This is a genomic window from Burkholderia latens (assembly GCF_902499045.1).
Taxonomy (GTDB): domain Bacteria; phylum Pseudomonadota; class Gammaproteobacteria; order Burkholderiales; family Burkholderiaceae; genus Burkholderia; species Burkholderia latens.
On sequence record NZ_CABVPL010000011.1, the window covers coordinates 1 to 55,058 of the forward strand.

54 protein-coding genes, 2 tRNA genes and 1 pseudogene are annotated in these 55,058 nt (G+C 66.6%); 34 read left to right on the forward strand and 23 right to left on the reverse strand.

Annotated features, from left to right (window positions below):
* Positions 1-245: 245 nt before the first annotated feature.
* From BSE24067_RS10510 to BSE24067_RS10525, 4 genes are all read right to left on the reverse strand, one after another.
* The gene (locus BSE24067_RS10510; RefSeq protein WP_151065438.1) at positions 246-2,612 is read right to left on the reverse strand and encodes a RelA/SpoT family protein; all 2,367 of its coding nucleotides are present in this window, start codon (positions 2,610-2,612) and stop codon (positions 246-248) included.
* A gap of 63 nt (positions 2,613-2,675) precedes the next feature.
* Entirely contained in the window at positions 2,676-2,879 is a 204-nt protein-coding gene (rpoZ, locus tag BSE24067_RS10515; protein WP_006025620.1) for a DNA-directed RNA polymerase subunit omega, read from the reverse strand.
* A gap of 58 nt (positions 2,880-2,937) precedes the next feature.
* Positions 2,938-3,621, reverse strand: a complete 684-nt coding sequence (gmk, locus tag BSE24067_RS10520; RefSeq protein WP_151065439.1) for a guanylate kinase — start codon at positions 3,619-3,621, stop codon at positions 2,938-2,940.
* 6 nt (positions 3,622-3,627) lie between these two features.
* A complete protein-coding gene (locus BSE24067_RS10525) occupies positions 3,628-4,551 on the reverse strand; it encodes a YicC/YloC family endoribonuclease (protein ID WP_151065440.1) in 924 nt (307 codons plus the stop codon).
* 174 nt (positions 4,552-4,725) lie between these two features.
* On the opposite strand from BSE24067_RS10525, the gene rph reads away from it, so the two are divergent.
* From rph to BSE24067_RS10570, 9 genes are all read left to right on the forward strand, one after another.
* Entirely contained in the window at positions 4,726-5,466 is a 741-nt protein-coding gene (gene rph / locus BSE24067_RS10530; protein WP_151065441.1) for a ribonuclease PH, read from the forward strand.
* Positions 5,459-6,088 (forward strand): RdgB/HAM1 family non-canonical purine NTP pyrophosphatase, encoded by a 630-nt coding sequence (gene rdgB / locus BSE24067_RS10535; RefSeq protein ID WP_151065442.1) that lies wholly within the window; start codon positions 5,459-5,461, stop codon positions 6,086-6,088. Before rph ends, rdgB begins: the two co-directional genes overlap by 8 nt.
* Positions 6,089-6,122: 34 nt before the next feature.
* A complete protein-coding gene (gene hemW, locus BSE24067_RS10540) occupies positions 6,123-7,337 on the forward strand; it encodes a radical SAM family heme chaperone HemW (RefSeq protein ID WP_151065443.1) in 1,215 nt (404 codons plus the stop codon).
* Between the two features lie 42 nt (positions 7,338-7,379).
* Positions 7,380-7,467 (forward strand) — tRNA-Ser (locus BSE24067_RS10545).
* Between the two features lie 153 nt (positions 7,468-7,620).
* Positions 7,621-8,022: a hypothetical protein gene (locus tag BSE24067_RS10550; RefSeq protein WP_151065444.1), complete on the forward strand. Its 402-nt coding sequence runs from the start codon at positions 7,621-7,623 to the stop codon at positions 8,020-8,022.
* 148 nt (positions 8,023-8,170) lie between these two features.
* A complete protein-coding gene (locus BSE24067_RS10555; RefSeq protein ID WP_151065445.1) occupies positions 8,171-8,464 on the forward strand; it encodes a hypothetical protein in 294 nt (97 codons plus the stop codon).
* Positions 8,465-8,682: 218 nt separating this feature from the next.
* The gene (locus tag BSE24067_RS10560; protein ID WP_151065446.1) at positions 8,683-9,174 is read left to right on the forward strand and encodes an energy transducer TonB family protein; all 492 of its coding nucleotides are present in this window, start codon (positions 8,683-8,685) and stop codon (positions 9,172-9,174) included.
* 294 nt (positions 9,175-9,468) lie between these two features.
* Positions 9,469-10,779: an MFS transporter gene (locus BSE24067_RS10565; RefSeq protein WP_151065447.1), complete on the forward strand. Its 1,311-nt coding sequence runs from the start codon at positions 9,469-9,471 to the stop codon at positions 10,777-10,779.
* 101 nt (positions 10,780-10,880) lie between these two features.
* Positions 10,881-11,060, forward strand: coding sequence for a hypothetical protein (locus BSE24067_RS10570; RefSeq protein ID WP_151065448.1), 180 nt, complete (start codon positions 10,881-10,883; stop codon positions 11,058-11,060).
* Positions 11,061-11,105: 45 nt separating this feature from the next.
* Here BSE24067_RS10570 and waaC read toward each other — a convergent pair whose 3' ends face one another.
* Positions 11,106-12,104: a lipopolysaccharide heptosyltransferase I gene (gene waaC, locus BSE24067_RS10575; protein WP_151065449.1), complete on the reverse strand. Its 999-nt coding sequence runs from the start codon at positions 12,102-12,104 to the stop codon at positions 11,106-11,108.
* Between the two features lie 182 nt (positions 12,105-12,286).
* Here waaC and BSE24067_RS10580 point away from each other — a divergent pair, with 182 nt between their 5' ends.
* Positions 12,287-13,897, forward strand: a complete 1,611-nt coding sequence (locus BSE24067_RS10580; RefSeq protein WP_151065450.1) for a chloride channel protein — start codon at positions 12,287-12,289, stop codon at positions 13,895-13,897.
* A 116-nt stretch (positions 13,898-14,013) separates the two neighbouring features.
* Here BSE24067_RS10580 and BSE24067_RS10585 read toward each other — a convergent pair whose 3' ends face one another.
* The 6 genes from BSE24067_RS10585 to BSE24067_RS10610 all read right to left on the reverse strand — a co-directional run bounded on the left by BSE24067_RS10585 (position 14,014) and on the right by BSE24067_RS10610 (position 17,618).
* Positions 14,014-14,415 carry a YXWGXW repeat-containing protein gene (locus BSE24067_RS10585; protein ID WP_151065451.1) on the reverse strand — a complete coding sequence of 134 codons (402 nt, stop codon included), beginning with the start codon at positions 14,413-14,415 and terminating at the stop codon, positions 14,014-14,016.
* Between the two features lie 160 nt (positions 14,416-14,575).
* Positions 14,576-14,830, reverse strand: coding sequence for a cell division topological specificity factor MinE (gene minE, locus BSE24067_RS10590; RefSeq protein ID WP_006486661.1), 255 nt, complete (start codon positions 14,828-14,830; stop codon positions 14,576-14,578).
* A gap of 12 nt (positions 14,831-14,842) precedes the next feature.
* Positions 14,843-15,658 carry a septum site-determining protein MinD gene (gene minD / locus BSE24067_RS10595; RefSeq protein ID WP_040143641.1) on the reverse strand — a complete coding sequence of 272 codons (816 nt, stop codon included), beginning with the start codon at positions 15,656-15,658 and terminating at the stop codon, positions 14,843-14,845.
* A gap of 59 nt (positions 15,659-15,717) precedes the next feature.
* A complete protein-coding gene (gene minC, locus BSE24067_RS10600) occupies positions 15,718-16,488 on the reverse strand; it encodes a septum site-determining protein MinC (protein ID WP_151065452.1) in 771 nt (256 codons plus the stop codon).
* A 168-nt stretch (positions 16,489-16,656) separates the two neighbouring features.
* Positions 16,657-17,172, reverse strand: a complete 516-nt coding sequence (locus BSE24067_RS10605; protein WP_170297495.1) for a GNAT family N-acetyltransferase — start codon at positions 17,170-17,172, stop codon at positions 16,657-16,659.
* Between the two features lie 59 nt (positions 17,173-17,231).
* Positions 17,232-17,618, reverse strand: coding sequence for a hypothetical protein (locus tag BSE24067_RS10610; protein WP_151065454.1), 387 nt, complete (start codon positions 17,616-17,618; stop codon positions 17,232-17,234).
* A gap of 248 nt (positions 17,619-17,866) precedes the next feature.
* On the opposite strand from BSE24067_RS10610, the gene BSE24067_RS10615 reads away from it, so the two are divergent.
* Entirely contained in the window at positions 17,867-19,027 is a 1,161-nt protein-coding gene (locus BSE24067_RS10615) for an alkane 1-monooxygenase (protein ID WP_151065460.1), read from the forward strand.
* Between the two features lie 153 nt (positions 19,028-19,180).
* Here BSE24067_RS10615 and BSE24067_RS10620 read toward each other — a convergent pair.
* Positions 19,181-19,271: transfer RNA gene (locus tag BSE24067_RS10620), tRNA-Ser, on the reverse strand.
* A gap of 130 nt (positions 19,272-19,401) precedes the next feature.
* Positions 19,402-20,703, reverse strand: a complete 1,302-nt coding sequence (serS, locus tag BSE24067_RS10625) for a serine--tRNA ligase (RefSeq protein WP_151065455.1) — start codon at positions 20,701-20,703, stop codon at positions 19,402-19,404.
* A gap of 241 nt (positions 20,704-20,944) precedes the next feature.
* On the opposite strand from serS, the gene BSE24067_RS10630 reads away from it, so the two are divergent.
* On the forward strand, positions 20,945-21,211 hold the full coding sequence (locus BSE24067_RS10630) for a DUF2164 domain-containing protein (protein ID WP_151065456.1): 267 nt from the start codon (positions 20,945-20,947) through the stop codon (positions 21,209-21,211).
* Between the two features lie 42 nt (positions 21,212-21,253).
* Here the strand turns inward: BSE24067_RS10630 and BSE24067_RS10635 are convergent, their stop codons facing one another.
* The 3 genes from BSE24067_RS10635 to BSE24067_RS10645 form a co-directional block, all read right to left on the reverse strand.
* Positions 21,254-22,564, reverse strand: a complete 1,311-nt coding sequence (locus BSE24067_RS10635) for a replication-associated recombination protein A (RefSeq protein WP_151065457.1) — start codon at positions 22,562-22,564, stop codon at positions 21,254-21,256.
* Positions 22,565-22,820: 256 nt separating this feature from the next.
* Positions 22,821-23,510: an outer membrane lipoprotein chaperone LolA gene (gene lolA / locus BSE24067_RS10640; protein WP_151065458.1), complete on the reverse strand. Its 690-nt coding sequence runs from the start codon at positions 23,508-23,510 to the stop codon at positions 22,821-22,823.
* 46 nt (positions 23,511-23,556) lie between these two features.
* Positions 23,557-25,866: a DNA translocase FtsK gene (locus BSE24067_RS10645; RefSeq protein ID WP_059467030.1), complete on the reverse strand. Its 2,310-nt coding sequence runs from the start codon at positions 25,864-25,866 to the stop codon at positions 23,557-23,559.
* A gap of 420 nt (positions 25,867-26,286) precedes the next feature.
* On the opposite strand from BSE24067_RS10645, the gene trxB reads away from it, so the two are divergent.
* The 4 genes from trxB (at position 26,287) to BSE24067_RS10665 (ending at position 29,320) form a co-directional block, all read left to right on the forward strand.
* Positions 26,287-27,249, forward strand: a complete 963-nt coding sequence (gene trxB / locus BSE24067_RS10650; protein ID WP_151065459.1) for a thioredoxin-disulfide reductase — start codon at positions 26,287-26,289, stop codon at positions 27,247-27,249.
* Between the two features lie 136 nt (positions 27,250-27,385).
* Positions 27,386-28,165, forward strand: coding sequence for a Smr/MutS family protein (locus BSE24067_RS10655; RefSeq protein ID WP_174904747.1), 780 nt, complete (start codon positions 27,386-27,388; stop codon positions 28,163-28,165).
* Positions 28,152-28,775: a trimeric intracellular cation channel family protein gene (locus BSE24067_RS10660; protein WP_151063347.1), complete on the forward strand. Its 624-nt coding sequence runs from the start codon at positions 28,152-28,154 to the stop codon at positions 28,773-28,775. The genes BSE24067_RS10655 and BSE24067_RS10660 overlap by 14 nt, the downstream gene beginning before the upstream one ends.
* Before the next feature lie 167 nt (positions 28,776-28,942).
* Positions 28,943-29,320 (forward strand): PAAR domain-containing protein, encoded by a 378-nt coding sequence (locus BSE24067_RS10665; RefSeq protein WP_151063346.1) that lies wholly within the window; start codon positions 28,943-28,945, stop codon positions 29,318-29,320.
* Positions 29,321-29,449: 129 nt separating this feature from the next.
* On the opposite strand, the gene BSE24067_RS10670 is transcribed toward BSE24067_RS10665, so the two are convergent.
* The 4 genes from BSE24067_RS10670 to BSE24067_RS10685 all read right to left on the reverse strand — a co-directional run bounded on the left by BSE24067_RS10670 (position 29,450) and on the right by BSE24067_RS10685 (position 33,852).
* Entirely contained in the window at positions 29,450-30,568 is a 1,119-nt protein-coding gene (locus BSE24067_RS10670) for an ABC transporter ATP-binding protein (RefSeq protein WP_151063345.1), read from the reverse strand.
* 112 nt (positions 30,569-30,680) lie between these two features.
* A complete protein-coding gene (locus BSE24067_RS10675; protein ID WP_040143627.1) occupies positions 30,681-31,538 on the reverse strand; it encodes a carbohydrate ABC transporter permease in 858 nt (285 codons plus the stop codon).
* Positions 31,528-32,466: a carbohydrate ABC transporter permease gene (locus tag BSE24067_RS10680; protein WP_151063344.1), complete on the reverse strand. Its 939-nt coding sequence runs from the start codon at positions 32,464-32,466 to the stop codon at positions 31,528-31,530. The genes BSE24067_RS10675 and BSE24067_RS10680 overlap by 11 nt, the downstream gene beginning before the upstream one ends.
* Positions 32,467-32,604: 138 nt before the next feature.
* Positions 32,605-33,852, reverse strand: a complete 1,248-nt coding sequence (locus BSE24067_RS10685; protein ID WP_151063343.1) for an ABC transporter substrate-binding protein — start codon at positions 33,850-33,852, stop codon at positions 32,605-32,607.
* A gap of 430 nt (positions 33,853-34,282) precedes the next feature.
* Here BSE24067_RS10685 and zwf point away from each other — a divergent pair, with 430 nt between their 5' ends.
* The 7 genes and pseudogenes from zwf to BSE24067_RS10715 all read left to right on the forward strand — a co-directional run bounded on the left by zwf (position 34,283) and on the right by BSE24067_RS10715 (position 40,602).
* The gene (gene zwf / locus BSE24067_RS10690; protein WP_151063342.1) at positions 34,283-35,752 is read left to right on the forward strand and encodes a glucose-6-phosphate dehydrogenase; all 1,470 of its coding nucleotides are present in this window, start codon (positions 34,283-34,285) and stop codon (positions 35,750-35,752) included.
* A gap of 87 nt (positions 35,753-35,839) precedes the next feature.
* Positions 35,840-36,520: a 6-phosphogluconolactonase gene (gene pgl, locus BSE24067_RS10695; protein WP_151063341.1), complete on the forward strand. Its 681-nt coding sequence runs from the start codon at positions 35,840-35,842 to the stop codon at positions 36,518-36,520.
* Positions 36,498-38,426 carry a bifunctional transcriptional regulator/glucokinase gene (locus BSE24067_RS10700; RefSeq protein WP_151063340.1) on the forward strand — a complete coding sequence of 643 codons (1,929 nt, stop codon included), beginning with the start codon at positions 36,498-36,500 and terminating at the stop codon, positions 38,424-38,426. The genes pgl and BSE24067_RS10700 overlap by 23 nt, the downstream gene beginning before the upstream one ends.
* Before the next feature lie 871 nt (positions 38,427-39,297).
* Positions 39,298-39,639 carry a hypothetical protein gene (locus tag BSE24067_RS10705; RefSeq protein WP_151063339.1) on the forward strand — a complete coding sequence of 114 codons (342 nt, stop codon included), beginning with the start codon at positions 39,298-39,300 and terminating at the stop codon, positions 39,637-39,639.
* 4 nt (positions 39,640-39,643) lie between these two features.
* A pseudogene (locus BSE24067_RS33115) lies at positions 39,644-39,745 on the forward strand (STM2901 family protein); the annotation flags it as partial.
* Positions 39,745-40,101, forward strand: a complete 357-nt coding sequence (locus BSE24067_RS10710; protein WP_151063338.1) for a DUF1493 family protein — start codon at positions 39,745-39,747, stop codon at positions 40,099-40,101. The pseudogene BSE24067_RS33115 and the gene BSE24067_RS10710, both read left to right, overlap by 1 nt.
* A 102-nt stretch (positions 40,102-40,203) precedes the next feature.
* Positions 40,204-40,602: a type VI secretion system amidase immunity protein Tai4 gene (locus tag BSE24067_RS10715; protein WP_151063337.1), complete on the forward strand. Its 399-nt coding sequence runs from the start codon at positions 40,204-40,206 to the stop codon at positions 40,600-40,602.
* A 92-nt stretch (positions 40,603-40,694) separates the two neighbouring features.
* Here BSE24067_RS10715 and BSE24067_RS10720 read toward each other — a convergent pair whose 3' ends face one another.
* Positions 40,695-41,912, reverse strand: a complete 1,218-nt coding sequence (locus BSE24067_RS10720) for a Bcr/CflA family multidrug efflux MFS transporter (protein WP_151063336.1) — start codon at positions 41,910-41,912, stop codon at positions 40,695-40,697.
* 254 nt (positions 41,913-42,166) lie between these two features.
* Here BSE24067_RS10720 and BSE24067_RS10725 point away from each other — a divergent pair, with 254 nt between their 5' ends.
* The 9 genes from BSE24067_RS10725 to BSE24067_RS10765 all read left to right on the forward strand — a co-directional run bounded on the left by BSE24067_RS10725 (position 42,167) and on the right by BSE24067_RS10765 (position 50,182).
* Positions 42,167-42,619: a hypothetical protein gene (locus BSE24067_RS10725; protein WP_151063335.1), complete on the forward strand. Its 453-nt coding sequence runs from the start codon at positions 42,167-42,169 to the stop codon at positions 42,617-42,619.
* A 187-nt stretch (positions 42,620-42,806) separates the two neighbouring features.
* Positions 42,807-44,090, forward strand: a complete 1,284-nt coding sequence (gene hemL / locus BSE24067_RS10730; RefSeq protein ID WP_151063334.1) for a glutamate-1-semialdehyde 2,1-aminomutase — start codon at positions 42,807-42,809, stop codon at positions 44,088-44,090.
* Between the two features lie 15 nt (positions 44,091-44,105).
* Entirely contained in the window at positions 44,106-45,227 is a 1,122-nt protein-coding gene (ribD, locus tag BSE24067_RS10735) for a bifunctional diaminohydroxyphosphoribosylaminopyrimidine deaminase/5-amino-6-(5-phosphoribosylamino)uracil reductase RibD (protein ID WP_151063333.1), read from the forward strand.
* A gap of 14 nt (positions 45,228-45,241) precedes the next feature.
* Positions 45,242-45,871, forward strand: a complete 630-nt coding sequence (locus BSE24067_RS10740) for a riboflavin synthase (RefSeq protein ID WP_151063332.1) — start codon at positions 45,242-45,244, stop codon at positions 45,869-45,871.
* 200 nt (positions 45,872-46,071) lie between these two features.
* Complete coding sequence (locus BSE24067_RS10745) at positions 46,072-46,590, forward strand: DUF1993 domain-containing protein (protein ID WP_151063331.1); 519 nt, start codon at positions 46,072-46,074, stop codon at positions 46,588-46,590.
* Positions 46,591-46,769: 179 nt separating this feature from the next.
* On the forward strand, positions 46,770-47,912 hold the full coding sequence (gene ribBA / locus BSE24067_RS10750; RefSeq protein WP_151063330.1) for a bifunctional 3,4-dihydroxy-2-butanone-4-phosphate synthase/GTP cyclohydrolase II: 1,143 nt from the start codon (positions 46,770-46,772) through the stop codon (positions 47,910-47,912).
* A 53-nt stretch (positions 47,913-47,965) separates the two neighbouring features.
* Positions 47,966-48,481, forward strand: coding sequence for a 6,7-dimethyl-8-ribityllumazine synthase (gene ribH / locus BSE24067_RS10755; protein ID WP_040143614.1), 516 nt, complete (start codon positions 47,966-47,968; stop codon positions 48,479-48,481).
* Positions 48,478-48,915 (forward strand): transcription antitermination factor NusB, encoded by a 438-nt coding sequence (nusB, locus tag BSE24067_RS10760; RefSeq protein ID WP_060338596.1) that lies wholly within the window; start codon positions 48,478-48,480, stop codon positions 48,913-48,915. Before ribH ends, nusB begins: the two co-directional genes overlap by 4 nt.
* Before the next feature lie 70 nt (positions 48,916-48,985).
* Positions 48,986-50,182 (forward strand): pyridoxal phosphate-dependent aminotransferase, encoded by a 1,197-nt coding sequence (locus BSE24067_RS10765; RefSeq protein ID WP_151063329.1) that lies wholly within the window; start codon positions 48,986-48,988, stop codon positions 50,180-50,182.
* Between the two features lie 115 nt (positions 50,183-50,297).
* Here BSE24067_RS10765 and BSE24067_RS10770 read toward each other — a convergent pair whose 3' ends face one another.
* Entirely contained in the window at positions 50,298-51,425 is a 1,128-nt protein-coding gene (locus tag BSE24067_RS10770) for a lytic transglycosylase domain-containing protein (protein ID WP_151063328.1), read from the reverse strand.
* A gap of 594 nt (positions 51,426-52,019) precedes the next feature.
* Here BSE24067_RS10770 and BSE24067_RS10775 point away from each other — a divergent pair.
* Together BSE24067_RS10775 and BSE24067_RS10780 are read left to right on the forward strand one after the other, a co-directional pair.
* Entirely contained in the window at positions 52,020-53,576 is a 1,557-nt protein-coding gene (locus BSE24067_RS10775) for a UbiD family decarboxylase (RefSeq protein ID WP_151063327.1), read from the forward strand.
* A gap of 59 nt (positions 53,577-53,635) precedes the next feature.
* Positions 53,636-54,307, forward strand: coding sequence for a LysE family translocator (locus tag BSE24067_RS10780; protein ID WP_151063326.1), 672 nt, complete (start codon positions 53,636-53,638; stop codon positions 54,305-54,307).
* A 108-nt stretch (positions 54,308-54,415) separates the two neighbouring features.
* On the opposite strand, the gene BSE24067_RS10785 is transcribed toward BSE24067_RS10780, so the two are convergent.
* Positions 54,416-54,709 carry a hypothetical protein gene (locus BSE24067_RS10785; protein ID WP_040143608.1) on the reverse strand — a complete coding sequence of 98 codons (294 nt, stop codon included), beginning with the start codon at positions 54,707-54,709 and terminating at the stop codon, positions 54,416-54,418.
* Positions 54,710-55,058: the final 349 nt, after the last annotated feature.

Genomic DNA, 55,058 nt, shown 5'->3' on the forward strand with positions numbered 1-55,058 from the left:
GCTGTAGCTCAGTTGGATAGAGTACTTGGCTACGAACCAAGGGGTCGTGGGTTCGAATCCTGCCAGCCGCGCCACCTCAAAGGGCCTTCCTCCGGGAAGGCCCTTTTTCTTTTCCGCCCCCCTCTTTTCTTTTGCCCGCACGTGGGTCACGGTCGTCACGGCGTGTGTGCACCGCGTCCGCCTCGCAAACGAAAAACGGCGGCCGGTGGCCGCCGTCGTATCCCGCCGCAACGCCATGCGCGGCGTCAGTAATCCTGCCGCTCGCGCTCGATGCGCATGCCGCCGTCGTGACGCGCATGCACGCTGTCGTCGGTCGAACGCTCGCGCATGATCCGCATCACGTCCGGGTTGGTCCGCACGCGCCGCATCACGTTCGCAAGATGCACGCGATCGCTGACCTGGATCACGAAGCGCAGCACCGTCGATTCGTGCGTCAGATCCTCGTCCATCGCGATGTGGACGATGTTCGCGTCCGCCGACGTGATGTCCGCCGCGACGCGCGCGAAGATGCCCTTCGTGTTCTTCACGAGCGCCTTCACCGCGACGTCGAACAGACGGCCCGGCTGCGGCGCCCATTCGACGTCGATCCAGCGGCCCGGGTCGCGGCGATGGATGCGCTGCGCGACACGGCAATCGGTCGTATGAATCGCCATCCCGAGGCCGATGCCGATGTAGCCCATGATCGCGTCGCCGGGAATCGGCCGGCAGCACGCGGACAGCTGCACCGACATCCCTTCGGTGCCGGTAATGACGACCGGCGGCGCGTTGTGCACGGGATGGCGCTCGGACTTCGGCAGATCGTCGTCCGCGTCGCGGCCGCTCATCAGCACCTCGATGCGCTTGGCCATCACCGCGGCGACGCGGCGGCCAAGGCCGATGTCCGCGAAGATTTCCTGGCGGCTCTTGTTGCCCGTCCACTGCACGAGCTTTTCCCATACTTCCGGGCCAACGTCGGCCAGCGCGAGCCCGTACGCCTTCAGGCTCTGGTCGACGAGCCGCTCGCCGAGCTGCACCGACTCGTTCAGGCGCATCGTCTTCAGGTAGTGACGAATCGCCGAGCGCGCCTTGCCGGTGCGCACGAAACCGAGCCACGCGGGGTTCGGCTTCGAATACGGCGCGGTGATCACCTCGACGATGTCGCCGCTCTTCAGCTCGGTGCGCAGCGGCAGCAGTTCGTTGTTGATCTTCACGGCCACGCACTGATTGCCGAGATCGCTATGGATCGAATACGCGAAATCGAGCGCCGTCGCGCCGCGCGGCAGCGCCATGATCTTCGACTTCGGCGTGAACACGTAGACCGCATCAGGGAACAGGTCGATCTTCACGTGCTCGAGGAATTCGCTCGAATCGCCGGCTTCGCTCTGGATGTCGAGCAGCGACTTCAGCCACTGGTGCGCGCGCTTCTGCACGTCGTTCAGGTCGGCGCCGCCGTTCTTGTACAGCCAGTGCGCGGCCACGCCGGCCTCGGCGATCTCGTGCATCTTGCGCGTGCGCACCTGGAATTCGATCGGCGCGCCGAACGGGCCGACGAGCGTCGTGTGCAGCGACTGATAGCCGTTGATCTTCGGGATCGCGATGTAGTCCTTGAACTTGCCGGGCACGGGCTTGTACAGCGCGTGCAGCGCGCCGATGCACGTGTAGCAGTCGAGCGGGCTGTCGACGACGACGCGAAAGCCGTACACGTCGAGCACCTGCGAGAACGACAGCTGCTTGTCGCGCATCTTCCGGTAGATGCTGTAGATCGTCTTTTCGCGGCCGGTGATCTCGGCGTCGATCTTCGCGTCGGACATCGCGCGCTGCGCGGCCTCGAGGATCTTGCCGATCACTTCGCGGCGGTTGCCGCGCGCGGCCTTCACGGCCTTCTCGAGCGTCGCGTAACGATGCGGGTTGAAATTCGCGAAGCTCATGTCCTGCAGCTCGCGATACGTGTTGTTCAACCCGAGGCGGTGCGCGATCGGCGCGTAGATGTCGAGCGTTTCGCGGGCGACGCGGCGGCGCTTTTCCATCGGCACCGCGCCGAGCGTGCGCATGTTGTGCAGACGGTCGGCGAGCTTCACGAGGATCACGCGCACGTCGCGCGCCATCGCGAGCAGCATCTTGCGGAAGTTTTCCGCCTGCGCTTCCTCGCGGCTGCGGAATTCCATCTTGTCGAGCTTCGACAGCCCGTCGACCAGTTCGGCGACCTTCGGGCCGAACCGTTCGGCCAGCTCGCTCTTGGTCACGCCCTGGTCTTCCATCACGTCGTGCAGCAGCGCCGCCATCACGGCTTGCGCGTCGAGCTTCCAGCCGGCGCAGATCTCCGCGACGGCGACGGGATGCGTGATATAGGGTTCGCCGCTCTGGCGATATTGACCGAGGTGGGCTTCGTCGCTGAAGTGGAACGCCGCCTTGACCTCTTTGATTTCATCCGGAGGGAGATACTCGGCAAGCGCGGCCGTCAGTTTCGCGATCGAAACGACGCCGTGCTTGCGCGGCTGCTCCGGCGTGGCGGTCGGCCCGAACAGATGCCGGAAGGACTGTTCGAGGACCGCGTCGATATACTGGCGCGCAGGCGACTGGGCCGTAGCTTCGGTGGTCGAATCCGCGGAGGCGGACGATGGGGTGGTGCTCATATTCGCCTCCAGGTCGAGTCGTTGCGCGCGGGGACTACATGGCTGGAATGGGCCGGATGCGCGTTACACCGGCACCTTCTTCAGCATCTCGACGCCGACCTGACCGGCAGCGATCTCGCGCAGCGCGACGACGGTCGGCTTGTCGCGGCTCTCGATCTTCGGCGTATGGCCTTGCGCGAGCTGCCGCGCGCGGTAGGTGGCGGCGAGCGCCAGTTCGAAGCGGTTGGGGATTTGCTTCAGGCAGTCTTCGACGGTAATGCGAGCCATGTTGGAAATTCCTTCTGAATATAGTCCTTATTCTACCTTATGTCCCTCTGCCCTCGCGTCATTCCGCGTGGGGCAGATGGATGCCGAGCTCGATGAACAGCTCCGCGTGTCGCGCGTACTGCGAAGCAAAGCGCAGGCGCGTCGCCGCGACGATGCATTCGAGCTCGGCCAGCGCACGATCGAAATTCTCGTTGATCACGACGTATTCGGCTTCGGACGCATGCGCCATCTCGCTGCCGGCGGCGAGCAGGCGCCGCGTGATCACGTTCGGCTCGTCCTGGCCGCGCTTCTTCAGACGCTCCTCGAGCGCGTCGAGCGACGGCGGCAGGATGAAGATGCCGACCGCGTTGCGGAACTGCTTCTTCACCTGCTGCGCGCCCTGCCAGTCGATCTCGAGCAGCACGTCGTGGCCGCTCGCCATCTGCTCTTCGATCCAGACGCGCGACGTGCCGTAGTAGTTGCCGTGCACTTCCGCGCTCTCGAGGAATTCGTGCGCGGCGTGACGCGCGCGGAAGTCGTCGACGGTCGTGAAGTGATAGTGCTGGCCATCCTGCTCGCCCGGGCGCGGCTTGCGCGTCGTGTACGAGATCGACAGGCGGATGTCGCTGTCCTTCGACAGCAGCGCGTTCACGAGCGTCGACTTGCCGGCGCCCGACGGCGCGATGACCATGAACAGGTTGCCGGGATAGACGCCGCCGTGCAGCGCATGCGACGCGTGGCCGTCGCGGTGGGGGTCGGTCATGTTGCTTTACTCCAGGTTTTGCACTTGCTCGCGCATCTGCTCGATCAGCAGCTTCAGCGCCATCGACGCGTCGGCGAGTTCCTTCGCCGCCGCCTTCGATCCGAGCGTGTTCGCTTCGCGATTCAGTTCCTGCATCATGAAGTCGAGACGCTTGCCGACGCGGCCGCCCTTCTCGATCACGTGACGCGTTTCGTTCAGGTGCGCGGTGAGCCGCGACAGCTCTTCCGCGATGTCGATCCGGATCCCGTACATCGTCACTTCCTGACGAATGCGCTCCGCGGCTTCCTCGCGCGTGACGACGGTCGAGCCGCCTTCCGGGGCCGCGAGGCCGAGCGCTTCCTGCAGCCGCTCGACGATCTTCTGCTGGTGCTTCGCGATCAGCTCCGGCACGAGCGGCGTGATGCGCGCGACGATCGCCTCCATTTCGGTGACGTTCGCGAGCAGCATCGTCGCGAGTTGCGCACCTTCGCGCGAACGCACGACGACGAGCTCGCCGATCGCTTCCTTGCCGCACGCGAGCACCGCATCGCGGATCGCTTCGGCCGACACGCCACTCTCGGCGAGCACGCCGGGCCAGCGCAGGATCTCGCCCGCGCGCAGGCGGCCGACGCCCGGGAACGCGTCGAGCACCGAGCGCTCGAGTTCGGCGAGCTGGCCAAGCGCCGTGTGGTTCAGCGCGCCCGCGCCGATGCTCTGCTCGCCGCGCTGCAGGTTGATGCGCACGTCGACCTTGCCGCGCGACAGCTTGTTCATCAGCATCTCGCGCAACGCCGGCTCGCACGCGCGCACGTCGTCCGGCATGCGGAAATTCAGGTCGAGGAAGCGCGAGTTCACGGTGCGCAGTTCGACCGACACGCTGGTGCCGCCGTTGCCGGCTGCCGTCGCGAGTTCGCGCGTCGCGCTCGCATAGCCCGTCATGCTGTAGATCATGGTTCGTCTCGCCGTCTGGGTGCCCTTGCCGGGCGGAATATGTCGAGGCGCCCGGCGCATTGCAAGGCGCGGGGCGGGAAGCGCGCATTATCCCATTTTTGCGCCCCACCCCGCCGGGCGCGCATGCCGTTCGGCGCTAAAATCGGGGTTTCCTCTTCCGTCCACGATTCCCCCATGACGTCTTCCCTGTCCCGCCCGAGCGGCCGCCGCGCCGACGAACTGCGCAAGGTCGCGCTCACGCGCCATTACACGAAACACGCCGAAGGCTCGGTGCTCGTCGAATTCGGCGACACCAAGGTGATCTGCACCGCCAGCGTCGCCGAACGCGTGCCCGAGTTCCTGCGCGAGCGCGGCCAGGGCTGGCTGACGGCCGAATACGGAATGCTGCCGCGCGCCACCCACACGCGCAGCGACCGCGAAGCCGCGCGCGGCAAGCAGACGGGCCGCACGCAAGAAATTCAGCGCCTGATCGGCCGCGCGTTGCGCGCGGTATTCGACCTCGAAGCGCTCGGCCCGCGCACGATCCACATCGACTGCGACGTGATCCAGGCCGACGGCGGCACGCGCACGGCGAGCATCACCGGCGCGTTCGTCGCCGCGCACGACGCCGTGTCGAAGCTGATCGCGGCCGGCAAGCTCGCGCGCTCGCCGATCACCGACCATGTCGCCGCGATCTCGGTCGGCGTGTACGCAGGCGCACCGGTGCTCGACCTCGACTACGCGGAAGACTCGCAGTGCGACACCGACATGAACGTCGTGATGACGGGTGCCGGCGGCTTCGTCGAAGTCCAGGGCACCGCCGAAGGCGTGCCGTTCACGCGCGCCGAGATGAACGCGCTGCTCGATCTCGCGCAAAGCGGGATCGGCCAGCTCGTGCAGCTGCAGAAGGACGTGCTGGGCGCCGGCCATGTCTGACGATCGCACCGCCGCCCCGCTGTCGCGCATCGTGCTCGCGTCGAACAACGCCGGCAAGCTGCGCGAATTCACCGCGCTGTTTTCCACGGTCGGCATCGAGATCGTGCCGCAGGGCGACCTGGCCGTGCCCGAGGCGGAAGAGCCGTTCGGCACGTTCATCGAGAATGCGCTGACGAAAGCGCGGCACGCATCGCGGCTCACCGGGCTGCCGGCGATCGCCGACGATTCGGGCCTGTGCGTGCGCGCGCTGCGCGGCGCGCCGGGCGTCTATTCGGCGCGCTACGCGCAGCGCGCGGGCCGCGACAAGGGCGATGCGGCGAACAATGCGTACCTCGTCGAACAGCTGCGCGGCGTCGACGACCGGCGCGCATACTATTGCTGCGTGCTCGCGCTCGTGCGCCACGCGGACGATCCCGAACCGCTGTTCGCCGAGGGCCGCTGGGCCGGCGAGATCGTCGATACGCCCCGCGGCGCGCATGGATTCGGCTACGACCCGTATTTTTACCTGCCGTCGCTCGGCGCGACGGCAGCCGAGCTCGAGCCGGCCGTCAAGAACACGCACAGCCACCGCGCGCTCGCGCTGAAGGCGCTGCTCGCGCGGCTCGCAGAGGAACCCGCATGATCGTTTTCGTCACGCATTTGCAGCCGGAGGCCGCATGAGCCAGGCCGCGGAAACCGGCGCACGCGTCGTCGCGACGTTCACGTCGCCCGGGCAGGTGCGGCTCACGTCCCTGCCGCCGCTTGCGCTGTACGTGCATTTTCCGTGGTGCGTGCGCAAGTGCCCGTACTGCGATTTCAATTCGCACGAATGGAAAGGCGAACGGTTCCCCGAGACCGAGTATCTCGATGCGCTGCGTGCCGATCTCGAACGGGCGCTGCCACTCGTGTGGGGCCGGCAGGTGCATACGGTGTTCATCGGCGGCGGCACGCCGAGCCTGCTGTCGGCCGCCGGTCTCGATCGCCTGCTGTCCGACGTGCGCGCATTGCTGCCGCTCGACGCCGACGCGGAGATCACGCTCGAGGCGAATCCCGGCACGTTCGAGGCCGCGAAGTTCGCGCAGTTTCGCGCGAGCGGCGTGAACCGCCTGTCGGTCGGCATCCAGAGCTTCAACGAAGCGCATTTGAAAGCGCTCGGCCGTATTCACGACACCGCGCAGGCGCGCGCGGCAGTCGAGATCGCCGCGAAGACGTTCGACAACTTCAACCTCGACCTGATGTTCGCGCTGCCGAATCAGACGCTCGACGAATGCAGGACCGACATCGAGACCGCGCTGTCGTACGCGCCGCCGCATCTGTCGCTGTATCACCTGACGCTCGAGCCGAACACGCTGTTCGCGAAGTTTCCGCCGGCGGTGCCGGACGACGACGCGTCGGCCGATATGCAGGAATGGATCCACGAACGCACGACCGAGGCCGGCTACGGGCGGTACGAGGTGTCCGCGTACGCGAAGCCGAATCGTCAGTGCAAGCACAACCTGAACTACTGGCGCTTCGGCGATTATCTCGGGATCGGTGCGGGCGCACACACGAAGCTGTCGTTCCCGAACCGGATCCTGCGGCAGGCGCGCTACAAGCATCCGGCGACCTTCATCGAGCAGGCACTCGCCGGCACGCCGGTGCAGGAGGAACGCGAAGTGGGCGCGCGCGACCTGCCGTTCGAGTTCATGCTGAACACGCTGCGGCTCGTCGACGGCTTCCCCGTGCACAGCTTCGTCGAACGCACCGGCCTGCCGATCAGCACGATCGAGCCGGCGCTGCAGGAAGCGGAGCGGCGCGGGCTGATCACGCGCGATTTCGCGCAGATCGCGCCGACGCCGCTCGGCCAGCGTTTCCTCAACGACTTGCAGGAATTGTTCCTGCGCGACGATTGACGCGGAACGACGCGGCATTTCGGTTACAATGCCGCCTCGTGTGGAAGCGTGGCCGAGCGGTTTAAGGCACTGGTCTTGAAAACCAGCGACGGGAAACTGTCCGTGAGTTCGAATCTCACCGCTTCCGCCACGCAGTTCGCCAAACCCCGTCCATTCATCGAATGACGGGGTTTTTGTTTGTGCGCGGCATGTTCCGCCCGCATCGCGCGCCCGACGGGCCGACGCATCCCGGCCGATACCGTTACAATCCGGCGCTCCGAATCGCGAAACGGGAAACCACGTCATGAAGCCTTTCATCGCCTCGTCGCTCGCCGCGCTGCTGGCCGCTGCCGGCACGCACGCAGCGGCCGCCGATTCCGCGTCCGCGGCCGACGCGTCGACGCCGTCGTGCGCGATCGCGTACGTGAAAGGCGTCGGCGGCTCGCCGCGCGGGCTGCGCGAATATCTCGCGAGCCCGACGCCGTACAACTACCTGAAGGAAAACGAACTCCAGTGCAAGGTGTCGGACGACGGCCGCGCATCGAACTGCACCGGCGTGACCTACATCCGCAACGAGCAGGTCAGCGTGTACGACGATTCGGACCCGGCGACGCTGACGGTCGTCGCGCCGGTCGAATTCGAGCACGGCGAGAAATATCCGGTGATCCTGGTCGTGCAGCGCAAGGACGCACGCTGCACGCGGTAACGCGCGGCACGATGCGGCCGGCGTTGCGGCGCGCGAGCCTCACGGGCCGGCCCGCCATCGCCTAGAATTCGATCAGCACGGCGACACGACCGCCGCCGCAGCTCGATGCCGCCCGCGCCATCCGCGCGTGCGGCGCACGGAGACCGCCATGACCGAACTGTCGACAGCGACCGATCACGTCGATTACGAAGGCTTCGAGATCCATGTCGTACCGGGCCTCGTTCCCGGCAGCGACGCCCGTTATACGTACACCGGCTACGTATGCCATCCGGGCGTGAATCCCGCGCTTCCCGGTCACGCGGTGCCGTTCCACGCGGACGGCGACGAGAGCTACGCGAGCGCCGACGATGCGGTTCGTGAAGCCGTCCACATCGGCAAAAGCATCATCGACGGGACACATCCGGACCTGTCCGTTCTGTCGCTCGTGACGCACGGCTACTGAGCGGCCGCGGCTGCGCCGCCATCGCCGTCTCGGCGAGCGGGCATGCGCATTGCGCGCGCATCGTCGCAAGTCACGCCCCATCACGACACCGCCGGCCGCGCGGCCGGGCGGTCATTCGCGCTCGCGCCGTCGCGCGCCGCGCATTATGCGTTTCTCCCAATAACGCGTCGGGCCGGGCCACCTATCATTTTTTTATAGTCACTCCCGGCTTGCCTGCCATGCTCCCTCTACCCCGCCCGGGCGCCGACCGGCCGCGCGTTGCCGCGCTGGTCGCCGCCTTGTTGCTTGCCGCCTGCACGATCACGCCGCCGCCTTCGGTGCACTCGGTGGTGACGATCCCGTCGATCACGCGCGGCGCGAATCTCAACCAGTACCGCGTGGAAGTCGCGCGATGCGTCGCCGAGCACAATCCGGCCGGCGTATCGCGCGGCACACCGCAGGCGATGCTGCGCTCGCTGGTCGTCGTCGCGTTCACGGTCGACCGCGGCGGCCGCCTCGTCAACGCATCCGTCTATCGCAGCAACGGCGACAGCGAAGCCGAAGCGCTCGCGCTCGCGTCGCTGCGCCGCTCGGCGCCGCTGCCGGCGCCGCCGTCGAAGCTGCTGGACGGGGACGGCCGGATCGAGATGATGGAAGGCTGGCTGTTCAATGACGACGGCCGCTTCCAGTTGCAGAGCACCGCGTCCGCGCAGGCCCAGTCGATCGACTGATCCGCGCGCCGCGCCGCGATTGCCGCTATGTCGCGGCGCTGGCTATAATTTTCCGCAATCGCGCGGCCACCCTCCCGCGCGCGCTCGCGCGCCGCACCCGGCATGCGAGCCGACCACGCCGGCACCGGGCGGCGGCGACCTATCCGTCTCCATCGTCGACCGGCGGGTGACGTGCGCGCCACGGCGCGCGTCCACGCCGCCACCGCATCATCCGCCCGGCTGCGCGCGGCAGGCGTTCGTGCCTGCCCGACCGTACGCCCGGCCGATCGCCCCAACGACAAAACGGAGACATCCATGTCCGCATCTCCCCCGGCCGTTGCGCATGCAACCGGTTCGGCCGCCGCCGTCAGCCATCGGCGCATCGTGTTCGCGAGCTTCATCGGCACCGCGATCGAGTTCTACGACTTCTACGTGTACGCGACCGCCGCCGCGCTCGTCATCGGCCCCGTGTTCTTCCCGCACGGCTCCGCGACCGCGCAGGCGCTGTCCGCGTTCGTCACGTTCGGCATCGCGTTCATCGCGCGGCCGATCGGTTCGTTCCTGTTCGGCCACTTCGGCGACCGCATCGGCCGCAAATCGACGCTCGTCGCGTCGCTGCTCGTGATGGGCATCTCGACCACCGCGATCGGCTTCGTACCCGGCTATGACGCGATCGGCGCGCTCGCACCGGTGCTGCTGTGCGTGCTGCGCTTCGGCCAGGGAATCGGTCTCGGCGGCGAATGGGGCGGCGCGGCGCTGCTCGCGACCGAGCATGCGCCGCAAGGCAAGCGCGGCTGGTTCGGGATGTTCCCGCAGCTCGGCCCATCGGTCGGCTTCCTGATGTCGAACGGCCTGTTCTTCGCGCTCGCGCTGTCGCTGTCCGACGAACAGTTCCGCAGTTGGGGCTGGCGCATCCCGTTCCTCGTCAGCGCGGTACTCGTCGCGCTCGGCCTGTACGTGCGGCTGAAGATCACCGAAACGCCGGCGTTCCAGGCCGCGCTCGAGCGCAACGAGCGCGTGCGCGTGCCGGTCGCGACGCTCGTGTCGCGACACTGGCACCCGACGCTGCTCGGCGCGCTCGCGATGGTGGTCTGCTACACGCTGTTCTATATCTCGACCGTGTTCTCGCTGTCGTACGGCGTGTCGGCGCTGCACATTCCGCGTCAGAGCTTCCTCGGGCTGCTGTGCTTCGCCGTGGTGTTCATGGGACTCGCGACACCGCTGTCGGCGTGGGCGTCGGATCGCTTCGGCCGCAAGCCGGTGCTCATCGCCGGCGCGATCGCCGCGCTGCTGTCCGGCTTCGCGATGGAACCGCTGCTCGGCAGCGGCTCGATGCCGCTCGTCGCACTGTTCCTGACGATCGAGCTGTTCCTGATGGGCGTGACGTTCGCGCCGATGGGTGCGCTGCTGCCCGAACTGTTCCCGACCAACGTCCGCTATACGGGCGCGGGCGTCGCGTACAACCTCGGCGGGATTCTCGGCGCATCGATCGCGCCGTACATCGCGCAATTGCTGGCCGCACGTGGCGGCCTGTCGTGGGTCGGCGGCTACGTGTCGGTCGCGGCGGCGATCAGCCTGATCGGCGTGCTGCTGATGCGCGAAACCCGCGACGCATCGCTCGTCTGAACCTCGGGGGCGCTCCGGGTTGTGCGGCGGACGGCGCGGCCTATACTCGATCCCGGGGCGCCGCCACACGCGCCCGGGATCCCCCCGAAGGAGCCGCCGCGATGAACGTTCACCTCAACAACGCCGACCTCGTCCTGATCCTGGCACTCGCGCTGGGCGGCGCGCTGCTGCTCGCGGCGCGCTTCCGCCCGAAAACCTGGCGCGGTTTGCTGTTCGAGGCATTGCTGGCCAATCTGGCGGCCATCGCGGCCGTGATCACGGTCGAGGCGCTGCTCGCCTGAACCGGCGACGTCACGTTGCGAGCCGGTTCGCGCCGATAACGGACGCTAGGCCGTCAATCGCGCGCGCAACGACCGATGGGCCGGGCAGACGGCATCGACTGCATCGAGGGCCTGCGCCACCGACGGCGGCGCACCGGGCTCGCCGATCGACAACGCGTTCGGTGCGCCGCCGATCCCGCAATGGTGACGCGACGTCGCGACGAAAATCATCACGGTCGGACGCTTCAGTGCATGCGCCATGTGCACGAATCCCGTATCGACCCCTACCACGAGCGCGGCCCGGCCGATCGCCGCGCCCAGTTCCCGCACCGACATCGCCGGCAGCACGACCGCGCCGGGCGCGCGCGCGGCAATGTCCCGCGCATCGTCATGTTCGGCCGCCGATCCCCACGGCAGCAGCACGCGCACGCCGCGCGCCATCATCTCCGCGGCCAGCGCGGCCCAGCGGTCGGCCGGCCATTGCTTGTCCGGATTCGACGTCGCGTGAAACAGCAGCATGAACGGCGCGCCGTCGGTCACGGCGGCCGGCAGGTTCGCATCCTGCGGCGCGACGACGCCATAGTCGGCGACGCCTTCCGGGACATAGCCGAGCGCCTCGCCGGCGCTCACGCGCATGCCGTGCCACGCGTCGCAGTCCGGCCGCGGGCCGAACCGATGCGAATACGCGAAGCGCGCGCCCGTCTCGCCGAGATCCGCCGTCCGATAGCCGTACCGGCGCGCGGCGCGCGCAAGCGCCGAGATGATCGCGCTCTTGTAGACGCCGTGCAGGTCGATCACCGCGTCGTAGCGGTGCGCGCGCAGCGCGCCGATCGACGCCGAGATCGCCTTCAGGTCGCCGCCGTTGCGGAGCTTCTTGAACCGGCGCAGCGGCGCGCAGAGCACGTTGCTCACGCCGGGGTGCCAGCGCACGACCTCGGCGCACGACTCGTCGACGGCCCAATCGACCGCCACGCCCGGGAAAGCGCGATGGAGATCCGCGACGACAGGCAGCGTCTGGACGACGTCGCCGAGCGACGTCACTTTCACGATGAGGATACGTTTCACGTTTGTTGTGGGGAATGGGGATGGCCGGCCATTTGGTGATGCTAACGATGCTCGCCGCGCCCATACATTACGCCGACATTACATTTGCAACAAATTGCGTCGTTTTGTCTAAATTGATGGAGCCCCGCACCGTATCCGGTTCTTTTTATAATGCGTTCTTTGCCTTCCGGTCCGGCTCACCGATGCAACGCCCCCCTCTTCTCGCCCCGCTTTCCGGACTCTTTCCCGCCCTCACGCGCCGCTCGCTGCGAATCTGGCGCCAGTACGGCGTATTCTGGCTGGGCGCGATCGCAGTGGGCCTCGCGGCCGTGCTGTATGCGCGGCTGATCGATTGGGGCTACGACACCTTTCGCACGATGCGCGCGCATGCCGCGTGGCTGCCGTTGCTGCTGACGCCGGCGATCGCCGCGGCGTCGGCCTGGCTCACGCGCCGCTTCTTCCGCGGCGCCGAGGGCAGCGGGATCCCGCAGGTGATCGCGACGCTGCATGCGAGCCCCGCTTCGTTCGGCGCCCGGCTGCTGACGCTGCGCATCCTGTTCGGCAAGGTGCTGATTTCGCTGATGGGGATCCTCGGCGGCTTCACGATCGGCCGCGAAGGCCCGACCGTGCAGGTCGGCGCGGCACTGATGTTCAATCTGCGGCGTTTCTATCCGCGCTCGAACGCGCTGATCGAGCGGCAACTCGTGCTCGCGGGCGCGGCCGCCGGCCTGTCGGCCGCGTTCAATACGCCGCTCGCCGGGATCGTGTTCGCGATCGAGGAACTGACCCGCAGCTTCTCCGCGCGCGCGAGCGGCGTGCTGATCACCGCGATCATTCTCGCGGGCGTCGTCGCGCTCGGGCTGAACGGCAATTACACGTACTTCGGCACGATCGACGCCGGCCAGCATTTCCCGAAGCTGCTCGCCGTCGCCGTGCTGGTCACGGCGATCGTCACCGGAATCGCCGGCGGTCTCTTCAGCTGGCTGCTGCTCAACACGGGGCGCTGGCTGCCCGCGCGCATGCTCGGCCTGTATCGCGAGCGCCCGATCGCGTTCGCGGCGCTGTGCGGCTTCGTGATCGCGGTCGTCGGGATCGTGTCGGGCGGCACGACGTTCGGCAGCGGCTATGCGGAGGCGCGCGGCCTGCTCGACGGCCACGAACAGCTGTCGTTCCTCTATCCGTTCCTGAAGATGGTGTCGATGGTCGCGTCTTACCTGACGGGTATCCCGGGCGGGATCTTCGCGCCATCGCTGTCGATCGGCGCCGGGTTCGGCAACCTGCTGCACGTCGTGTTCGGCGACATGAGCCTGCCGATGCTGATCGCGCTCGCGATGGTCGGCTACCTCGCGGCGGTCACGCAGTCGCCGATCACGTCGTTCGTGATCGTGATGGAGATGATCAACGGCCATGCGCTGGTGATTTCGCTGATGGCGACCGCGCTGGTGTCGAGCCGCGTCGCACGCTTCTTCGCGCCGCCGCTGTATGAAACGCTCGCTCAGCGTTATCTCGCGCCGCCGCCAACTGCAGCGCCAACCGCCGCCCCGCATGCGGCCGATGCGGCGCAATCCGCTGGCGCTCCGGGTGCGGATGCGGCTGCGGGAGCGGGAACGGCCACCGGCATCACCGAGCCGCAGGATGCGGCAACCGCACCGGCCGATCCGCTCGACACGCTGCGCGAAGAAGGCGCTGACACGTCCGACGTTCCGGCGCCCGCCGACGGCGCCGCACCGGCCGCGGCGACGCGCGATCGCGACGGCCCGTCCGCTGCCGGCGCGAACGGCCCCGCGCAGACGGGTCCGCGCGACCCTCAGTAGATGACGACGGGCGCCGGCCGATAGTAGACGGGCCGCGCCGGCACGACGATGCAGCTGGCGAGCGTGATCGCGACGAGCACGATCGCGATGGCGGTTCTCTTCATCGTTCGCCTCCGTTACGCCCAGTGGCCACGCGTCCAGAACCAGTTCGGGCCGCGCTGATCCCAATGGCCCGGCACCCAGTGCATGCCGACCCGTTCGGCTTCCCAATGGCCGCCGACCCACACGTAGCGGCCATGATCCCAGTGCCAGTGGCCGCGCTCCCACACGTAGCCGACGCGTGCGTCCGGCACGACCTCGTAGCGCACGGGCGGCGGCGCATTCGGCGCGACGACGACGATTTCCCCGGCACGCGCAGTCACCGGCTCGGCGACGATCATCCGGCCCGACTGCACGAGCACCGGTGCGCCGACGAGTATTTCGTCCGCCCGCGCGACGAGCGGCGTGACGATGGCTGACAGGCCCGCGGCCAGCAGCGCGAGCGAAACGATACGGCGTTGAACGGTAGAGACAGCCATCACAACCTCCTGATTGACGAATGACGCGAACGTATTCACTTCAATGCGGGAGGACGGCAAACGGCCGACAGACGCCGTGTTACGGCGAGCCCGAAAGTGCAACAGGGCGTAAGACGCGCTCGGCGGCATGCGCCGCCGTGCGGGGGGAGACCGGTAACGGTCAGGCTTGCGGAATCTCGATCTTCACTTCGAGGACTTCGAGATCGTCCTGGCGCTCGAGGCTCACGCGGATGTCGTCGTTCGAAATATGGACGTACTTCGAAATGACTGCGACGAGTTCCTTCTGCAGCGCCGGCAGGTAATCGGCCGGCGGACGGCCGCCGACCCGCTCGTGCGCGATGATGAGCTGCAGACGCTCCTTCGCGACCGATGCGGACTTCTTCTTCTCGCCGAGGAGAAACGAAAGGATGGACATGGGCGGCCTCCGTTACTTGCTGCCGAAGAGGCGCTGCAGCAGGCCCGGCTTCTGGTAATCGGTGAAGCGCAGCGGCTTGTCTTCGCCGAGGAAGCGGGCGACGACGTCCTTGTACGCTTCGGCGACGTCGGTACCGTCGATATGCACGGCCGGCAGACCCTGGTTCGACGCATGCAGGACGGCTTCCGATTCGGGCACCACGCCGATCAGCTTGATGCGCAGGATTTCGCTGATGTCCTCGAGCGACAGCATCTCGCCTTCGCTCACGCGTTTCGGGCTGTAACGCGTGATCAGCAGGTGTTCCTTGATCGGCTCCTTGCCCTCGGTCGCGCGCTTCGTCTTCGACGACAGGATGCCCAGAATGCGGTCCGAGTCGCGCACCGACGACACTTCCGGGTTCGTGACGATCAGCGCTTCGTCCGCGAAGTACATCGCGTGCAGCGCGCCGGCCTCGATACCGGCCGGCGAATCGCAGACGATGTATTCGAAGTCCATCGCGGCCAGGTCGTTCAGCACCTTCTCGACGCCGTCACGCGTGAGCGCATCCTTGTCGCGCGTCTGCGACGCCGGCAGGATGAACAGGTTCTCGCACTTCTTGTCCTTGATCAGCGCCTGGTTCAGGTTCGCTTCGCCCTGGATCACGTTCACGAGGTCGTACACGACGCGACGCTCGCAGCCCATGATGAGATCGAGGTTACGCAGGCCGACGTCGAAGTCGATCACGGCCGTCTTGTGGCCGCGCAGCGCGAGGCCGGACGCGAAGCTCGCGCTGGTCGTCGTCTTGCCCACGCCGCCCTTGCCCGAAGTCACCACGATGATTTTTGCCATTTACCCAATACCCTGTGTTCGTCAATGAGAGCCGATCGATCCGGAGCGTGCCGCGTGAATCACGTCAGGCGCAGCGGTTCGATCATCAGTTTTTCCTCTTCGAGCCGGATCTGCACCGATTTGCCCAGTATGTCGGCGGGCAACGGGTTCTCGGTCGTTCGATAGATACCCGCGATCGAAATCAGTTCCGGTTCGAGACACGTGCAGAAAATGCGCGCGTCGTGATTGCCGTGCACGCCCGCGAGCGCGCGGCCGCGCAACGGCGCGTAGATGTGGATGTTGCCTTCCGCGATGATCTCCGCGCCGTGACTGACCGGCGCGAGCACCACGAGGTCCCCTTTCGCGTAAATCTGCTGCCCCGAGCGCAACGGCCGGTCGACGACCATCGTCTGGCCGCCCGCCGCGACCGACGTCGGTGCAGGCTCCGGCGCCGGTTCTGCTGCCGCGGCGGCTGGTGCTGCCGCGGCAGGCGCCGGCTCCGCCGCTTCGTCGGCCGGCTTCGCGGCCGCGACGCGGCGATCGCGCGCCTCGAGCAGCGGCAGGCCGGCTTCGCCCGCCCAGCCCTGCGTCGGCAGCGCGACCACGCCGACCGGCCGCATCCGTACGTCGTTCAGCATCTGTCGAATGTCGGCGAGCGCGACCCGTTCGCCATCCGCGAGACGGCGGACGTCGATCGCGACGACGTCATCGGCGAAAAACTCGGGAGTCGCTTCGAAGCGCTTGACCAGTTCGGCACGCAACGCATCGAGATCGGTCGTCTTCACGGTGAACAGCAACGTATCGACCGATCCGCTGCGCAGCTCGAAGAATGGCGATTTTTTAAGCGACATGGACACTCTGCAAAAAATTTTTGCGTATTTTACAGGCGTCCACGCGTGCGGCCATTATTTTTGGGAAACCGGCTGGCGACGGTCGCGGCAGGCGCGCAACCGGCCCGCGGGCAGTCGCACCAGAGCGAGCGGGAGCCGATCGCGCCGTGCAGCCCGCGCATTCATGCGTCAGGGCGTCGTGAAGTGCGACACGAACAACGACTTCATCGCGCCGGGCATGCGCGCGATCGGCGCGTGCTCGCCCGTGTTGCCGAACCCCGCGCGTTCGTAGAAGCGGATCGCGTTCCGGTTCGCATCGGCGATCCATGCGTAGACGTCCTGCGCGCCGCGTTCGGCGAGCCACGCTGTGGCCGTTTCGAGCAGCAGTACGCCGCCGCGCAGATGGCGGACCGCGTGCGCGACCCACAGCTCGCTGACGAACGCGCGCCGCTCGGGCGTATTGTCGAAATACGCGCCGATCATGCCGGCCGGGTGGCCTTCGGTGTACAGCAGGAAAGTCGTCGACTCGTCGGATGCGGCACGCAGCGCGGCGATGGCCGCCGCCGCGTCGGAATCGACGGTCAGCAATTCGGCCTCCGGCGCTTCGCCGGGCGCGTACGGCTCACGCAGCGACGCGGCGCGGAGTTCGCGATACACGTTGCCCTGGTCGGCAGCGATACGACGAACGGTCAAGGTCGAACTCATGCAGGCACAGCCCCCTTCGGACAGCAAGTTATTAGCTTCAACCGAAAGCGGGGCATGAGTCAAATCGTTATTTTCAAATGGCCGCGCGGATCGAAAGGCGGCAGGCAACGCACGCGTGCCGCACACACGTGTGTGTGCAGGTGCAGCATCACGCGGCGCAGCGCGCCGGCGCAGCGCCGTTCGACCGCCGGTCGCGGACGCGTCACCCCGCGCGCGTTGTCGTGTGCGGCATTCGTGCGCCACGCGTCCGTCGTTTCGTCGTCGCGATCGTAATGGTCCGTAAGCCGGAGCTGCAAAAGCGCGACGGCGATACGCGCGGCCATGCGTCGCGTGCCGCACCGCAACATTCGTTGCGGGCGTCGATGTTGTTCGCCGGGCGTTTTGCGTCGCGCTTTCATCAGACGAGAAACCCGATCGGATTGCGGCCGCGCGCCCGTTTCAATCACCCCTTCCCCGCCCCTTCGTCGCCCGGCCCGCGGATGGCGCGCCGTTTGGAGCTTCACGCCTAGCGGCGGTGTTTGGAAAGCGTGCGCGACGATCGTATAACTGGCACAACCGGACCATCGATCCGGTGCCGCGCGCCGTGCGGCGGACGAACGACGATTCGACCGGCGATAGAACGGGACATAACGGGACACGCGGCTGCCGCGCCCTCGCGCGCGAGCGGGCCGCCAACAGGAGGGAGACGATGACGATGGCAATGACCGACGGACCGGCGTCGCGCTGGTCGGATGGCAAACGTTATCTGTGGCTGCTCGGCGCGCTGACGATCACGCTGCCGATCTTCGCGGCCCAGCTCGCGCTGTCGACGGGCCTGCACGTGTTCTGGTGGTTCGGGCCGCTGTTCGCGTTCGGCGTGATACCGATCCTCGACACGTTCATCGGCGACGATCGCGACAATCCGCCCGAAACCGTCGTCCCGCATCTCGAACGCGAGCGCTACTACCGCTATATCGTTTATCTCGCGACGCTGGTCGAATACGTCGCGTTCTTCATGTGCGTGCGGATCGTCGGCACGCATACGCTGGCGTGGTACGACTATGTCGGCTTCGCGCTGTCGCTCGGCGCCGCTACGGGCATCTCGATCAACACCGCGCACGAACTCGGGCACAAAACCAGCCGCTTCGAGCGCTGGCTCGCAAAGATCACGCTCGCGCCGGTTGCGTACGGGCACTTCTTCGTCGAACACAACCGAGGGCACCACGTGCGCGTCGCGACGCCCGACGATCCGGCGAGCGCGCGCTTCGGCGAATCGTTCTGGGCATTCCTGCCGCGCACGGTGACGGGCAGCATCCGTTCAGCGTGGCGGCTCGAGAAGACGCGGCTCGAGCGGTTCGGGCATTCGCAGTGGACCTGGCGCAACGAGGTGCTGCACGCGTGGGCGATGACCGCCGTCGTGTGGGGCATCGCGATCGCGATGGCCGGCAAGGTCGTGATCCCGTTCCTCGTACTTCAGGCCGTGTACGGCGCGTCGCTGCTCGAGGTCGTGAACTACGTCGAGCACTACGGGCTCGGCCGCCGCAAGCTCCCCAGCGGCCGCTACGAACGTTGCACGCCGCAGCATTCGTGGAACAGCAATCACGTCGTCACCAACCTGTTCCTGTATCAGCTGCAGCGGCACGCCGATCATCACGCGAACCCGACGCGCTCGTACCAGGCGCTGCGCCACTTCGACGATTCTCCGCAATTGCCGGCCGGCTACGCGACGATGATCCTGTTCGCGTATGTGCCGCCGCTGTGGTATCGCGTGATGAACCCGCGCGTCGTCGCGCACTACCGCGGCAACATGGCGCAATCGAATATCAAGCCGTCGATTCGCGCTCGTGTGCTCGCGCAGTATTCGGCGGCGGCGTGATACGCGGCGGCACGGCCGCCGGCAAGCGGATGCGGACGTGCCGTACGCGTGCGCGCTCCCGCATCGCGGCTGCGACGGGCGCAGTAGCGGCCACCATCGGACGACCAAAACGAAAAACCCCGTGATCCTTTCGAATCACGGGGCTTCGTATTTTGGCGGAGAGGGTGGGATTCGAACCCACGGTACGGGGAAACCGTACGCCTGATTTCGAGTCAGGTACATTCGACCACTCTGCCACCTCTCCTTCCTTACCGCTTCATTTCCCGGTTGGTCGTATCCGGGAAAGAAAAGATTATAGAACGATCTCTTCGAAACTAACAAGCCCTTTTTGCAAATTTTTTTGCGGGACTTCGAACGCCGATCGTTCGGCAATCTCACGACGCCTGTGCGGGCGCTTCGATTCGCTCGATGCCGCCCATGTACGGACGCAGCACCTCCGGCACCGTGACCGAACCGTCGGCATTCTGGTAGTTCTCGAGCACCGCGACGAGCGTGCGGCCGACCGCGAGGCCGGAGCCGTTCAGCGTATGCACGAGCTCGGGCTTGCCCTGCGCGTTGCGGAAGCGCGCCTGCATCCGGCGCGCCTGGAACGCCTCGGTGTTCGAGCAGCTCGAGATCTCGCGATAGGTGTTCTGCGCGGGCAGCCACACTTCGAGGTCGAACGTCTTCGCGGCCGAGAAGCCCATGTCGCCGGTGCACAGCGTGATCACGCGGTACGGCAGGCCAAGCTTCTGCAGGATCGCTTCCGCGTGGCCGACCATTTCGTCGAGCGCCGCGTACGACGCGTCCGGCGCGACGATCTGCACCATTTCGACCTTGTCGAACTGATGCTGGCGGATCATCCCGCGCGTATCGCGGCCGTACGAGCCGGCTTCCGAGCGGAAGCACGGCGAATGCGCGGTCAGCTTGATCGGCAGCGCGGAGCCGTCGACGATCGATTCGCGCACGGTGTTCGTCAGCGAAATCTCGGACGTCGAGATCAGGTATTGCGTGATCGTGTTCTCCGCACCGCCCTTCTCGACGCGGAACATGTCGTCCGCGAACTTCGGCAGCTGACCCGTGCCGTACAGGATTTCCGGGTTCACGATGTACGGCGTATACGTCTCGCTGTAGCCGTGCTGCAGCGTATGCGTGTCGATCATGAACTGCGCGAGCGCGCGGTGCAGCCGAGCGATGGAGCCGCGCAGCATCGTGAAGCGCGCGCCGGCCAGCTTCGCGCCCGTTTCGAAATCGAGGCCGAGCGGCGTGCCGACGTCGACGTGATCCTTCACCTCGAAGTCGAACTGGCGCGGCGTGCCCCAGCGGCGCACTTCGACGTTGTCGGCTTCGTCCTTGCCGACCGGCACGCTTTCGTGCGCAATGTTCGGCATGCCGAGCATCAGGTCGGACAGACGCGCCTGGATCTCGCCGAGCTTGGCTTCCGACGCCTTCATCTCGTCGCCGATCCCGCCGACTTCGGCCATCACGGCCGACGTGTCCTCGCCCTTCCCCTTCATCGCGCCGATCTGCTTCGACAGGCTGTTGCGGCGCGCCTGGAGCTCTTCGGTGCGGGTCTGGATCGCGCGGCGTTCCGCTTCGAGTGCGGAGAACGCGGCGACGTCGAGGGTGTAGCCGCGATCGGCGAGGCGCTTCGCGACGCCGTCGAGGTCTTTGCGCAGCAACTGGATGTCGAGCATGGGAGGACTTGGAAAATCGTTGTGTAAGACGGGAATTCTAACGCACCGCGCGGCCGCCACGGCACTGGCCGGACGGACGATGCCGCAAACGCGCGACGCGCATGGCAGTATTGCGTTGCCGGCCCGCGCTCGCGCCGGCGGCGAAGCACGCCGTGCAGCGCGCGACGGCCGCTGCTCCGGCCCGGTACGACGCGGCGTGCCGACGGTCCGCCGTCACATCACGATCATTCGAGAGAACCCGATGGCCATTGAACTGGACAAGGATGTCCGCGACCGCGCGATCGCGTCACTGCAACGCTATTTCACGGAAAACATGGACGAGCCGATCGGCAACGTCCAGGCGGGCGCGCTGCTGCACTTCTTCGTCGAGGAAATCGCGCCGGCGATCTACAACCTCGCGATCGCCGATGCGCAGGAGCGCCTGCACGCGCGGGTTGCCGAGCTCGACATCGAATGCCACGCGGAGCCGTTCGAGTATTGGAAGAAGCAGCCGGGCCGCAAGCGCTGACGCCCCGGCGAGCGGCGCCGGCCGGTGTACGACGCTCGGCGGTCAGTCGTTCTTGCCGGCCTCGCGGTCGAGTTCGCGCAGCCACGCGAGCTTGTCGGCGATCTTCGATTCGAGCCCGCGCGGCACCGGCTTGTACCAATGCGGCTCGCGCATCCCTTCCGGGAGATAGCGCTCGCCGGCCGCATACGCGTTCGGCTCGTCGTGCGCGTAGCGATACGCGTGGCCGTAGCCGAGCTCCTTCATCAGCTTGGTCGGCGCGTTGCGCAGATGCACGGGCACTTCGCGCGACTTGTCCTGCTTCACGAATGCCATCGCCTGGTTGAACGCGTTGTAGCCGGCGTTGCTCTTCGCCGCGCACGCGAGATAGATCACCGCCTGCCCGAGCGCGAGCTCGCCTTCGGGCGAACCGAGCCGCTCGTAGGTTTCGGCCGCGTCGTTCGCGATCTGCAGCGCGCGCGGGTCGGCGAGGCCGATGTCTTCCCACGCCATCCTCACGATGCGCCGCGCGAGATATTTCGGATCCGCGCCGCCGTCGATCATCCGGCAGAACCAGTACAGCGCGCCGTCCGGGCTCGAACCGCGCACCGACTTGTGCAGCGCCGAGATCTGATCGTAGAAATTGTCGCCGCCCTTGTCGAAGCGTCGCGCGTTCAGCGTCATCGCGCTGCTGACGAAATCGGCGTCGATGGTCGTCACCCGGGCCGACGATGCGGCCGTCTGCGCCTGCTCGAGCAGATTCAGGAAGCGCCGCGCGTCGCCGTCCGCGTAACCGATCAGCGTATCGATCGCCTTGTCGTCGAACGCGAGGCCGTCGAGCGCGATTTCCTGTGCGCGCTTGAGCAGCTGCCGCATCTCGTCGTCGTTCAGCGACTTCAGCACGTACACCTGCGCCCGCGACAGCAGCGCCGAGTTGACTTCGAAGCTCGGGTTCTCGGTCGTCGCGCCGATGAACGTCACGAGCCCCGACTCGACGAACGGCAGCAGCGCGTCCTGCTGCCCCTTGTTGAAGCGGTGGATTTCGTCGACGAACAGGATCGTGTGGCGGCCGGTGCGGTTCAGCGTGTCCTTCGCCTGCTCCATCGCGTCGCGGATGTCCTTCACGCCGCCGAGCACCGCGGACAGCGCGATGAATTCGCAGTCGAACGCGAGCGCGGTCAGGCGTGCGAGCGTCGTCTTGCCGACGCCGGGCGGCCCCCACAGGATCATCGAATGCGGTTTGCCGGATTCGAACGCGAGCCGCAACGGCTTGCCTTCGCCCAGCAGATGCGTCTGGCCGATCACCTCGGCGAGCGTCTTCGGCCGCAGCGCCTCGGCGAGCGGCCGGCGCGGCTCGACTTGAAACAGGTCGGACATGAACCCTCGCTCCAGATCAAACGATGGCGGCCGAACCGGCCGCCGGACCTGACATTATGACAGCCGCGCGACCATGCCGCCGCGCGTGGCGGGCGGCGAAGGCGCCGGGCGCCCGCGCCCGGGACCGCGCCGCGTGCCGACGCGCAGAGCCGCGCCTGGTACTGCTCCCGGTGCGCGCGGCTGGTACTCGCGTTCCAAAACAACACGGGCCTGCCGTTGCCGGCAGGCCCGTGTCGGGACAACAGTACGACGACCGTCAGCCGTTGATCACGTCCGCGCCCTTCGGCACGACGAACTTGAACGCATCGCCTTTCAGCGGCGGGTTCGTCTGGATGTTCGTGAACGTCAGCAGCGTGACGTTGCCGAACACGTCGTGCAGCTCCATCGCCGCGAGCGTGCCGTTGCGGAAGCCGATGCCGATCCGCTGGAATTGCGTGTCCTGCGCCTTCGGCAGCATCTCGAGCCATTCGATGCCGCCCTTCTCGCCGGCATCGCGCAGCGTGTAGCTCTTGTCGAGGTCGTTGCTGCCGAACAGGATCGCGGCCGGGCTCGCGCCCAGCGCGCCGTTCAGCTTGCGCTCGGTGACCTGGTTCAGGTCGCGGTCGTACACGTACAGCTTGTCGCCGTCGGCCTGCAGCACCTGCTGGTACGGCTTCTGATAAGTCCAGATGAACTTGCCCGGACGCGAGAACACGAACGTGCCGCTCGAATTGTCGTTCGGCTTCGGTGCGGCCTGCGCGGCGCTCGCGCCCTTGGCCGGCGCCTTGACGATCTGCTGCGTGAAATCGCCCTTCGCCGAACGCACCTGCGACACGAAGGCCTTCAGCTGCTCGGTGCCGCCCGCGAACGCGTGCGTCGCCGCGAGCATCAGCGATGCGCCGGCGAACGCCGCGCCGAGCCAGCGCCGCGCCGAACGAAGGGAAGGGACGAACGAAAGTTGCTGCATGATGCGGTTTTCTCCGTGGGTGGCCGGCGCGGCGGGCGCCGCGGACTCATTCCGCGTCGCGCGCCGGCACAAGAATTTCGCGGTTGCCGCTCGACGACATCGCCGACACGAGCCCCGACTGTTCCATCTGTTCGAGCAGCCGCGCCGCGCGGTTGTAGCCGATCCGCAAATGACGCTGCACGAGCGAGATCGACGCGCGGCGGTTCTTGATGACGATCTCGACCGCCTGGTCGTACAGCGGATCAGACTCGCCGCCGCCTTCGCCAGTTCCCGCCCCGGCCGAGCCTTCGTCGCCGTCGGCGGTGCCGCCTTCGAGCAGCCCTTCGACGTAGTTCGGCTCGCCCTGCTCCTTGAGCTTCTCGACGACGCGATGCACTTCGTCGTCGGCGACGAATGCGCCGTGCACGCGCACGGGCAGCCCGGTGCCCGGCGGCAGATACAGCATGTCGCCCATCCCGAGCAGCGATTCGGCGCCCATCTGGTCGAGAATCGTGCGCGAGTCGATCTTCGACGACACCTGGAACGCGATCCGCGTCGGCACGTTCGCCTTGATCAGGCCGGTGATCACGTCGACGGACGGACGCTGCGTCGCGAGGATCAGGTGGATGCCGGCCGCGCGCGCCTTCTGCGCGATCCGCGCGATCAATTCCTCGACCTTCTTGCCGACGACCATCATCAGATCGGCGAGCTCGTCGATCACGACGACGATGTTCGGCAGGCGGCCGAGCGGTTCAGGGTCGTCCGGCGTCAGGCTGAACGGATTCGGAATCTTCTCCTCGCGCTTGGCCGCGTCGTCGATCTTGTTGTTGTAGCCGGCGAGGTTGCGCACGCCGAGCTTGCTCATCAGCTTGTAGCGGCGCTCCATCTCCGCGACCGTCCAGTTCAGCGCATGGCCGGCCTGGCGCATGTCGGTGACGACCGGACACAGCAGGTGCGGAATGCCTTCGTAGACGCTCATTTCCAGCATCTTCGGATCGATCAGGATCAGGCGCACCTGCTCGGCGGTCGCCTTGTACAGCAGCGACAGGATCATCGCGTTGATCCCGACCGACTTGCCCGAACCGGTCGTGCCGGCGACCAGCAGGTGCGGCATCTTCGCGAGATCCGCGCACACCGGCTTGCCGCCGATGTCCTTGCCGAGGCTCAGCGTCAGCGCCGACGACGCGGCCGCATAGACTTCCGAGCCGATGATCTCGGACAGGTGCACCGTCTGGCGGCGCTGGTTCGGCAGCTCGAGCGCCATGTAGTTCTTGCCGGGAATCGTCTCGACCACGCGGATCGACACGAGCGACAGCGAACGCGCGAGGTCCTTCGCGAGGTTGACGATCTGGCTGCCCTTCACGCCGGTGGCCGGCTCGATCTCGTAGCGCGTGACGACCGGGCCCGGATACGCGGCGACGACGCTCGCCTCGACGCCGAAGTCCTTCAGCTTCTTCTCGATCAGGCGCGACGTGAATTCGAGCGTATCGGCGGAAATCGCTTCCTGCGTCTTCGGCGCCGGATCGAGCAGCGACACCGGCGGCAGCGTCGAATCGCCGGGCAGATCGGTGAACAGCGGCACCTGGCGCTCGCGCTCGACGCGCTCGGACTTCGCCGGCGTGACGACCGGCGGCACGATCGTCACGGGCTCGTGATCCTCGATGCGCACGCGCTCCTCCTCGACCTTGCCTTCGCGGCGCACGGCCGCGGCCTCGCCCAGCTTGCGGTCGCGCTCGGCCTCGCGGCGCAGTTTCGCGACGTTGACGGCCGACAGGATCGCGCCGCCGACGCGCTCGGCAACCGACAGCCACGAAAAACGGAAATACAGCGACAAGCCGATCGCAAGCAGGATCAGCAGCAGCAGCGTGCCGCCGGTGAAGCCGAACGCGTGCGACATCGCGCCCGCGACGGCCTCGCCGATCACGCCGCCCGGCGCGCGCGGCAATTGCACCTTCAGCGACCACATGCGCAGCGCCTCGATGCCGTCGCACGCGAGCACGACCAGCACGAACGCGAAGATCTCGGTGAGCCAGCCGATCGGCCGCTCCGGTTCGTCGACGACCGCCTCGTGACGCGTGATGCGCCGGTAGTTGACCGCGATGCGCCGCCCGAGCGGCACGATCAGCCAATACGCCGACAGGCCGAAGAGCAGCAGGATGATGTCGGCCGTCCACGCGCCGACGCGCCCGGCCCAGTTCGAGATGTGGTCCACCTGCGCGGCGTGCGTCCAGCTCGGATCGCGCCGGCTGTAGCTCAGCAGCGCCATCACCAGAAAAGCGCAGAGCGCGACCTGGAGAATCCAGCGGATCTCCGTGAGGAGCTTCGACATCCGGTGCGGCAACGCCTGTGCCTGGGCGGAATAAGGAGCTTTTGCCATGAATCCGTATAGAGAAGACGGGCCGCGTGCCCGCCTGTCGTTCGATCGCGCTTATTGTAAACGCTGCATCGGGCCGCCAAGTGTAAATGACGGTTACATAAGAGGGCCGCGGTCACTCGTCAACCGGATACCGCGCATGCAGGCCAGACACGAGCGCCGGCCCCGTCACTCGCGCCCGACTGCGACAATGCGCCGCCCGATGCGGCGGTGCGGTGGTCGTCGCTGCCGCCCCACCGTGCTCGCGGCGCCGGCCGGCCGCCCGCGAAACGCTATCGTCGCGATTGAAACTCTCGTTCGGCAGCGCAGCAACGGGGCCTTTATAATGCGCGTCTGATACCCATCTATGACGGCATCCCGGTCAAACCAACCGTCCGGCGCGCCTTACCCCGCCCGCCGCGGCCGCCTTTTACGGATTCGCACATGTCCACGCCCAAACACGCCAAAGTCCTGATTCTCGGTTCCGGCCCCGCCGGCTACACGGCTGCCGTCTATGCGGCACGCGCCAACCTGTCCCCGGTGCTGATCACCGGCATCGCGCAGGGCGGCCAGCTGATGACGACGACCGACGTCGAAAACTGGCCGGCAGACGCGAAGGGCGTGCAAGGCCCGGAACTGATGGCGCGTTTCCAGGAGCACGCGGAACGCTTCAACACGGAAATCGTCTTCGACCACATCCACACCGCGAAGCTGCACGAAAAGCCGATCCGGCTGATCGGCGATTCGGGCGAATACACGTGCGATTCGCTGATCATCGCGACCGGCGCGTCCGCGCAGTATCTCGGCCTGCCGTCCGAAGAAGCGTTCATGGGCAAGGGCGTGTCGGCCTGCGCGACGTGCGACGGCTTCTTCTATCGCAACCAGGAAGTCGCGGTGATCGGCGGCGGCAACACGGCCGTCGAGGAAGCGCTCTACCTGACGGGCATCGCGAAGAAGGTCACGGTGATCCACCGCCGCGACAAGTTCCGCGCCGAGCCGATCCTGATCGACCGGCTGCTCGAGAAGGAAAAGGAAGGCGTCGTCGACATCAAGTGGGATCACGTGCTCGACGAAGTGACGGGCGAGGAATCGGGCGTCACGGGCCTGCGCATCAAGAACGTGAAGACCGGCGCGACGCAGGATCTCGCCGTGCAGGGCGTGTTCGTCGCGATCGGCCACAAGCCGAACACCGACCTGTTCCAGGGCCAGCTCGAGATGAAGGACGGCTACATCCTGACGAAGAGCGGCCTGCAAGGCAACGCGACGTCGACGAGCGTGCCGGGCGTGTTCGCCGCCGGCGACGTGCAGGACAACGTGTATCGCCAGGCGATCACGAGCGCCGGCACCGGCTGCATGGCCGCGCTCGACGCGCAGCGCTATCTGGAAAGCCTGCACGACAAGAAGTAAGCCGCAAGCGGTTGCCGCGGCGGGCGCTACAATGGCGTCCGCTGCCGCGCAGCGCGCTTGACCGGAAAGCCGCTGCCGCCGCGCAGCGGCTTTTTTGTGCCCGCGCGCCCGAACGCGCCTGCCCCGTTATCGAATCATGGCGAAGAACCAGCCCCATCCGAGCGATCCCGCGAAGCGGCAGATCGCCGCCCGCCCCGCGACTCCCGCGCCCGCCGCGCCGCCGCCCGCGCTCGACCCCGCCGCGTTGCGCGGCCAGGGCCTGGGCGGCCTCGGTGCGCTGCGCAAGTCGCTGCAGGGCGAAGCCGACCGGCGCGAACGCGCGCGCGTCGAGACCGCGAACGCGGTCCGCCAGGCGGAGGCCGACGCGAACCTGTTCCGCAACGAAATCGGCGCGATCCAGCCGCTGAACGCGCCGCCGCGCGCGAGGTCGGGCCGCACGCCGCCCGACCCGGTGCCGAAGCAGACGCAGCGCGACGAGGAAGCGGTGCTGAACGCGACGCTGTCCGACGAATTCGATCCGGAAACGCTGCTCGACAGCGACGAATCGCTGTACTACCACCGCCCGGGCATCAGCCGCGACATCGTGCGCAAGCTGAGAAGCGGTGCATGGATCGTGCAGGCGCAGCTCGACCTGCACGGGATGCGGCGCGACGAGGCGCGCGACGCACTCGCGGAATTCATCCGCGAAGCCGGCAAGAAGGGGCTGCGCTGCCTGCGCGTGATCCATGGCAAGGGCCTCGGCTCGATCGGCAAGGAGCCCGTGCTGAAAGGCAAGGTGCGCGCGTGGCTCGTGCAGAAGGAAGAAGTGATCGCGTTCTGCGAGGCGCGCAGCCACGACGGCGGCGCGGGGGCGGTGCTGGTGCTGCTGCAGCCGCTCGCGGCGCCCGCCGAACGGGGGCCGCGTGCCGCATCCTAGGCTGACGCTCGCGATCTCGATTCTGGAAGCGATCGCGACGCTGGCTTTCGCGATTTCGGGCTTCATCGAGGCGCGCAAGAATCGTCTCGACTCGGTCGGCACGTTCGTCGTCGCGCTCGCCACCGCGTTCGGCGGCGGCACGCTGCGCGACATCCTGCTCGAACGCCGGCCGTTCTACTGGGTCGTGCACGACGACTACGTGATCGCGATCTTCGTGCTGGCCGTGTTCGCGCCGTTCGTGCTGCGGATGTTGTCGCGGCTGTCGGCCGAGCGGCTGTTGCTGGTGGCCGATGCGATCGGGCTCGGCATCTTCAGCATCTCCGGCACCGCGATCGCACTCGACGCCGAGATGCCGCGATTCATCGCGGTGATGATGGGCGTGATCACCGGCGTGGTCGGCGGGATCGTGCGCGACGTGCTGTGCAACGACATTCCGCTGATCCTGCGCGATTCGCGGCCGTACGCGACGTGCGCGTTCGTCGGCTGCTGGTTCTACCTGCTGCTCGCGTGGCTGCAGTTCGACTCGGTGTACAGCGTGCTGCTCGCGACCGGCTTCATCCTCGTCGCGCGGCTCGCGACGTTCAAGTTCGACGTGCGGTTGCCGCACTGAATCCACGCATTCGCCGGATCGTGACGGGATCCTCGAACCGGCCCCGGTCACTTCACGCCGCCGCAACGGCCGCGACATTGGGCGGCCACACTTTTTTACACTTCCATTTCATGGATTGCCGCGTCGTGCTACGTTCCGCCCGTTGAAAACGAACAGGGCAAACGGGCATGACGACCTTCTACGCGGTAGTCGCGGGCGATCCACTCGACAGCGGCGGCTACGTCCTCGACGGCGGCAACGGCGGAACGATCGCCGGTGATGACGGCACGCGCCGCAGAATCGCGTTCGTCGGTCAATGGGCGTGGTGCAGCACGTGCGAAAGCGTCGGAACGATCGAAGCAGCGCCCGGCGCTCCGGCGAACGGACCAATGCGCGACTTCGCCCACGCCGGAAGGATTCAAGCGTTGAGCAACGACTGGGTGCGATGCCGTTGCGAGCGCGCTCCACGCATCGTTTCCCGATACGGCCGCAAATGGAAAATAGAGGCCCCGGGTTGCGACACTGGCTACACCGATGCAAGCCGCGGTTGCGTCATCCGCCTGTAACGATCGCTTCGTCCTCCGCGACACGGCACCTGCTCGGACAAATCCGCTACACCATGAATCGCGGCAATCGACGGCATCCGGATCGAACGATGATCCGGACGCGTCACCGATGCGCCGATCCCGCGTGACTCACGCGATCCGCTCTTCCGACGCCGGATCGAACAGCACCGCCTTCGACACGTCGAACAGCAGCGACTGCGTCTGCCCCGGCTGCGGGTTCGCGGCCGGATGCACGCGACTCACGATCCGCTTGCCGTTCACCTGCGCGAACACGTGCGTGTCCGGGCCCGTCGGCTCCGTCACGTCGACGCGCACGTCGATCGGCTGCAGCTTCGACGCCTCGCCGTGATGCGCATTGCGCGCGTCGGTGATGCGCTCCGGACGCAGGCCGAGGATCACCTCGCGGCCGACGTGGCCGTTCATCCGCTTCGCATCGAACGGCAGGTTCAGCGCGCTGCGCCCGAGCCCCGTGTCGATCTCGAGCGCGACGCCGCTGCCCTGCTCCACCAGCTTGCCGTTGATGAAGTTCATCGGCGGCGCGCCGATGAAGCCGGCGACGAACAGGTTCGACGGCGAATCGTAGATGTCCTGCGGCGCGCCGAACTGCTGGACCACGCCGTCCTTCATCACCGCGATCCGGTCGCCGAGCGTCATCGCCTCGATCTGGTCGTGCGTCACGTACACGATCGTCGTGCCGAGGCGCTGGTGCAGCAGCTTGATTTCCGCGCGCATCTCGATGCGCAGCTTCGCGTCGAGGTTCGACAGCGGCTCGTCGAACAGGAACAGCGACGGATCGCGCGCGAGCGCGCGGCCCATCGCGACGCGCTGGCGCTGGCCGCCCGACAACTGGCCCGGCTTGCGGTCGAGCAGATGCTGGATCTGCAGCATCGCGGACACGCGCTCGACGATCTGCTGCTGCTCGTTCTTCGGCACCTTGCGGATATTCAGCCCGAACGAGATGTTCTCGCGCACCGTCATCGACGGATACAGCGCGTACGACTGGAACACCATCGCGATGTCGCGATCCTTCGGCGACAGGTCGTTCACGACCTTGCCGTCGATGCAGATCTCGCCGCTCGTCACGGTCTCGAGACCGGCGATCATGTTGAGCAGCGTCGACTTCCCGCAGCCCGACCCGCCGACCAGGATCAGGAACTGTCCGTCCTCGATCTCGATGTCGACACCCTTCAGGACCGGCACCCCGTTCGGGTAGGTCTTGTACACGTCACGGATGGAAAGGCTTGCCATGCTGTGAATCCTCTGTCTCGTCTCGCGCGGCGCACGCCAGCGCCGCGTCGGGTTCGTTTCGATGCGCCGCGCGTCGTGCGCGGCCGGTTCGTCGTATCGGATGAAGCCGCGCTTACCCCTTCACCGCGCCCGCCGTCAGCCCGCGCACGAAGTAGCGGCCGGCGACCACGTAGACGAGCAGCGTCGGCAGCGCGGCGATGATCGCGCCGGCCATGTCGACGTTGTATTCCTTCACGCCCGTCGACGTGTTGACGAGGTTGTTCAACGCGACCGTGATCGGCATCGAATCGACGCCGGAGAACACGATCCCGAACAGGAAGTCGTTCCAGATCTGCGTGAACTGCCAGATCAGGCACACCATGAAGATCGGCAGCGACACCGGCAGCAGGATCTTCGTGAAGATCGTGAAGAAGCCCGCGCCGTCGATGCGCGCGGCCTTCACGAGCTCGGCCGGCACGCTCACGTAGAAGTTGCGGAAGAACATCGTCGTGAACGCGATCCCGTACACGACGTGCACGAACACGAGGCCCGGAATCGTGTTCGCGAGGCCGAGCATCCCCTGCAGGCGCGCCATCGGCAGCAGGATCACCTGGAACGGAATGAAGCAGCCGACCAGCATCATCGTGAACAGCGCGTCCGCGCCGCGAAAGCGCCAGTGCGTGAGCACGTAGCCGTTGAACGCGCCGATCAGCGACGAGATCAGCACGGCCGGAATCACCATCTGCAGCGAGTTCAGGAAGAACGGCTTCATCCCGTCGCAGCGCACGCCGGTGCATGCGCCGCTCCACGCCTTCACCCACGGGTCGACGGTCCAGTGCGACGGCGGCGTCAGCAGGTTGCCGGTGCGAAGCTGGTCGAGATCCTTGAACGAAGTCGACAGCATCACGTAGATCGGGAACAGGAAATACAGCGCGAACAGGATCAGCGCCGCATAGATCACTGCCCGGCTGATCGTCATCTTAGGCTGCATTGCGGGTGCTCCTCGATTCCATATACATCAGCGGCACCAGCACCGCGACCACGGTCGCGAGCATCATCACCGACGACGCCGCGCCCAGGCCCAGCTGGCCGCGGTTGAACGAAAACGTATACATGAACATAGCCGGCAGCGACGACGACGTGCCGGGGCCGCCCGCCGTCAGCGCGACGACGAGGTCGAACGTCTTGATCGTGATGTGGCACAGGATCAGCAGCACCGAGAAGAACACCGGGCGCATGCTCGGGATCACGATCTTGCGATAGATGGTCGGCAGCGTCGCGCCGTCGACCTGCGCGGCCTTGAAGATCTCGCCGTCGACGCCGCGCAGCCCCGCGAGGAACAGCGCCATCACGAAGCCGGTCGACTGCCACACGGCCGCGATGACGATGCAGAAGATCGCCTTGTCCGGATCGTCGAGCCAGCCGAACGAGAAGCTCGTCCAGCCCCAGTCGTGCATCACCTTCTCGAGGCCGAGGCCCGGGTTCAGGATCCACTGCCATGCGGTGCCGGTCACGATGAACGACAGCGCCATCGGATACAGGAAGATCGCGCGCAGCGCGCCTTCGTTGCGAATCCGCTGGTCGAGCAGGATCGCGAGGAACAGGCCGAGCCCGACGCAGATCGCGATGAACGGAATCCCGAACCAGCCGAGGTTCGCGGCGGAGGTCCACCACACGTCGTTCTGGAACAGGTCCGTGTAACGGCCGAAGCCGTCGAATTCGTAATTCGGCAACAGCCGCGAATTGGTCAGCGACAGATAGCCGGTAATCAGGATGAAGCCGTAGATGAACACGACGGCGATCGCGAGGCTCGGCGCGAGCACGAGCTTCGGGATCCAGCGATCGGCGAAGGCCGACATCGGCGACGTGCGCCGCGCGACGGCAGCGCCGGATCCGTTTCCGCTAAGAGGGGCAGCCACTTGATTCGACTCCTGGAACGAGGGCGGCGCAGGCCGGGCCAGCGCCGGGTACGGCGCGGGCCCGCGGGCGAGCCCGTTTGCTGCACATGCAAAAACGCCCGGCCGCCGATGCGCTTCCGGCCGGGCGCCTGTCGCGCTTTACTTCACCTTCGCGGCTTTCGCGAGCGCGGCCACCGCGCTCTTCGAATCCTGCTGCGAGTTCATGAACTTCGTCACGACGTCGGTGATCGCGCCGGCCGTCGCATCGCCCTGCGCCATCCCGTGCGCCAGCGACGGCACGAAGCCGCCCGACTTGATCGCGGTCTGCTCGTCGGCGTACGACTTCTTCGCGCAGTCGTCGAACTTGTCCATCTTCACGCCCAGACGCACCGGCACCGAGCCCTTCAGCAGGCTGAACTGCTCCTGGAAGTCCGGCGTCATGATCGTCTTCGCGAGCGCGATCTGGCCCGGCGTCGCATTCTTCTCGCCCTTCTGCTGGAAGAACACGAACGAGTCGACGTTGAACGTGTACGAATTCGCGGTGCCCGGCACCGGCGCGCAGATGTAGTCCTTGCCCGCCTTCTTGCCGGCGTTCTCGAACTCGCCCTTCGCCCAGTCGCCCATGAACTGCATGCCGGCCTTGCCGTTGATGACCATCGCGGTCGCGAGGTTCCAGTCGCGGCCGTTGCGGCCGGTGTCGAAGTAGCCCTGGATCTTGCGCACCGTGTCGAACACCGACACCATCTGCGGCGAGCTCAGCGTCGCCTGGTCGAGATCGACGAGCGCCTTCTTGTAGAACGCCGGGCCCTGCGACAGCACGACGTCTTCCCACAGCGTCAGGTCCTGCCACGGCTGGCCGCCCATCGCGACCGGCTGGATGCCCGCGGCCTTCAGCTTGTCCGCAACCGCGAAGAATTCAGCCCAGGTGGTCGGCACCTTCGCGCCGACCTTGTCGAGCGCGGCCTTGTTGATGTAGAGCCAGTTCACGCGGTGCACCGAGAACGGTGCGGCGACGGTGTGGCCCTTGTACTTGATGATCTTGTCGATTTCCGGCGGCAGGTTCTGCTTCCAGTCGCCAGCGGCGGAATCGATGTTGACGAGCACGCCCTGGTCGGCCCAGTCCTGGATCAGCGGGCCCTTGATCTGCGCGGCCGACGGGGAGTCGCCGCTGATCACCTTGGTCTTCAGCGCGGTCATGGCCGCGGCGCCGGCGCCGCCCGCGACCGCGAAGTCCTTCCACACGTAGCCCTGCTTCTGCATGTCGTCCTTCAGCACGCCGACGGCCTTCGACTCGCCGCCCGAGGTCCACCAGTGCAGCACCGTCACGTTCTCGGCCGCCTGCGCCGCCACGGCGCCAGCCATCAGACCCGCGGCGCAGAGCGCGCCCATGATCGAGCGAACTTTCATTACTTATCTCCTCCAGACTGAATCAACTCGTGAGGTTCCCCGACGGGGAACCGGCTTCTTGATAAACGACGGGGAAATCGAGCCGCGGGACGCATGCAGCGTACGGGGCCGATGACCGGCCGGGCTCTTACAGAAAGCGTGAATCGAGATTCAACGGCGTGTCTCCTCTTTGTGTTTCTGGCCCGCCGCGATGCCGCGGCGCGAGCCCGGGGGCGACGGCGCGCGAACGATGCGCTCCGTCAATGTCCGATACCATTCGGCACAAGGCGTTCCCGAAGGCGAAGCTCGTGCAGTTCGTCGACCGCACATCTTTTTTTCTTCACCCAGGTGCTACCCCTTGCGGCGGATTGTAGTTAAACTACAATTCAGTGTCAAAAATATTTTTATCGCACTACGGATCGCTTCCGAGCACCCCAACTGGCGGAGACACATGCATACCGATTCCAGCTTTACCTTCGTACTTTTCGGCGGCACCGGCGACCTGTCGATGCGCAAGATCCTGCCCGCACTGTTTGAAGCCCACCGCGGCAACATGCTGGCGGAAGGCGGCCGGATCATCGCCGTCGCGCGACACGAATCGGAACGGGCCCACTATCTCGAGTGGGTCGACACGCACGTGAAACCGCATGCGGCAAAGGCTGCCGGCAGCGCATTCGACGAAAACGCGTGGAAGTCCTTCCTCGAGCGCATCGAATACGTGAACCTCGATCTCGGCCGCGCGGAAGACTACGTCGTGCTGCGCGACGCGATCGCGCACCTGCCGGGCATCCGCGTGTTCTATCTCGCGACGGGTCCGTCGCTGTTCGTGCCGATCTGCAAGGCGCTCGCGTCGGTCGGCCTGAACGAAGGCGCGCGCATCGTGCTCGAGAAGCCGCTCGGCTACGACCTGCGCTCGTCGAACGCGATCAACGACGCGGTCGGCGAGATCTTCGCGGAAGACCAGATCTACCGGATCGATCACTACCTCGGGAAGGAGCCGGTGCAGAACCTGCTCGCGCTGCGCTTCGGCAACGCGCTGTTCGAGCCGCTGTGGCGCCGTGAATGGGTGGAGAGCATCCAGATCACGATCGCCGAGGAACTGGGCGTCGAGGCGCGCGGCGATTTCTACGACAATACGGGCGCGCTGCGCGACATGGTGCAGAACCACTTGCTGCAGTTGCTGTCGATCGTCGCGATGGAGCCGCCGCATTCGATGGATTCGGACTCCGTGCGCGACGAGAAGCTGCGCGTGCTGCGTGCGCTGAAGCCCGTCGATCCGCGCGACATCGGCAAGGTCGCGGTGCGCGGCCAGTATCATGCGGGCGTGATCAAGGGCGTGCAGGTGCCCGCGTATGCGACCGAGCCGGGCGTGAAGCCCGACAGCCAGACCGAAACCTTCGTCGCGCTGAAGGTCGAGATCGAGAACTGGCGCTGGGCCGGCGTGCCGTTCTTCCTGCGCACCGGCAAGCGGCTCGCCGACCGCGTCGCGGAGATCGTCGTCAACTTCCGTCCGGTGCCGCACTCGGCGCTTGGAGCATCCGCGCTGCGCGCCGGCGCGAACCGCCTCGTGATCCGGCTGCAGCCGAACGAGACGATCCGCCTGTACTGCCTCGCGAAGCAGCCCGGCGAAGGGATGAACCTCGCGAGCGTGCACCTCGATCTCGCATTCGACCAGTTCTTCAAGGAAGGGCAGATGGAGGCGTACCAGCGCCTGCTGCTCGACGTGATCAACGGCCGCCTCGCCCTCTTCGTGCGCCGCGACGAGCAGGAAGCCGCGTGGCGCTGGGTCGAGCCGATCCTGAACGAATGGGCGCGCACGCTGAAGCCGCCGAAGCCGTACGCGGCGGGCACGTGGGGGCCGGCCGCGGCGAGCGCGATGCTCGCGCAGCATGGTACCTGCTGGCTCGAAGAGGAAAACTGATGCAAGCCGTTGCCGCGCGCGCCGTGCGCGCGGCAACGTGCGCCACGATTCATACGAATTGAACAGACAAAGCAGTCCGGAGGAGATGTGATCGAGATCCACGCTTTCGACACCCAGGAAGCGCAAAGCGAAGCGCTCGCGCGCGCCGTCGGCGATGCGCTGCGCGCGGCGCTCGGCGGCCCCGCGCGCCCGACGCTCGCGGTGTCCGGCGGCACGAGCCCGCGCCCGTTCCTGCAAACGCTGTCGCACGCCGCGCTCGACTGGGCCGGCGTCGACGTCACGCTGGTCGACGACCGCTGGGTGCCGGAGAACGACCCGGCCAGCAACGCGCAACTCGTGCGCGACACGCTGCTGCAGCACGCGGCGGCCACCGCCCGCTTCCTGCCGCTCGTCGACACGCGCGCGTCGCTCGACGCGCACGTCGCCGCACTCAACGCGAATGCCGATTACCGCGTGCCGACCGTCGCCGTGCTCGGCATGGGCGAGGACGGCCACACCGCGTCGATCTTCGCCGACGCGCCCGAATGGGACCACGCGATCACGACGCCCGAACGCTTCGTCGCCGTGCATCCCGGTGCGGCGCCGCATGCGCGCGTGAGCTATTCGCTCGATGCGTTGAAGCGCGTCGACCGGCTGTTCCTGCTGATCGCCGGCGCCGCCAAGCGCGACGTGCTCGACGCCGCGGCGGCCACGCTGCAGAAGAATGCGATTTCCCAACTGGCCAACGACAAGGGGACCAAGCTCGATGTCTACTGGTGCGCAAAGTAAGGCTGTCGTCGCCGGCCAGCACGCCGACGGCCCGCGCCTGCTCGCGGACGTCGGCGGCACCAACGCGCGTTTCGCGCTGGAAACCGGCCCGGGCGAAATCACGCAGATCCGCGTCTATCCGGGCGCGGACTACCCGACGCTCACCGACGCGATCCGCAAGTATCTGAAGGACGTGAAGATCGCCCGCGTGAATCACGCGGCGATCGCGATCGCGAACCCGGTCGATGGCGACCAGGTCACGATGACCAATCACGACTGGAGCTTCTCGATCGAGGCGACGCGCCGCGCGCTCGGCTTCGACACGCTGCTCGTCGTCAACGACTTCACTGCGCTCGCAATGGCGCTGCCCGGCCTGACCGACGCGCAGCGCGTGCAGATCGGCGGCGGCGCGCGCCGCCAGAACAGCGTGATCGGGCTGCTCGGGCCCGGCACCGGGCTCGGCGTATCGGGCCTGATTCCGGCGGACGACCGCTGGATCGCGCTCGGCAGCGAAGGCGGTCACGCGTCGTTCGCGCCGCAAGACGAGCGCGAGGATCTCGTGCTGCAGTACGCGCGCAAGAAATTTCCGCACGTGTCGTTCGAACGCGTATGCGCGGGCCCCGGCATGGAGATCATCTACCGGGCGCTCGCCGCGCGCGACAAGAAGCGCGTCGCCGCGTCCGTCGATACGGCCGAGATCGTCGAGCGCGCGCATGCGGGCGACGCACTCGCGCTCGAAACCGTCGAATGCTTCTGCGGCATTCTCGGCTCGTTCGCCGGCAGCGTCGCGCTGACGCTCGGCGCGCTCGGCGGCGTCTATATCGGCGGCGGTGTCGCGCTGAAGCTCGGCGAACTGTTCACGCGCTCGTCGTTCCGTGCGCGCTTCGAGGCGAAGGGCCGCTTCGCGCACTATCTCGAGAACATCCCGACCTACCTGATCACCGCCGAATACCCGGCGTTCCTCGGCGTGTCGGCCATTCTCGCGGAGCAGCTGTCGAACCGTTCGGGCGGCGCATCATCGGCCGTGTTCGAGCGGATCCGCCAGATGCGCGACGCGCTGACGCCGGCCGAGCGCCGCGTCGCCGATCTCGCGCTGAACCATCCGCGCTCGATCATCAACGACCCGATCGTCGACATCGCGCGCAAGGCCGACGTGAGCCAGCCGACGGTGATCCGATTCTGCCGCTCGCTGGGCTGCCAGGGCCTGTCGGACTTCAAGCTGAAGCTCGCGACCGGCCTGACCGGCACGATTCCGATGAGCCACAGCCAGGTGCACCTCGGCGACACGGCCACCGACTTCGGCGCGAAGGTGCTCGACAACACGGTGTCCGCGATCCTGCAGCTACGCGAGCACCTGAACTTCGAGCATGTCGAGAACGCGATCGAGATCCTGAACGGCGCGCGCCGCATCGAGTTCTACGGGCTCGGCAATTCGAACATCGTCGCTCAGGACGCGCATTACAAGTTCTTCCGCTTCGGGATTCCGACGATCGCGTACGGCGACCTGTACATGCAGGCCGCGTCGGCCGCGCTGCTCGGCAAGGGTGACGTGATCGTCGCGGTGTCGAAGTCCGGACGCGCGCCGGAGCTGCTGCGCGTGCTCGACGTCGCGATGCAGGCCGGCGCGAAGGTGATCGCGATCACGTCGAGCAATACGCCGCTCGCGAAGCGCGCGACCGTCGCGCTCGAAACGGATCACATCGAGATGCGCGAGTCGCAGCTGTCGATGATCTCGCGGATCCTGCATCTGCTGATGATCGACATTCTGGCGGTCGGCGTCGCGATCCGTCGCGCGTCAACGAACGGTGAGTTGCCGGAGGCCGTCGCGCAGGCGCGGGCGCGAGCCACCGACGACGAAACGGCCGACGTGCTCGATTGGTTGAGTCATGGGGCTTCGCCGGCGGCGAAGGACGTCGCGAGGGATTGACGCAGCGGTAGAAAGACGCCACGGGTGAACGACACCCCGAACGCTGGACGGCTGGTCCGGCGTTCGGGGTGTTTTGCATTGGGGAGCCGCTTGGCGTTGGCGTGCCGCAGTGGGCGAATCGACGAATTAACACTGTGCAATACAGTCACGTCATTGCAATTCGAGCTGTATCGCCAATGGTGACAACGGACACGCCGCCATGACGATATTGCGTCAATTGGTTAGGGGGAGAGAGGGGCTCGAAATTCGGATATCCTCGCATCCATCATGGAATTTTTCCTTTACCCCGACCAGCTCAAGCACAACGATCCTCAGCCCAAAAGTATGTCACTTAATTTTTAAATAATTTCCGCAGCAAAAGAAATAAATCGGTCAACCGACAGCAATTTTACACCCAATACATCACAGCTTTCGCTTGAACTCAACAGATTCCCCACTAACGCGAGCGGGATTATAGCCATCCCTTCCAAAAACAAGCTCGGCTATGAATTATTATACTCATCGACACCCCTCGATCCGAGAAGATCGATCGAGTCCTTCGGAGCAGATCTATGGAAATGTGCGAAAGATTATTACGGCCTTACCGGAACAACGATTCTGGTTGGAGCAGGAGGAATCCCGATCAAAAAATCGTTACTTGGACATCCAGTAATAGGAAATTCAAGCAAGTACACGAATATCGTCAGCGACATTGGAATTAAGTTTTTCCCCAGATTAGTGTTGCCGCAGGGTCCCATCTCAAATTTCGCCAAGAAAGCGTTTGGCACGGTCCGCGTATTTGGAGTACTTGGACGAGCCTCGGGAGCGGGTGCAATTGCCATGGCTGTGATTGATGCAGCCCTCATAGCAAAGTGCGCGTATGATGCAAGACATGGAAACCAAGCCTCAAGCACCGCCCTCGAAAGAAGAGATAACTGAAATCGTAATCGACATCTTCGTCAGGGAAATTGCTTTCATCGACCGAAGTGAAGTGTCAAAAAACACGAACATACTCGATGACTTTAAAATATATTATGATGACATTTCCTTATTTTTGTTAGCAGTATTTCGACACTTCAACATGCAAATAATAACCAACCCAGACTGCCCACCCACGATAGAAGGTATTTCGAATTTTGTATTCACCCATCTTTCTGCCGACAAAAATTTCGAAGAACGGCACATTCATAAAGGACTCTGGCGGAGATTTTTAAGTTGGATGCAAGCGCATTAGGGGCCTTGTTGGCTGGGTCATTGCTGCCAAGGATGTCACGATGATCAGCATTCGTTCCGTGTCGCGCTATAACGCGCTTGTTAAGCCTGAGGACAAGGTGTTCTGATGAGCCAGTTTACGTGGAACGAGTTTGAGGATTTTGTGAGAAGGGAGGCCGGTGTTAGTCCCCAAAAAATTCTCACAAAAGATCACGCCGTCGAGGGTGATTTGGATATTACCGGCGACGATGCAGTCGAGTTTATGGAGCGCTTCTTCGATAAATTTCCAGTGCAAGTTGGAGATTTTGAGTTCAATCGCTACTTCTCAGGAGAGGGCTTTAGCTTGATTGAACTGGCGCGGATGGCTTTCTCCAGAAAACGCCGAGAAAAATATGACAAAGTGCCACTGACTCTAGGCATGCTCTATCAGGCTATTTTGGATGGAGCGTGGAGCAATCAGCGCTTGGAAAGCCTGCCGCGCTGATTGCTCCTAGCCACAAGACCGGTTCATCTTTTAGGCGATGTGTTGGATCTGTGCATACCCCTGGAGTCTGCCATCAGACAAAATTCACTGCTCCGGTGTGTGATGTCCTGCGCCCTGATGTTCGCGGCACAACACAGCCACGCCATGGATATGTCGTCGTCGCCACAAGCCGGCGCCCGAACCTACGCGCGGAACTACAAGGACATGGTGCTCGCTGAATGCATCGCGACCGCTTATCGGAATGAACCGTCCGCTGCGATGGACGCGGGAAGCAGCGCCAGTGCACTAATGGACTGGACCGACTTCGATCTGGAACGGAATCCCGACGTAAGCAAATCGCTCGTCAATCGCTTTCTTGCACGCGACTACTGCAATCCGGTCGTCGAGTCCGAAATCAAGGGCGTGAGATTCGACTTTTTAAAATGCCTGGATCTGTATCACAGCCAGGAACTCGAGACCGAAGTCCGACGATTCGTGAACAACCCGAAGCGCAGCTATTGACTCGACAATCGCCCGTCAGGCCGTTCAAAGTGATGCAGAGGGGGAAGCTCAAACCCGTCGACCGCCCTCCTCCGCCAGTTTCGCCGCGCTGCTCAAGCCCCGGCCCGCACCGGCCGCCCATGCCAGCGCAGCACCAGATAACGCCCGACCAGACACAGCACGCCGGTAACACCGATCGTCACGCCCATCGCGAGCGGCGTGCCGTCCGCCAGCGCGCCGATCGCGACGCTCGCGAGCGCGCCGAGCGCAAGCTGCATCGCGCCGAACACGGCCGCGGACGCGCCTGCATTGTGCGGATAGCGATGCATCAGATCCGTCGTGCAGTTTGCCGAAAGAATCCCGACCACGCCGACGACGAAGAACAGGCACACGACGATCGACCACAGCCCGCCCCACCCGGTCAGCGCGACGAGCGCCACCGCGAGCGACGCGATGCCGCTCACGAGCGACGCGGCCGAGATGATGCGCAGCGAGCCGAGACGGCCGACGAGCCGCGTGTTGGTGAAGTTGCCGATCATGATCCCGACGACGTTCAGCCCGAACAGCAGCCCGTAGTGCTGCGGCGATACGTGGAAATACTCGATGTACACGAACGGCGTCGCGGTGATGTACGAGAACATCGACGCGAACGCCATTCCGCCGCACAGCATGTGCCCCCACGCGACCGGATCGGACAGGATGCGTCCGTACGCGGCGAACGACGCGAGCACGGCCGCGCTCTTGCGCCGCTCCTTCGGCCAGGTCTCGGGTACGCGCAGATACGCGGTCGCCGCGCACAGCGCGCCGAACGCGGCGAGCACGACGAACACGCCGCGCCAGCCGGCGAAGCGCAAGATCTGGCCGCCGATCAGCGGCGCGAGCAGCGGCCCGACCGCGGTGACGATCGCGACCATCGACAGCACCTTCGCCGCGTCGGTCGGCTCGTGCGCGTCGCGCGCGATCGCGCGGGCGAGCACCGACGCGGCGCCCGCGCCGAGCGCCTGCAGGAAGCGCACGAGAATCAGCATGTCGATCGAGGTCGCCACGAAGCAGCCGACGCTCGCGACCGTAAACAGCGCGATGCCGCCGAGCAGCACCGGACGGCGGCCCCACGTGTCTGACAGCGGGCCGTACAGCAGCATGCCGATCGAGAAGCCGGCCATGAAGCTCGTCAGCGTGCGCTGCGCGGCGCCGGGGCTCACGGAGAAGCCTGCGGCGATCGACGGCAGGCTCGGCAGGTACATGTCGGTGGCGATCGGCCCGCAGGCGGCGAGCGCGCCGAGCAACAGGATCAGCCGGGCATCGGGCCGGCGCCGGACGACGTGGGACATGGGTATCCGGATTGGAGGCCCGCGCGCATCGGGGCGCGCGTGGCGGTGAAGACGGGAGGCCGCGCCGCGAACGGCGCGTTCAGGCCCATGATTGTACGCGCAACTTTTTCGCGTGCCGCGCCCGGCTCGAACGCGGCTGCACGGTCGGCGTCGAGATTCGCACGCGAATTCTCCTGCGAATTCGCACGCGGATTCGATTAAGCTTGCTGCTCCCCGCCGCTCTCGTCTGACCATTCCGACGTACGACCGAAACGATGACCGCGTTCCTGCTGATCTGGAGCCCCAAGAAGTGGCCGTGGCCCGAACTGGCCGACGTCGCCGCGCGCGTGAAGGCCGGCGAGGCCGTGCACGACGTGTGGGGCTGCGGCTTCGCGCGCGGCATCCTGCCGGGCGACCGCGTGTTCCTGCACCGCGTCGCGAAAGAGCCGAAAGGCGTGTTCGGCTCCGGCTACGTGACGCGCGCGCCGTACGAGGTCCCCGACCCGGCGACCAAACGCGGCTACCGGCTCTGCATCGACTTCGTCTACGACTGGCTGGTCGACGCGCATCAGGACGTCGTGATCCCGCGCGGCGCGCTGCGCGTGCATCCGTACTCGGTGCAGACCTGGGATGCTCAAAGCTCCGGCACGTCGATCAAGCCGATGGTCGAGGGTCCGCTGGAAAAGCGCTGGGCCGAGCTGACCGGCAAGCGCAAGCCGCCGCGATAAAAGGGGGCGATCGCGCGTACGCGCGCCGTTCGCGGGTACCGCCCGACCTGTTTCCCTACGCGCCGAAAGGCCGCGGACCCGGCCACGGGCCCGCCGCGCGCGTCTCTTGTACAATCGGACGATCGTTCCGCCCAGGCGCCGCGGCCCGTGCACAGGCCCCCGCGCCCCTCTCTCGCAGGTTTCGCACATGTCCAACAATCAGATCCTCTTCGAACGCGCCCAGAAGACCATTCCGGGCGGCGTCAACTCGCCGGTGCGCGCGTTCCGTTCCGTCGGCGGCACGCCGCGCTTCGTGTCGCGCGCGCAGGGCCCGTACTTCTGGGATGCCGACGGCAAGCAGTACATCGACTACATCGGGTCGTGGGGCCCGATGATCGTCGGCCACGTGCATCCGGAAGTGCTGTCGGCCGTGCAGAACGTGCTCGCAGACGGCTTCTCGTTCGGCGCGCCGACCGAAGCGGAGATCGAGATCGCCGAGGAAATCTGCAAGCTCGTGCCGTCGATCGAACAGGTGCGGATGGTGTCGAGCGGCACCGAGGCCACGATGAGCGCGCTGCGCCTCGCACGCGGCTTCACGGGCCGCAGCCGCATCGTCAAGTTCGAGGGCTGCTACCACGGCCACGCGGACAGCCTGCTGGTCAAGGCCGGCTCCGGCCTGCTGACGTTCGGCAACCCGACGTCGGCCGGCGTGCCCGCGGACATCGCGAAGCACACGACCGTCCTCGAATACAACAACGTCGCGGCGCTCGACGAAGCATTCGGCGCATTCGGCGACGACATCGCCGCGGTGATCGTCGAGCCCGTCGCGGGCAACATGAACCTCGTGCGCGGCACGCCGGAATTCCTGAATGCGCTGCGCACACTGTGCACGAAGCACGGCGCCGTGCTGATCTTCGATGAGGTGATGTGCGGGTTCCGCGTCGCGCTCGGCGGCGCGCAGGCGCACTATGGCATCGCGGCCGACCTGACCTGCCTCGGCAAGGTGATCGGCGGCGGGATGCCGGCTGCCGCGTTCGGCGGCCGCCGCGACATCATGGCCCACCTCGCGCCGCTCGGCGGCGTGTACCAGGCCGGCACGCTGTCGGGCAACCCGATCGCTGTCGCCGCGGGCCTGAAGACGCTGCAGCTGATCCAGGCGCCCGGCTTCTACGACGCGCTCACCGCACGGACGAAGCGCCTCGCCGACGGGCTCGCGGCCGAAGCACGCGCGGCCGGCGTGCCGTTCGTGGCCGACTCGATCGGCGCGATGTTCGGCCTGTATTTCGCCGAGCGCGTGCCGACGAGCTTCGCGGACGTCACGAAGAGCGACGTCGAGCGCTTCAACCGCTTCTTCCACCTGATGCTCGACGAAGGCGTGTACTTCGCGCCGTCCGCGTACGAGGCCGGCTTCGTGTCGAGCACGCACGACGACGCGGTGATCGACGCGACGCTCGCGGCCGCGCGGCGCGCGTTCGCGGCGCTGGCCGCCTGACCGGGGTCCGCGCGCATGTTCTCGGATACCGACTTCGCCCACATGCAACGCGCGCTCACGCTCGCGGCGCGCGGCATGTACACGACCGCGCCGAACCCGCGCGTCGGCTGCGTGATCGTCAAGCACGGCAGCGTGATCGGCGAAGGCTTCACGCAGCCGGCCGGCCTGGATCACGCGGAAGTGCAGGCGCTGAAGGACGCGCGTGCGCGCGGCCATGACGTCGCCGGCTCCACCGTGTACGTGACGCTCGAGCCGTGCAGCCACTTCGGCCGCACGCCGCCGTGCGCGAACGCGCTGATCGACGCACGCGTCGCGAAGGTCGTCGCGGCGATGGAAGATCCGAATCCGCAGGTGTCCGGGCGCGGCCTCGGGATGCTGCGTGACGCGGGCATCGACGTGCGCTGCGGGCTGCTCGCGAACGAGGCGGGCGAGCTGAACATCGGTTTCGTGTCGCGAATGACGCGCGGCCGCCCGTGGGTGCGGATGAAGACGGCCGCGTCGCTCGACGCGCGCACCGCGCTGCCGTCCGGCGAAAGCCAGTGGATCACCGGCGAGGCCGCGCGTCTCGACGGCCACGCGTGGCGCGCGCGCGCGTGCGCGATCCTGACCGGGATCGGCACCGTTCGCGAGGACAACCCGCTGCTGACCGTGCGCGGCATCGACACGCCGCGCCAGCCGCAGCGCGTGCTGATCGACAGCCGTCTCGACCTGCCGCTCGATGCGCGGCTGCTCGAAGGCGCGCCGCTGTTGATCTTCTGCGGCCGGCTCGATGCGGCCGGCGATATACGCGCGAATGTCCTGAAGTCGCGCGGCGCGGAAATCGTGCCGCTCGCGAATGCGCAGGGCAAGGTCGACCTGCCGGCGATGCTGGCGGAGCTCGGCGCGCGCGGCGTGAACGAGTTGCACGTCGAGGCCGGCCACAAGCTCAACGGCTCGCTGCTGCGCGAGCATTGCGTCGACGAACTGCTCGTCTATCTCGCACCGAGCCTGCTCGGCAGCGACGCAGCCGGCATGTTCGACCTCGCCGCGCCGGCGAGCCTCGACGCGCGCACGCGGCTCGCGTTCCACAGCGTCGAGCGGATCGGCGACGATCTGCGGATCCTCGCGCGTGTCGCGCCGCCCCCCGCGTCCCACTGAACGGAGCCGTCACGATGTTTACCGGAATTGTCGCGGCCGTCGGCCGCATCGAATCGATCACCCCGCTCGGCGCGTCGCCCGACGCGGGCGTGCGGCTGACCGTGCACGCGGGCGGCCTCGACCTCGCCGATGTCGCGCTCGGCGACAGCATCGCGATCCAGGGCGCGTGCATGACGGTCATCGAGAAGACCGGCGCGGGCTTCGACGTCGACGTGTCGCGCGAAAGCCTGAACCGCACGGTCGGCCTCGCGCAGCCGGGCGAAGTGAACCTCGAGAAGGCGCTGCGCGCGCACGACCGGCTCGGCGGGCACATCGTGTCGGGCCACGTCGACGGTCTCGGCACCGTCACGCGGTTTGCGCCGGTCGGCGAGTCGCACGAGCTGCGAATCGTCGCGCCGCGCGAGCTCGGCCGCTATCTCGCGTACAAGGGCTCGATCACGGTCAACGGCGTGAGCCTGACCGTCAACACCATCGACGATCGCGCGGACGGCTGCGAATTCTCGATCAACCTGATTCCGCATACGGTCGAGGTCACGACGCTGCGGCACCTGAAGGCCGGCGACAACGTCAATCTCGAAGTCGACATGATCGCGCGGTATGTGGAGCGGATGCTGTCGGCATCGCAGGGCGTGCATCAGGACTGATGGCGGCGGTTTTGCCGCTGGAATCCCTGAAATCACCGGACAGGGAATGGCGGCCGCCGGAGCGGCCCGGCACCTGGCCGAACGGCCAACGACGCGCACGGCCCATCGCGGCGCGCTAAGATGCAACGGCAGCGGATCTGGCGCCGCCACGCACGGCGCGACGGATACCGGCTGCCCCTTTTTCACCAGGAGTCGTTCCCATGTCCATCTCGATGTACCAGGCTTCGCTGCCTGTCCTGATCCGCGGCCTCACCAACCTGCAGCACATCCTCGGCAAGGCGCAGGCGCACGCGGCCGAGAAGCAGATCGACCCGTCGGTGTTCATCGGCGCACGCCTCTATCCGGACATGCTGCCGCTCGTCCGTCAGGTCTACATCGCGACCGACACGGCCAAGGGCTGCGCCGCGCGCCTCGCCGGCGTCGACATCCCGAGCTATCCCGACGTCGAGCAGACGTTCGACGAACTGCATGCGCGTATCCAGAAAACGATCGACTATCTGAAGAGCTTCGACGCCGCACAGATCGACGGCAGCGAAGCGCGCCAGGTCGTGCTGAAGATGCGCGTCGGTCCGATCGAGTTCACCGGGCAGTCGTACCTGCTGAATTTCGTGCTGCCCAACTTCTTCTTCCACGTGACGACCGCGTACGACATCCTGCGCCACAGCGGCGTCGAACTCGGCAAGCTGGACTACCTCGGCGGCCGCAACGAGCAAGGCTGACGCACGGCCGAGCCGTGGGCGCCGCGCGGCCTTCCGGGCGCCGCGGCGCTCCGGGCCGGCTCGCCATACGGTCCCGCCGCACCGCTTTCCGGCGCGCCCGCCGGACGCGGGCGCCCCCTGCCGGCGGAAACGCCGTCCGACTGGCGTAAAATACGCACTTTCCTCTTTCTCGCCCCTTTATGACGCTCGCCTCCACGCTCGACATCATCGCGGAGTTGAAAGCCGGCCGGATGGTGATCCTGGTCGACGAAGAAGATCGCGAAAACGAAGGCGACCTCGTGATCGCCGCCGAATTCGTCACGCCGGAAGCGATCAACTTCATGGCCAAGTACGGCCGTGGCCTGATTTGTCTGACGTTGACGCAGGAGCGCTGCAAGCAGCTGCACCTGCCGCTGATGACCTACCGCAACGGCACGCAGTACGGCACCGCGTTCACGGTCAGCATCGAAGCGGCCGAAGGCGTGACGACCGGCATCTCGGCCGCCGATCGCGCGCACACGATCGCCACGGCGGTCGCGCACGACGTCCGCCCCGAGCACATCGTGCAGCCCGGCCACGTGTTTCCGATCATGGCGCAGCCGGGCGGCGTGCTCGTGCGCGCCGGCCACACCGAGGCCGGCTGCGATTTCACCGCGCTCGCGGGCCTCACGCCGGCCGCGGTGATCTGCGAAGTCATCAAGGACGACGGCACGATGGCGCGCCTGCCCGACCTGCTCGAATTCGCGAAGGAGCACGGGCTGAAGATCGGCACGATCGCCGACCTGATCCAGTACCGCAGCCGCACCGAATCGATCATCGAGCGCATCGCCGAGCGCACGATGCAGACCGCGCACGGCACGTTCCGCGCGGTGCTGTACCGCGACCAGCCGAGCGGCTCGCCGCACATCGCGCTGGTGCGCGGCACGCCGTCGCCCGACGTCGATACGCCGGTGCGCGTGCACGAGCCGCTGTCGGTGCTCGACCTGCTCGAGACGGGCATCTCGACGCACTCGTGGACGCTCGACGCCGCGATGCGCGACATCGCGGAACGCGACCTCGGCGTGATCGTGCTGCTCAACTGCGGCGACACGAAGGAACATCTGATCGACGTCTTCAAGGCGTTCGACGAGGAAGAAAGGGCCGCTGCGCTGAAGCGCCGGCCGGTCGATTTCAAGACGTTCGGCATCGGCGCGCAGATCCTGCGCGATGTCGGCGTCGGCAAGATGCAGGTGCTGTCGAATCCGCGCAAGCTGGGCAGCATGTCCGGCTACGGCCTCGAAGTCACGGGCTTCATCCCGATGCCCGGCGGCGAAGCCAAGTCCTGCCCGGCGCCGAGCGCGTAACCCGCCACGGCGCTTTCGCCCTATAACCGTTCATCCACACCACGGACAAGATCATGGAAATCGGACAATACCAACCGAATCTCGAAGGCGACGGCCTGCGTATCGGCATCGTGCAATCCCGCTTCAACGAACCCGTCTGCAACGGCCTCGCCGATGCCTGCGTCGAAGAACTCGAGCGCCTCGGCGTCTCCGGTGAAGACGTGCTGCTCGTGTCGGTGCCCGGCGCGCTGGAAATTCCGCTCGCGCTGCAAAAGCTCGCGGAAAGCGGCCAGTTCGACGCACTGATCGCGCTCGGCGCAGTGATCCGCGGCGAGACGTACCACTTCGAACTCGTGTCGAACGAGAGCGGTGCGGGCATCACCCGCATCGGCCTCGACTTCAACCTGCCGATCGCGAACGCGGTGCTGACGACCGAAAACGACGAGCAGGCCGTCGCGCGCATGACCGAGAAGGGTCGTGACGCCGCACGCGTCGCGGTCGAGATGGCCAACCTGACGATGGCGCTCGACCAGCTCGGCGACGACGAGGACGAAGAAGAAGACGAAGACGACGAAGAGGAGCGCGCATGAAGAAGAGCGCCCGCCGACAATCGCGCGAGCTGGCGACGCAGGGCCTGTATCAGTGGCTGCTGTCGAACGCGGCGCCCGGCGAGATCGACGCGCAGCTGCGCGGCGCGCTCGGTTACGACAAGGCCGACAAGGAACTGCTCGATGCGATCCTGCACGGCGTGATTCGCGAGCATGCGACGCTCGTCGAAGCCCTCACGCCGTCGCTCGACCGTCCGATCGACCAGCTGTCGCCGGTCGAGCGCGCGGTGCTGCTGATCGCGACGTTCGAGCTCACGCACCATGTCGAAACGCCGTATCGCGTGATCATCAACGAAGCTGTCGAACTCGCGAAGACGTTCGGCGGCTCCGATGGCTACAAGTACGTCAACGGCGTGCTCGACAAGCTCGCCGCGAAGCTGCGCCCTGCCGAAACGCAGGCGCGCCGCAACGGCTGATGCCGTAGCTGGACGGGCGCGCAAGCGCCCGTTTTTCGTTCTCCCTCGCCACTCCCGCCCCGCCCGACCGATGAATACCACCGCCGATTCGCTCGTCACGCTCGCTGCACGCGTCGACGCGATCCAGCCCTTCTACGTGATGGAACTGATGAAGGAGGCACAGCGGCTCGAGTCCTCCGGGCGCGATGTTATCCACATGGGCATCGGCGAACCGGACTTCACGGCGCCCGAGCCCGTTGTCGAAGCGGCTGCGGCCGCGTTGCGCCGCGGCGTCACGCAGTACACGAGCGCGCTCGGCATCGCACCGCTGCGCGAAGCGATTGCCGCGCACTATGCGCGCGCGTACGGCCTCACGATCAGCCCCGAGCGGATCGTCGTGACCGCCGGCGCATCGGCCGCGCTGCTGCTCGCCTGTCTGGCGCTCGTCGGCCGTGACGACGAGGTGCTGATGCCCGACCCGTCGTATCCGTGCAACCGGCACTTCGTCGCGGCGGCCGAAGGCCGCCCGGTGCTCGTGCCGAGCGGCCCGCAAGCGCGTTTCCAGCTCACTGCCGACGACGTCCGCACGCGCTGGGGCAGCCGCACGCGCGGCGTGCTGCTCGCGTCGCCGTCGAACCCGACCGGCACGTCGCTCGAGCCGGGCGAGCTGAAGCGGATCGTCGAGGCCGTGCGCGCACGCGGCGGCTTCACGATCGTCGACGAGATCTACCAGGGGCTCAGCTACGACGCGGCGCCCGTGTCGGCGCTGTCGTACGGCGACGACGTCGTCACCGTTAACAGCTTCTCCAAGTACTTCAGCATGACCGGCTGGCGGCTCGGCTGGCTCGTCGTGCCGCCCGCGCTGGTCGGCACGTTCGAAAAGCTGTCGCAGAACCTGTTCATCTGCCCGTCCGCGCTCGCGCAGCATGCGGCGCTCGCATGCTTCGAGCCGGCCGCGCTCGACATCTACGAAGCCCGCCGCGTCGAATTCAAGCGCCGCCGCGACTTCATCGCGCCGGCGCTCGAGCGGCTCGGCTTCACGGTGCCCGTGATGCCGGACGGCGCGTTCTACGTGTATGCGAACTGCTGCGGCGTCGCGCATCCGGCCGCCGGCGACAGCGCGGCGCTCACGCAGGCGATGCTGCACGACGCCGGCGTCGTGCTGGTGCCGGGCATGGATTTCGGTGTCCATGCGCCGCATGACTATATCCGGCTGTCCTATGCGACCGCCTACTCACGTCTCGAAGAGGCCGTCGATCGGCTCGCGAAGCTGTTCGGGCAGCACTGACGCCGACTGCCGCCGGTCCGCGCCAGCGGATCGGCCATCACAGCGCACGCACGCGAAAAAAAAGCACCCGGATCGGGTGCTTTTTCATTTCCGTGGCGCGAGAGCTGGCCGGGTATTACGCGCCCAGCTCCGAACGATCGCCGTGTGCCTGCTTCGTGGTATCGACGCTCGCATCGTCCTGCTGCGGCGCGCCCTTCGGCGCGGCAGCGGCCTTCGCGGTGATCGGCTGGGCGCCGTCGAGCGTCGCGTGCACGCGCTTCGCGCCGCCTGCCGCTGCCGTCACGGCCGCGGTGACGATCGGCTTCGACGGCTGGGCCGGTGCCTGCGGCGCGTTGATCGGCACGCTGCGGCCGTGCGCGACGTCGCGCAGGCGGCTGCGCTCGGCCATCACCTTCGACCCGTACGCGTTGTCGTCCGGGTTCGTCGAGCCGTTGTACAGCCGCAGGCCGTTCGCGAGCGAGCCGCCGCGGGCGATGCAGTCCTTCAGCACCAGTGCACCGACCTGCAGGTTCGCGAGCGGTTGCAGAGCGGTGTCGGTCCCGCCGAAATACTCGAACTTGTCGGAATGGACCTTCGACATGACCTGCATCAGGCCCTGCGCGCCGACGCCGCTTTCGGCGTACGGGTTGAAGCCCGATTCGATCGCCATCACCGACAGCAGCAACAGCGGATCAAGGCCGACGTCGTGACCGGTCTGGAACGCAGCCTTGACCAGTTGGCCGACCGGCTCCTGCGCGACCCGGTAACGGCGCGACAGGTAGGTGGCGACGAGCGCCTGTTCGCGGTTCGACGCGAGCGCGCGATCGTCGCGCGCTTCGGCCGGAACGCGCTGGGTCGGGATCAGCTTCGCGAGCGCGACCGGCGACGGGCCGTTGCGGGCCGGATCGGACGCGTCGTTCTGTGCGGCGGCCTCCGGTGCGACGTCGAGGCCGACGGCGAGCGCATCGGTTTCGGGGGCGTCTTCCTGCTGCGGCTGCGCGCCGGCCGGCGCGAAGTTCGGCAGCGGATGACCGGTCAGCAGACGGGCCGGACCGGCCTGCACGGCCGCGGATACGACCGGCATCAGCTTCGCGGCGAGGCTCCCGCGCACGGTCGGCAGCAGCCACAGGGCAAGCGCGACCGCGACAGCGAAACAGCCGACGACGCTGAATAGATGGTGACTGACACGCGTCCCGCGACGCAGCATGTCGCGCACGAACTGCGCATGCTGCTCACTGGGACGCCACGATAACCAAGCGTTCATTCAGATCATCTCCCATGAACATGACTCGTGCGGCTCGCTCAGCTCGGTGGCGAGACAAAAACGCGCCGCGGAATCACGACGCCGCACGCCTTGGTTGGGGCGCGCAAGCATCGGGGAAACGGTATAAGTACCGTTCAGGGCCACGGTGTAAGAAGGCCGGCGCCTTCGCACGTTGGGCGAGGCGGGCATACGCGGTGGCACCCACGCAAAAAACCAGCGTCTGGTGGCGCTGGCTGGGACTACGACAAAGGCCGTCGAATACGCCGTGCAGGTTTCGGCGGACGGTGACGCGCTGCGTCAAAGATCGGTGATTGGCGGCTCGAAGCCTTTACCCTGCAGCCAATGTGAGCGGATTCTAGCAGGGTTTTATAGATCGTCAACACTATAAAACCTTGAAATTATAACAAAAAGTAATTTCAAACCGCCCTTCAGTTCGCGAGCCCCGTGCCGTAGGGGCTTCGCGCGCCCCTCGACTTTTTTCATGACCGCGCGGGCGCGCGGCGGCCCGGGTAAAATCGTCGGTCGATTCGGGGCCGCAGCGGCTGCTGCGCCCGCCCATCGCTGCCCGTCGTGCGGGCAGCCCGGACCTTCTTCATGAAATACAAAGACTTACGCGATTTCATCCAGCGCCTGGAGGCGCTCGGCGAACTGCGGCGCGTCACGCAACCCGTGTCGCCCGTGCTCGAAATGACGGAGCTGTGCGATCGCGTGCTGCGCGCCGGCGGCCCGGCGTTGCTGTTCAATGCGCCGCCCGGCAATGCATTCCCGGTGCTCGGCAACCTGTTCGGCACGCCGCGCCGCGTCGCGCTCGGGATGGGCGTCGATGCGGGCGACGACGCCGCGCTCGGCTCGCTGCGCGATGTCGGCCGGCTGCTGTCCGCGCTGAAGGAGCCGGAGCCGCCGAAGAGCCTGAAGGACGCCGGCAAGCTGCTGTCGTTGGCGAAGGCCGTATGGGACATGGCGCCGAAATCGGTGTCGTCGCCGCCGTGCCAGGAGATCGTCTGGGAAGGCGCGGACGTCGACCTGAACAAGCTGCCGATCCAGACCTGCTGGCCGGGCGACGCAGGACCGCTCGTCACGTGGGGCCTTACGGTCACGCGCGGGCCCAACAAGCCACGCCAGAACCTCGGGATCTACCGCCAGCAGCTGATCGGCCGCAACAAGCTGATCATGCGCTGGCTCGCGCATCGCGGCGGCGCGCTGGACTTCCGCGAGTTCGCGCTGAAGAACCCGGGCAAGCCGTACCCGGTCGCGGTCGTGCTCGGCGCGGATCCTGCCACGACGCTCGGCGCGGTGACGCCGGTGCCCGATACACTGTCCGAGTACCAGTTCGCAGGCCTGCTGCGCGGCAGCCGCACCGAGCTCGCGAAATGCCTGACGCCCGGCGTCGATACGCTGCAAGTGCCGGCGCGCGCGGAAATCGTGCTCGAGGGCTTCATTTATCCGCAGGAAGGCACGCCCGCTCCCGCTCCGGCCGGCGCGCCGCCGCGTCCGGCCGGCAACGCGGCCGCCGCGTACGAGCACGCGCTCGAAGGCCCGTACGGCGACCACACCGGCTACTACAACGAGCAGGAGTGGTTTCCGGTGTTCACCGTCGAGCGCATCACGATGCGCCGCGACGCGATCTATCACTCGACCTACACGGGCAAGCCGCCCGACGAACCGGCCGTGCTCGGCGTCGCGCTCAACGAGGTATTCGTGCCGCTGCTGCAGAAGCAGTTCACCGAGATCACCGACTTCTATCTGCCGCCGGAAGGCTGCAGCTACCGGATGGCCATCGTCCAGATGAAGAAGAGCTACGCGGGCCATGCGAAGCGCGTGATGTTCGGCGTGTGGAGCTTCCTGCGGCAGTTCATGTATACGAAGTTCATCGTCGTCGTCGACGAGGACGTGAACATCCGCGACTGGAACGAGGTGATCTGGGCGATCACGACGCGCGTCGATCCCGTGCGCGACACCGTGATGGTCGACAGCACGCCGATCGACTATCTCGATTTCGCGTCGCCGGTCGCGGGCCTCGGCTCGAAGATGGGGCTCGACGCGACCAACAAGTGGCCCGGCGAGACGAACCGCGAATGGGGCCGTCCGATCGAGATGGACGCGGCCGTGAAGGCGCGCGTCGATCGGCTCTGGCAAGAGATCGGACTCTAGGCCGGCACGGCCGGCATGCGCCGGCCCGTGCATCGCACTTACCCGCCACTCGAACGACGATGAGCTTTCCCCCCGCCTCGATGCTGTCCGACGGATTCTTCCTGTCGCTGTCGCTGTGTCTCGACATCGGCCTCGTCAACGTCGCGATGCTGTCCCTGACGCTGTCGCACGGCTTCCGGCCTGGCTTCTGGCTCGGCGTCGGCTCGTGCGTCGGCGATCTCGTGTACGCGGCGCTCGCGCTCGCGGGAATGGCCGTGCTGCTGCAGTTCGAAGCCGTGCGCTGGATCGTGTGGATCGGCGGCGGCGCAGTGCTGCTGTTCCTCACGTGGAAGATGGCGCGCGAAGCGCTCGCACCGGCCGGCGACGCCGGCGGCGGCGAGGCGGACGACGCGCCGCAGCCACGCGCCAGCGCGCGACGCAGCTTCATGCGCGGGATGCTGCTCGCGATGTCGTCGCCGAGCGCGATCCTGTGGTTCGCGGCGGTCGGCGGCGCGCTGATCGCGAAAGCCGGCGCGACCACGCCGGCAACGGCGTCGGTGTTCCTGTCCGGCTTCTTCCTCGGCGGCCTCGCATGGACGCTCTTCATGTGCACGCTCGCGAGCCAGGGCCGCAAACGCGCGGGCGCGGGGCTGATGCGCGCGTGCCACGTCGCGTCCGCGCTGCTGTTCGCGTATTTCTCGTACAGCGTGATCGTCGGCGGCTATCGCGACCTGATCGCCCACGCGGCGTAACCGGCGGGCCGACCACGCGTTCGGCCGGGCCCAAATGAAAAACGGCGCAACGTCCGGTGAAGGACGTTGCGCCGTTTTGCCGCGCGCGGTCAGACCGCGCGGGCCGCGTCAACGACGCCAGTAACCGTGGTGCCCCCAGCCGCCGTAACCATGACGCCAGTACGGACGGCCGTAGTAGCCGCCGACGACCACGGCGGGCGGCGCATAGTACGCCGGCGCCGGCGCGTAATACACGGGCGGGGGCGGCGGTGCGTAATAGACGGGCGGCGGCGGCGCATACACGGGATACGCAGGTGCGACCGGCACCCCGATGCCGACCCCGATCGACACGTGGGCCTGCGCGGCGCTCGCGGCACCCAGCCCCAGCGCGGCGGCGGCGATGAACGGAATGAGCTTTTTCACTTCGATTCTCCTGCTGGAGCGGTAATTTGTGCGCTCCTGTCGGCAACGGCGGGCATGCACGTCGCATGCAAGCAATGTAGCGAAAACCCGCCCGTCATGTATTTCGCATTTGTTGCAAATTGCAATCCCATGCGGCTGCGGCCTCGGCGGGACGCAGCTTTGCGGAACGTGGCTCGTCCTTGCGGGCCGCGCGATTCCGTCCGGCTTCAGATATCGCCACGCGGGCACCGGTCAGTCTTACCGGCTCCGGCGAGCACGGCGCGCATGCTTGCGTAATGAACGATTACAAATTTGAGACAAGACGCCGACAATTCAAGCGTGACCACGGCCCCGGTCGATTCGGGGACGG

Excerpts from the sequence above, each read along its gene's own strand:
- BSE24067_RS10775 (WP_151063327.1), top strand. The coding sequence starts at position 52,020 with ATGAAATACAAAGACTTACGCGATTTCATCCAGCGCCTGGAGGCGCTC.
- serS (WP_151065455.1), bottom strand. The coding sequence starts at position 20,703 with ATGCTCGACATCCAGTTGCTGCGCAAAGACCTCGACGGCGTCGCGAAG.
- BSE24067_RS10635 (WP_151065457.1), bottom strand. The coding sequence starts at position 22,564 with ATGTCCGACCTGTTTCAAGTCGAGCCGCGCCGGCCGCTCGCCGAGGCG.
- BSE24067_RS10510 (WP_151065438.1), bottom strand. The coding sequence starts at position 2,612 with ATGAGCACCACCCCATCGTCCGCCTCCGCGGATTCGACCACCGAAGCT.
- BSE24067_RS10700 (WP_151063340.1), top strand. The coding sequence starts at position 36,498 with ATGTCTACTGGTGCGCAAAGTAAGGCTGTCGTCGCCGGCCAGCACGCC.
- BSE24067_RS10720 (WP_151063336.1), bottom strand. The coding sequence starts at position 41,912 with ATGTCCCACGTCGTCCGGCGCCGGCCCGATGCCCGGCTGATCCTGTTG.
- gmk (WP_151065439.1), bottom strand. The coding sequence starts at position 3,621 with ATGACCGACCCCCACCGCGACGGCCACGCGTCGCATGCGCTGCACGGC.
- rph (WP_151065441.1), top strand. The coding sequence starts at position 4,726 with ATGACGTCTTCCCTGTCCCGCCCGAGCGGCCGCCGCGCCGACGAACTG.
- minE (WP_006486661.1), bottom strand. The coding sequence starts at position 14,830 with ATGTCCATCCTTTCGTTTCTCCTCGGCGAGAAGAAGAAGTCCGCATCG.
- hemW (WP_151065443.1), top strand. The coding sequence starts at position 6,123 with ATGAGCCAGGCCGCGGAAACCGGCGCACGCGTCGTCGCGACGTTCACG.
- BSE24067_RS10725 (WP_151063335.1), top strand. The coding sequence starts at position 42,167 with ATGACCGCGTTCCTGCTGATCTGGAGCCCCAAGAAGTGGCCGTGGCCC.
- BSE24067_RS10705 (WP_151063339.1), top strand. The coding sequence starts at position 39,298 with ATGGAAACCAAGCCTCAAGCACCGCCCTCGAAAGAAGAGATAACTGAA.
- BSE24067_RS10770 (WP_151063328.1), bottom strand. The coding sequence starts at position 51,425 with ATGAACGCTTGGTTATCGTGGCGTCCCAGTGAGCAGCATGCGCAGTTC.
- BSE24067_RS10780 (WP_151063326.1), top strand. The coding sequence starts at position 53,636 with ATGAGCTTTCCCCCCGCCTCGATGCTGTCCGACGGATTCTTCCTGTCG.
- ribBA (WP_151063330.1), top strand. The coding sequence starts at position 46,770 with ATGACGCTCGCCTCCACGCTCGACATCATCGCGGAGTTGAAAGCCGGC.
- BSE24067_RS10570 (WP_151065448.1), top strand. The coding sequence starts at position 10,881 with ATGAACGTTCACCTCAACAACGCCGACCTCGTCCTGATCCTGGCACTC.
- BSE24067_RS10585 (WP_151065451.1), bottom strand. The coding sequence starts at position 14,415 with ATGGCTGTCTCTACCGTTCAACGCCGTATCGTTTCGCTCGCGCTGCTG.
- BSE24067_RS10580 (WP_151065450.1), top strand. The coding sequence starts at position 12,287 with ATGCAACGCCCCCCTCTTCTCGCCCCGCTTTCCGGACTCTTTCCCGCC.
- rpoZ (WP_006025620.1), bottom strand. The coding sequence starts at position 2,879 with ATGGCTCGCATTACCGTCGAAGACTGCCTGAAGCAAATCCCCAACCGC.
- BSE24067_RS10560 (WP_151065446.1), top strand. The coding sequence starts at position 8,683 with ATGCTCCCTCTACCCCGCCCGGGCGCCGACCGGCCGCGCGTTGCCGCG.
- ribH (WP_040143614.1), top strand. The coding sequence starts at position 47,966 with ATGGAAATCGGACAATACCAACCGAATCTCGAAGGCGACGGCCTGCGT.
- minC (WP_151065452.1), bottom strand. The coding sequence starts at position 16,488 with ATGTCGCTTAAAAAATCGCCATTCTTCGAGCTGCGCAGCGGATCGGTC.
- BSE24067_RS10630 (WP_151065456.1), top strand. The coding sequence starts at position 20,945 with ATGGCCATTGAACTGGACAAGGATGTCCGCGACCGCGCGATCGCGTCA.
- BSE24067_RS10715 (WP_151063337.1), top strand. The coding sequence starts at position 40,204 with ATGTCCTGCGCCCTGATGTTCGCGGCACAACACAGCCACGCCATGGAT.
- BSE24067_RS10550 (WP_151065444.1), top strand. The coding sequence starts at position 7,621 with ATGAAGCCTTTCATCGCCTCGTCGCTCGCCGCGCTGCTGGCCGCTGCC.
- zwf (WP_151063342.1), top strand. The coding sequence starts at position 34,283 with ATGCATACCGATTCCAGCTTTACCTTCGTACTTTTCGGCGGCACCGGC.
- nusB (WP_060338596.1), top strand. The coding sequence starts at position 48,478 with ATGAAGAAGAGCGCCCGCCGACAATCGCGCGAGCTGGCGACGCAGGGC.
- BSE24067_RS10565 (WP_151065447.1), top strand. The coding sequence starts at position 9,469 with ATGTCCGCATCTCCCCCGGCCGTTGCGCATGCAACCGGTTCGGCCGCC.
- BSE24067_RS10710 (WP_151063338.1), top strand. The coding sequence starts at position 39,745 with ATGAGCCAGTTTACGTGGAACGAGTTTGAGGATTTTGTGAGAAGGGAG.
- hemL (WP_151063334.1), top strand. The coding sequence starts at position 42,807 with ATGTCCAACAATCAGATCCTCTTCGAACGCGCCCAGAAGACCATTCCG.
- ribD (WP_151063333.1), top strand. The coding sequence starts at position 44,106 with ATGTTCTCGGATACCGACTTCGCCCACATGCAACGCGCGCTCACGCTC.
- lolA (WP_151065458.1), bottom strand. The coding sequence starts at position 23,510 with ATGCAGCAACTTTCGTTCGTCCCTTCCCTTCGTTCGGCGCGGCGCTGG.
- BSE24067_RS10670 (WP_151063345.1), bottom strand. The coding sequence starts at position 30,568 with ATGGCAAGCCTTTCCATCCGTGACGTGTACAAGACCTACCCGAACGGG.
- BSE24067_RS10740 (WP_151063332.1), top strand. The coding sequence starts at position 45,242 with ATGTTTACCGGAATTGTCGCGGCCGTCGGCCGCATCGAATCGATCACC.
- BSE24067_RS10555 (WP_151065445.1), top strand. The coding sequence starts at position 8,171 with ATGACCGAACTGTCGACAGCGACCGATCACGTCGATTACGAAGGCTTC.
- BSE24067_RS10665 (WP_151063346.1), top strand. The coding sequence starts at position 28,943 with ATGACGACCTTCTACGCGGTAGTCGCGGGCGATCCACTCGACAGCGGC.
- trxB (WP_151065459.1), top strand. The coding sequence starts at position 26,287 with ATGTCCACGCCCAAACACGCCAAAGTCCTGATTCTCGGTTCCGGCCCC.
- BSE24067_RS10645 (WP_059467030.1), bottom strand. The coding sequence starts at position 25,866 with ATGGCAAAAGCTCCTTATTCCGCCCAGGCACAGGCGTTGCCGCACCGG.
- BSE24067_RS10765 (WP_151063329.1), top strand. The coding sequence starts at position 48,986 with ATGAATACCACCGCCGATTCGCTCGTCACGCTCGCTGCACGCGTCGAC.
- BSE24067_RS10745 (WP_151063331.1), top strand. The coding sequence starts at position 46,072 with ATGTCCATCTCGATGTACCAGGCTTCGCTGCCTGTCCTGATCCGCGGC.
- BSE24067_RS10675 (WP_040143627.1), bottom strand. The coding sequence starts at position 31,538 with ATGCAGCCTAAGATGACGATCAGCCGGGCAGTGATCTATGCGGCGCTG.
- BSE24067_RS10605 (WP_170297495.1), bottom strand. The coding sequence starts at position 17,172 with ATGAGTTCGACCTTGACCGTTCGTCGTATCGCTGCCGACCAGGGCAAC.
- minD (WP_040143641.1), bottom strand. The coding sequence starts at position 15,658 with ATGGCAAAAATCATCGTGGTGACTTCGGGCAAGGGCGGCGTGGGCAAG.
- BSE24067_RS10655 (WP_174904747.1), top strand. The coding sequence starts at position 27,386 with ATGGCGAAGAACCAGCCCCATCCGAGCGATCCCGCGAAGCGGCAGATC.
- BSE24067_RS10615 (WP_151065460.1), top strand. The coding sequence starts at position 17,867 with ATGGCAATGACCGACGGACCGGCGTCGCGCTGGTCGGATGGCAAACGT.
- BSE24067_RS10685 (WP_151063343.1), bottom strand. The coding sequence starts at position 33,852 with ATGAAAGTTCGCTCGATCATGGGCGCGCTCTGCGCCGCGGGTCTGATG.
- BSE24067_RS10525 (WP_151065440.1), bottom strand. The coding sequence starts at position 4,551 with ATGATCTACAGCATGACGGGCTATGCGAGCGCGACGCGCGAACTCGCG.
- rdgB (WP_151065442.1), top strand. The coding sequence starts at position 5,459 with ATGTCTGACGATCGCACCGCCGCCCCGCTGTCGCGCATCGTGCTCGCG.